Source organism: Streptomyces sp. NPDC059499, from assembly GCF_042749285.1.
Taxonomy (GTDB): Bacteria; Actinomycetota; Actinomycetes; order Streptomycetales; family Streptomycetaceae; genus Streptomyces.
Genome location: NZ_JBHYTT010000022.1, coordinates 56,087 through 112,902, shown reverse-complemented (window position 1 = coordinate 112,902; position 56,816 = coordinate 56,087). Strand labels below are relative to the sequence as shown.

Here is a 56,816-nt window from a genome sequence, read left to right as displayed (position 1 = left end):
CGGTGTCCGGCCCGGGGGCCAGCGGTTACAGGTCAGGACAGGGTGTACGTGGTGGTCTGCTGGATGGCGTTGTTCAGCGACAGGACGCCGCCGCCCAGCTGGTCGGCCATCCTGTTGCGGCCGAAGTCGTCGGAGTTGAGCGACATCATGTCGTCGACGCCGTCACCGTCGAGGTCGGCGGCGAGGTAGTTGCGGCCGCCCATCAGCGACGCGTTGCCCAGACCGCTCTGGAAGGACCAGCCGCTGGTCAGCACCGACGGGTCCCAGGCTCCGAGGCCGCCCTCGACGCCACCGGCCAGAAGCCTGCGGCCCCCCGGCCCGTTGATGAACTGGACGCCCCGCAGGGGTGAGATCACCGAGCTGGAGGTGTCCGCGCCGTCCGCGCCGAAGCCCCGGAACGTACCGTAGCTGAGCTGGTACATCGGGTCGTTCTTACCGTCGATGAAGTAGTTGTCGTGCGACCAAGGGCTGCCGCCCAGGGCCTGGTGCAGTACTTCACCGGTACGTCCGTCACGGATCTCCATGACGACGCGGGGCGTGGCGGTGTCCAGCTCACCCGCGACCGAGGGGTCGCTGCGCGTGATCCAGGTGTAGACGACCGCGTGTCCGTCCGCGTACGGGATGTTCGGCGAGGCGAAGACCGCATGGTCGAGGGCTGCGCCGAACAGCTTGCCTTCGAACGCCTGCTGAGGGGCCTTGGGGTCGGCGGTCCAGTTCACCGTGCCCTTCGCGGCGTCGAGGGCGACACCGTTCTGGACGGCGGATGCGCTGTTGATCGCGCCGAGGCTGGAGTACTGCGTGTACACCTGGCCCTCGGCGACCACCGTGTCGGAGAAGACCACATCACCGGCGCTCGCGGGCGCGGCGTACGACCACAGCTGCGTGCCGCGGGCGTTGTAGACGCGCAGGGCGTCGGTCGGGACCAGGATCTCGTCCTTGCCGTCGCCGTTGACGTCGGCGACCGTCACCGAGCGGACGTACTGGCCGGCGCCGTCGATGGTGGTGAGGACGTTGCCCGTGGTGCCGTCGAGCAATGTGGTCGCACTGTCCGCCGCGACGACGACCTCCGGCTTGCCGTCGCCGTTGACGTCGCCGGTCGTGATGTTGTGGATCTCGCCGGCGACGGTGGCCCGCCAGAGCTGCTTCGGCTCGCCCTTGACGAGCGAGGGCCCGGACCAGGCCCACACGCCGTTGGAGGTGCCACCGGCGACGACGTCCTTCTTCTTGTCGCCGTTGAGGTCGATGGCCTGCGCGTAGTTCAGGGCGCCCTGGAGCGGCGTGATGGCCTTCTGTACGCCGTTGCCCAGCTTGTACGTCCGGACGTTCTGGTTCTGGTCGATGACCCGGACGAAGTCCTTGCCGCCGGACCGGTAGACCTGCTGGAACATCGGGGACGCGTGGAGACCGTCCTGACGCCAGGCGATCTTGCCCTTGGCGTTGAACACGGTCAGGGCGCCGTAGCGCAGACCGCCGATGTTCTCGGCACCGCCCATGCCCGTGTCGTCCTGGCTCGAGACGACGAGCTTGCCGCCGACGGCGTCCATGTGCCAGGAGTTGGCACCGTCGTGGTTGTTGGAGGCGTCGCGCTTGAAGGTGTAGGTCCACTTGACCGTGGACGCGTCCTCGCCGTCCAGCACGCGGACCGTGCTGGAATTGACGAACAGGGAGCTGTCGAAGGTCGACTCGCTGACCGCGTACTCCGCGCCGCCGCCCGAGGCCGCGTCGCCGATCGTCATGGCGGTGGCCATGGCGTTGACGCGGGTGTCCAGAGTCGTGCGGTCGCCGCTCCTGAGGTCGTACGAAGCGATCTCGTACGTGACGGCGTCGTTGACGTCCGACTGCTCCAGGGCGACCACGCGCCCGCGGGTGGCGTCCAGGTGGAGCTGGCGGCCGTACAGGTCGCCGTCCGCCTGCCAGGACACGGAGCCGTCGGTGGTGTCGAGGACGAGCGTGGTTCCCTGCGCGTCGACGTCCACGTTCTTGCGCAGGTTCCACGAGGCGGCGACCTTGCCGTCGCCGACGCCCTCCAGGGAGCCCCAGCTGACGTTGCGTGTCTCCTTGGTGTCGTACGTCCACGTCGAGGACGGGGCCAGGGCGCCGTCGGCGTACGCGAACCGGATACCCGTGAGGGTGGCGGTCTCGGTCGCCGGAGCGTTTCTGTTCACCCGCGGCGAGTTCGCGAGCAGCAGGGTGCCGTCCACGATCTTCACATTGGTGACGTACGAGTACAGCTTCGACCACAGCGTGTTGCCGGTCCTGCCGTCCAGGACCGTGACGAACGTACCGGTCGACAGCGACGAGCCGGGCGACGTGAAGGCCCGCGGGGCGGGCGAGAAGCCGACGGCCGCCGAGAAGACGATGTCCGGGACACCGTCACCGGTCAGGTCACCGGTGTCGTACCCCTGATCGGAGTAGGGCGAGAACGGGCTGACGGCGTTGTAGCCCATCACGATGCGGGCCGGGTACGGCTCGACCCGCCAGGCCTGCAGCGGCTTGACCTGCCAGTCCGTGTACAGCGAAGTGTTGGTGCGGGCCCATGCGGTGGAGCCGTCGGCGTTGTGCAGCTGGATGTTGCCGAGGCTGTGCACGGTGAAGTACTGGTCGCCCTTGGCGGGTACCGTGACGCCGAGGCCGCGCACACCTTCCATCGTGGACTTGGCGGTGAAGGTGACCGGGGTGTTGGCCGCGGTCGTGCCGGAGCCGGCGGCGTCGAGGTGCGAGCCGCTGCCGCTCGAGCCGTTGGAGGCACCGGAGGTGTCATCGGCGGATGCCTGGTCGTCGGCCGCGTCGCCGGAGGCCGTCAGGTCGCCGTAGACGTCGACCCCCATGTGGTCGGTGAGCTTCTCGGCCTGGGCGTCGGTCAGCTTCATGACCGCATTGCCGTCGGTGCCTGCGGCCAGCGCGTGCGGTGCCGAGGACAGGGCGAGGCCCGCGGCCACCAGGGCGGAGGCGAGCGTCAGCGCCCGCTTGGAGTGAAGGGATCGCATGATCAGGCTCCCTGCGCGATGCGGATCGCCGAACCGTCGGTCAGGACGGCCTGGTCGAAGGAGTACTGGAGGGCGTCGGTGCCCGACTGGTTCTCGATGCCGACGGTGGCGGCGGAGCCGCTGCCGGGCACAGACTTGTACTGGAAGGTGATGTCACCGGTGGCCTCGTCGAAGACGGCCTCGAAGGTGACGCGGGTCGTGCCGTCGGAGACGAGCAGGGCCTGGTTCCAGACGATGGCGAACTGGCGCTTGCCGTTCTGGCCCTTGAGAGCGGTCTGCACGCTCGACTTCCTGTCGAGGGTCAGGTCGTCCCAGAACGGGGCGGCGATGCCGTTCGGCCGGGCGGCCGAGGGAAGCGCGGTGTTGGCGTAGTCGCCGAGGCGCGGCTCCATGAAGTTGACCAGGCCGTTGGTGGTGATGGAGGCGCTGGAGTAGTCGACGCCGTACAGGGTCACCCAGAAGGGCAGCGAGACGGTCTTGGCGTCCTCGTCACCGGTCAGGGAGACGGCGGTGGAGCCCTTGAGCCAGGAGTACGTCGCCGGGGTGCAGCTGTTGCCGGAGTTGTCGGTGCGGGCCGGGAGCTGGACGGTGCGGGTCTCGACGCTGTCGACGGCCAGGCTCGCGGAGTAGATCCCGTTGCACAGGACCGGGGAGGCCGGCTTCACCGTCAGCGTGTAGCCGCCCTCGGCGACGCTGGGCAGGGTGAAGGTGCCGTCGGCGCCCGAGGTTACGGACGGGACGGGGGTGCCGGTGACCTCGACGGTCGCCTTGGCGAGCGGCTTGCCGGTGACGTCGAGGACGGTGCCGGTGACCGGGTGGGTCGTGACGGCTTCCATCGATATGTTCTGGGCCAGCGGTGTTCCGGTGGCCAGCTCGATGCCGGAGACCGTCTTGTTCGCGTAGCCGTAGCCGCTGAGCGAGAAGGAGTACGCGCCCGGGGCGAGCGCCAGACGGTAGGAGCCGTCGGAGGCGGTGGTGACCGAGCGGGTGACGGAAGCGGCGTCCGTAGCCTTGACGAGGATGCCGGACAGCGCCTTGCCGGTGGCCTGGTCGGTGATCGTGCCGGTGACCGTCACCGCGGTGTGCGGGGCCTTGTCGATGGAGGCGAGGACGTCGAGCTTGCCCTCGCCCCAGACGTTGTTCATGCCGGCCGTACCACCGCAGTGGGTGTCGTCGACGTCACGGGCGCCCTCGTCGAGGAGCCTGCGGGTCTCGTCGATGTTGCCGATCAGTGACGGGGCCGCCGCCCACAGGAGCGCGACCGCACCGGCGACGTGCGGGGTCGCCATCGACGTCCCGTTGATGGTGTTGTACGAGGAACCGGGCCACGTCGAACCGATGTTGACGCCGGGCGCCGAAATGTTCGGCTTCATCGAGCCGTCGACCAGCGAGGGGCCGAAGCCGGAGAAGTTGGCGATCTTGCCGCTCGCGTCGTACGCGCCCACACCGTAGGAGGAGACCTGCGCCCCCGGCGGGTGCGTGGTGGAGCAGGTGACGCCGTTGCCGTCGTTGCCGGCCGCGAAGGCCTCGAAGATGCCTGCGGAGTTCCAGGCCTCGACGATCTCCTTGTAGAAGGTGTTGTCGTCACCGCCCCACGAGTTGTTGACGATGTTCGGGGCGAGGTCCGGGCGCGGGTTCTGCCCGTTGTGGTCCGTCGGTGCCAGAATCCACTGACCGGCCTCGAGCAGGTACGCGTCCGTGCACTGCTCGGCCTCGCAGCCCTTGGCGGCGATCCACTTCGCGTTCGGCGCGACGCCGATGCCCTTCTTGCCGACCATCGTGCCCATGGTGTGGGTGCCGTGGCCGTTGTTGTCGCACGGGACGGCGCTGTCGGGGCAGGCGCCGGTCGGGTCGTACCAGTTGTAGTCGTGCGAGAACGAGCCGTCGCTGTTGTTGCCGCGGTACTGGGCGACGAGGTCTGGGTGGTCGTACTGCACACCCGAGTCGACGTTGGCGATGACGATGCCCTCGCCGCGCGTCTCGTACTGGTTCCAGACGTCGTCCGCGTTGATGTCGGCGATGCCCCACTCCGCGGCGTCGTCGCCGACGACGGCGGAGTCCGTCTTCCCGGAGGCCGGGAGCACCTTGGTGACCTTGGCGTCGGAGGTCTCGATGTCGTCGAGCTCGTAGTGCCGCTCCTTGACGATCGAGGCGACGTCCGAGCGCTTCGCGAGCTCGTTCACGAGCTGCTGGTCGCCGGTGACCTTGATGGTGTTGGCGATCCAGTAGTCCTCGTGGCCGACCTTCTTCTTGTCGAGGAAGGTGGTCAGCGACTTCTGGCTGCTCTTCGCGTGGGCGCGCAGCCCGCTGTAGGCGGACTTCGCTTTCGCGGCGTGGGACTTCTTCTTCCTGGCGGCGGACAGGTCCGCCTGGTCCTTGAGGACGACGAAGAAGGATGCCTCGCCTCCGCTGTCAACGGCGTTCAGCAGCGCGGAGTCGACCTTGGGCGACGGCGCCGTGGCGGCGTCGGCCGCGGCCGCGGGCAGCGGCGCGGTCAGCAGGGCGGCTGCGGTGAAGGCGGCCGCAGCCCAGGCGGCGCGGCCACGCCACGGCGGTTGGGGCAGGTGCATCGGGGGAGCTCCTCCAGGAACGGAACGGGGGAGTTCGGACCCTAGACAGACGCCGTTACTCGGGCATTACAGTGCGCGTGGCCTGCTGGTGCAGGGATACGGTGACGCGCCGACCGCCCTCGAAGGAACCTGTGGACGCCCGGTTCTCAGCGGCGCTTCTCGGCGCGGAGACGGGTACGTGCCCATGCCGCCAGGCTGGTTCCGGCGGGATAGGGGAGAAGCGCGGCCAGTGATTCGGCCCGTGCCAGCTCCTGCGCACCCTCGCCGTCCCGGGAGAGCATCACCAGGGAAGCCCCGAGCGCGACGCGGGCTTCCACCTCGGCAAGGTGTTCCCCGGTACGTTCCGCCCGTGCCACCTCGGCCAGAACACGGCGGCGCGCGGATTCCGTCCGGCCGGAGAGGAGTTCGCCCCAGGCCGCCAGGACCGGTGCCTCGTCGGCGAAACCGTCAAGGACCCGCAACACGGTCTCCGGGTGTCCCAGGCGCAGGGCGAGTTCCGCACGTGCGGCGCGTACTTCATGACTCGCCCGCTGGTCCCCGAGCGTGGTGACGACCGACGCGGCGCGGTCCAGGAGGATCTCGGCGGCTGACGTCTCGTCGGTGGCCCACCGGGCGCGGGCCAGCGCCGTCAGTGCGTACGGAAGGCACCAGGCCTCGGCCGGTTCGGCGCCCGCGACCGCCTCCTCGGCGAGAGCGCGCGCCTGCTCGGGCTTCTCCAGGAGCAGCCACAGTTCCGCGAGGTTCGCCCGCTCGAAGGCGGCTGCTGCCGGACCTCCGGATCGTTCGGCGAGGCCGAGGGCGCGCTCCCCGATGTCGATGGCCTCGCGCAGCCGGCCGGCGCGGCGCGCGTTCTCCCGCAGCATCGACAGGACGGAGCCCAGCAGCGTCGGATCGCCGAAGGCCTCGGCCGGTGCCAACGCGCGGTCGCCCGCGGCACGGGCCAGGTCGAAGTGGCCCGAGAGTCCCAGGTTGCTCGCCTGCAGGACGAAGGCGCGGGCCTTCAGGCCGTGGCCGGCATGCCCCGGCACCCCGTCGGCCGCCGCGAGGGCGCGCTCGGCGGCGGCGCACCCGTTGTCGTAATGACCTTGTGTGCTGAGAATGACGGACAGAGTCAGGAAGTGTCCCGCCGTCGGCTCGGGTGAGGTTTCCTCCGTCACGGGATGGCGCCGGAGGATGGCGAGGCCGGAAGCGGGGGACCCGGTCCTGACCAGCATCTCCGCCAGCAGTGCTGCCGCGAGGACGCGATTGTCGTGGTCGTGCAGCCGTTCGAAATCCGTCAGGGCCGGGCGCAGCGCGCCGACGGCCTGCTCGAAGTGGCCCATGTTCCGCAGCACCTGAGCGTGCGCGAGGCGCGCGCGACCGGCATCCACATCGAGCCGGGCTATCAGGTCCCGGTAGTAGCGGTCGGCCGTGTCGTTGGCGTAGAGGGCTGCAGCCCGTTCGGCCGCCAGGCGCAGGTACTCGGCCGCGCGGGGGTCGTCGGCGCGGGCGAAGTGCGAGGCGAGCGTGTCGACGGCATCGGGGCGGCGACGGCGCACCGCCTGCGCGAAGGCGCCGTGCAGGTGCCTGCGGCGGACGGCGGAGAGCCGCTCGTAGCAGGTGAGGCGGACCAACGGGTGCCGGAAGGCGATGCCCGTCTCGTGCTTTCCCGCTACGACGACGGTCCGCTCCTCGATGAGAGCGGCGCCGATGGCCTCGTCCAGCGCAGTGATGGCTGCCGCCCCTGACAGAGGCGGGTGCAGGCCGTCGGCGGCCACGTCGAGCAGCTCGGACAGCGCGGTCTCGGCGCCGCCGACGGACAGCGCCTCCACCACGCGCCGCGTGTTCCCGTCGAGACGTGCGAGCTTCTCCGCCACCAACTGCCGGACTCCGTCGGGCGCCAGACCTCCGGGGCCGTCGACGCCCATGTTCCGGGCCAGTTCGATGGCGAACAGGGGATTGCCCAGCGAGAGGTCCCACACACGGCCGAGCTGTCCGGCACTGTCCGGCGCGGCTCCGAAGCGTGGCGCGCCGCCCACCTCAGGTGTCACATCGCGCACGACCGCAAGGCACGCTGCCCGGTCCAGGCGGTGGACGATCTCCTGCACGACCTGCGGTTGACGCAGAAGAGCCGCGAGATCCGCCCGCCGTGGGCCGGACTCGGCGAGCTCCTCGGCGCGGTAGGTCACGAGGACACGCAACGCGAACCCGGGGCGGGAAGCGTGCCGCGCGAGGTGGCTGAGGAGTTGACAGGAACCCGAGTCCGCGGCGTGCAGATCGTCCAGCACCAGCAACACCGGTTGCACGGCAGCCAGTTCACCGAGAAGCCCTGCCGTGGCGCGGAACAGCCGGTCCCGCTCGTCCTCGGGGCTGCGGTCACCGAAGGTCCCCACCTGCCCCAATGACGGCAGGAAGGCTGCCAGCTCCGGGTACTCCGAGCCCACCCGGGCCCGTTCGGCCACGTCCTGCTCGGCCAGCCAACCGTCGAGCGCCTCGGCGAAGGCTCCGTAGGGTGTGTGCCCCTCCGCATCGTGACCGGCGCCCCACAGCACGGCGGATCCGGCCGCGGCAGCGAGCCGCGAGGCTTCGGCCACCAGTCGGGTCTTGCCCACGCCGGCCTCACCGGTCAGGATCCGAACCGGCGGACCGTCGACGGTGAGCAGCCGGTGCAGCAGCTCGTCCCGGCCGCGCAACGGCGCCACGTCCAGGCTCTGCAGCGGTGCGGGCAGGGCCACCGGGGCCGGGCCGGGCCTGAGCGTGGTGGCCAGGGCGGCCCGGTGCAGTCGCTCCGTCTCCGGACCCGGCTGGACGCCCAGCTCGGCCGCGAGCGCCTCACGGCACAGGTGGTACTGCCCGACCGCGCGCCGCCGCAGCCCCTGGCGTATGTAGGCGTCGATGAGGATCCGGTGCGCCGCCTCCTCCGCCGGGCTCGCCCTCAGGACGTGCTCGGCCAAGGCCGTCGCCTCCTGCAGGGCGCCCGCCTCCAGGTGGGCCGAGGCCAGCACCATGCGCATCTCGTCCTTCAGGGACGCGAGCCGGGCCCGCCGCGGCTCGGTCCACGAGAGGTAACGGTCCTCCGGCAGCAGCTCGCCGGTGAACCGGCCCAGCGCGTCCGTCAACGCGTCGGGATCTCGGGACGCCAGTGCGGCCCGAGCAGCCTCCTCGGCATCGTCTATGTCGACCCACACGGTGGCGGGGTCGAGAGAGAGCATCGCCCCTTCGGAGACGAGGTACGACGACGCGGCGCGCGGGGCGAGCTCGGGTTCCAGCGCGCGTCTCGCGGCGTGCAGCGCGACGCGGAGGTTTCCGGCTGCCGCGTGCGGATCGGTGTCCGGCCAGCACAGATCCATGATCTGCTCACGGTGCAGTCGATGGTCCGGCGTGAGCGCGAGGAGCTTGACCAGTGCCTGAGCTGTCAGCCTCGGCCATCGCCCGGTGGGTTCGGTGCAATCGTCGCGCGATACACGGAAACGGTTGAAAAGGTGCAGACGCAGCAAAGGGGCGGCGGGATGGCCGGTGTTGAAGGGGGTTTGCCGCGTGTTCATGGGGGCGCCACTGTAGTCGAGCACCCTGAGCCCGGAAGGCTTGGGGCGTCGAGGGGGCCGATGGCCACTACGGGCCGATGTCAGCCGATGGCCGAGTCCCGCACGGTGTAGGTGTCGGTGTCCGCCGGGCACCGGTGAGTAATGAGTACGGTCACCCACCAGACGAAGTCCGAGATCCGCGTCCCGCACGCCGTCGCGGTCGAGTGCGGCGCGCAGCGCGGTGGGCGCCGGCTGGGGCGGCAGCCCGAGCACGCCGATGCTCGCTCGTCCGGCGGAGCGCGGCGGCGTCGACGGATGCCGTGGACGGTCTCCTTGCCGGACAAGGCCCTGACCACCGGAGAGTTCGTGTAGGCGTCGGCGTACGCCTTCGGTTCTCCGGCCCGATTGCCGGACCGTCCTGCGAACGGGCAGCGAAGTCGCCGGGCCACCTGTCGGGACGCAGTCGCAGTGTGCGCCCTGGAGTCGGCGGGGATCGGCGAAGGTGCGGGGAGTGGCTCTGTCTAATCCGGACGTCCTCACCGGTCCTGAACTGGTGGCGGCCCGCTACCGGGAGCTCTCGGCAGAGCAGGTGTCGGATATCTCGCGGAGCGCAGTTGGAACGAGATGACCTGCCGTCTTCCAACCCGGTCAGCAATCGGGTCAGTGGAGTCTCTTCGCTCGCCCGGCGCGGATCGCGTGTTTGGAGGTGCGGCGGGACAGGAAGCGAGCGCGCGGTCACTCAGCGATGCCGCGTGCTGGCCTCGAGGTGGAATCGGGGTTGGGGGAGGCCCCATCCGCAGGGTCTGTCGCCGTTGGAGTTCCAACCGCGACGGCACCAGAGAACGAGGTGTGCTGAAGTCGCGCGTTCGGTGTGAGTCGGGTATGGGGTGAGCGCCGGGCGGACCGAAGCAGACGCAGTCTCTCTCCGGTCTCCCTGCTCATGGCGCAGTCGAGGTCCACCGGGGCTTCGAACTGGGGGTGCTCGCCTCCAGGCAACCGTTGTCGCCGAGGAGGGACAGGGCCGGGAACTTGTGGTGCCCCCACAGACGTGCGCGGCGGGTTCGTAGGCCGCGTCGGCGATCGCGGAAGTGATGTCCTGGACCGGAGGCTCCGCCCCACAGAGCGGCGGGGCGGAATGCCCGCGCAGGGCTGCTCGCCATCGACTCGAGACCGGGGCGCGACGCGACCGCCTCCGATACGGCCTCAGCCTTCAGCTTCCGGCTCGCTCAGCGCAGCGCATTGAAGGGAGATCTCGCCCTTTCCGTACTGCCCTGCGCGCCGTCGTCCTGCGCTGACCGATGCGCGGTGCGGTGCGCACTGCCGCACCTGATGCGCACCGCCTGGTAGACAGCGCATCGTACGGTGCGCTGTCGCCCTCCCTGTCCGTGGTGGCGTGGCGCGCCGCCGTTCGCGCGCGGATGCCTACGTAGCTGCTTCTGAACCTGGGAGCGTGCAAGGGGGTGGCTGTACGGCTCTGGGGTGGGCCGCACAAGCCTTTCTCGGGTGGGTGCCGTGGCGCGCGAGGTGTGGTGATGCTGCGTAGCGTGGGAGGTGCAGGGTCGCCGAGGCCGAGGATGCTCACTGGGGTGGAAGCGAGTGAAGCCCGAGCTGGACTACAGGTCGTTGTTCGCAGCGACGCCGAGCCCGTATCTGGTGCTGGCACCGAATCTGGTGATCGTCGAGGTCAACGAGGCGTATCTGCGGGCGACCGGCCGTACTGAGGAGGACTTGATCGGCAAGTACGTTTTCGATGCGTTCCCGGACAACCCGGCCGACCCGGACGCGGACGGCGTGCGGAATCTGAAGGCCTCATGGGGGCGGGTGCTGGCCACGGGGCGGGCGGATGTGCTGGCGGTGCAGAGGTACGACATCCCCGTGGTCGCGCAGCCGGGGGCATTCGAGGAGCGCTGGTGGTCGACGGTGAACACTCCTGTTCTTGACCGGCGCGCGCATGTGTCGTGGATCATCCACCGGGTGGAGGACGTGACCGCATTCGTGCAGGCCCGCCGCGCCCGCGACCGGAGGGCGGGGGAGCCGCTGACCGAGCGGGAGGAGGGGATGGAGGCCGAGCTGTATGACCGGGCCCGTGAGCTGCAGCGTCTGAACGAGGATCTGCGGGCGGCGCATGCGCGGGAGCGAAAGATCGCGGTCACGTTGCAGGAGGCGATGCTGCACGCCCCGGATCTGGCTCGCCATGAGAATGTGGCGGTGCGGTACCGGCCCGCGGTCGGCTCCCTGAACGTGTGCGGCGACTGGTACGACGCCGTTGATCTGGCCGACGGACGGTTCAGCGTCGCCGTCGGCGATGTCGTCGGGCACGGCCTGGAGGCCGCCACCGTGATGGGGATGCTCCGCAGCGCACTGTCCGCCGCAAGCCGGGCGGTGACCGGGCCGGCCCAGGCCCTGGAGGTGCTGGGCATGTACGCCCGCTCGGTGGAGGGCGCACTCGCGACCACCGCGGTCACGGTGCTCGTCGACGCCCGGTCGAAACTGCTGGTCTACTCCAGCGCCGGCCACCCTCCGCCGGCGCTGCTGCACAGCGACGGCACGTGCGAGCTGCTGGAGAACGCCACCGATCCGCCTCTGGGTGCGCGGCCCGAACATGTGCCGCGCCCGCAGGCCAGCACCCCCTATCGCCCGGGTGACACGCTGGTCCTCTACACCGACGGGCTGATCGAGCGTCGGGGGGAGGACATCGACACCGGCCTGGATCACCTCAAGGAAGCGCTGGGCGACATGCCCGAATTTACTCCTGACCAGCTGGCGGACACCCTGCTCGAGCGGCTCGGCGTCGCCGGAGGCGGCCACGACGACATCGCTCTGGTCATCGTCCGTCTCTGAGAAGCGTTCTGCTCCTCAGCCGTGAGTCAGCGCGGTTCAACGAGTCGCCGCTTGACCAGGGTCGTTGGGTTCCGGGCTGTCGGTTCGCAGGACATGACATGTGAGGTTCGAAATGTGATCACGTGGTGTCTGCAGTTGCGCCCCGGCTGAGGTGATGCCCTTGATGCAATCGGCAGCGGATGTGGATATGTCGAGCAGCGGGGCGAGCTGGCGCATCGTCAAGTTCGTGCGCCAGTATGCCGTGACCCGGTCAAAGCGGACGCGGTCGTCGGCTCTGACAGCGCGGCTTCGACTGCGAGTCGATCACGCCCGCGCCGGCTCCGAGTCCCGCCCGGCCCGCTCGCGGACCAGGCGGCGGAGCCGGTCGTGGAACTCGCGGACCAGATCGTGGTTGCGCCAGCGCCGGAAGAACGCGTAGACCCGGTCCCACGGTGGGAAGTGGCAAGCACGGCACGCCACTTCGTGCCGTTGTCGACCAGGTAGCGGATCGCGTCCAGCATCGCGCGGTGGCAATGGGCCTCCGGTTGCCCGCCCCGCCCCGGCCCCGCAGCCAGCCCGGCACCGGCAGCAGTGCGCCGGACCACCGCCCACTCGGCGTCCGACATGTCGGTGGGATACCGACGCTCGCGCGCCCCGTGGTCACTGGCGTTCCCGAGCCTGTGAGCCAGACAGTCACACGCGAGAGTGGCTGAAGTGGACCCCACTCCCGCGTTGCCGTGGAAATGCGACAACAGAGCCTCCTGGAAAGCACGTTGGCTTCGACACCCTTCGAGCTACCAAGAGGCCCTGCTCTCATGCACGGCAGCCGCCGCAGTCACCCGATCGACCGACTTCTCGACGAGATCGGGACGACGGCAGTCGCGTCGCTTCTCGTGATCGCTGGGACGGAGAAATTCGCACTGCCATCCAGGCAGACGGTCGGCTTGGTGACGCCCCGAGGCCGCCTCGCGGGTTTGAGCCCGGTGCCGCGACTGACGAACCTGGCGCAGAGTCGCGTCTTACCGGCTCGAGGCGGGGCCAACCGCCCCCCGCTACGTCCTACTTCTCCTCCGGCTCCCAGGCGCGGAGCAGGTCGAGCAGCCCTGCGTCTCCGTCAACGTGCAAGGATTCGGCCTGGATCCGGTCGTACAGGTAGAGGACCAGCTCACTGGCCGTGCCGTGGACGGAGGCGCCGGCTGCGTCCGAGTCTTCGCCGGTCGCGGCGGCCGGCGCGGGGATGCGGGTGATACGTGCGCCGTCGCCGTCGACGGTGAGGCGCCAGGAGCGGCCCTCGGCGGCGTGGAAGTCGAAGGCCGTGGGCTTGTGCGGCCAGGCACTCGGCGTTGCGCAGACGGTGAACAGGAACTCCTCCACACCGTCGAGTGCCAGCTCGACCGGCAGCGGCTGCGGGGCGCCCCCGGCGAGCTGGGCGTCGTAGGTGTGCACCGCGGTCTCCTGGACCCGGTGCCGGGCGGTGCCGCCGGCGGTCTGCGGTGACTGCGACGCGGGCCACCACGTCCAACAACCGCTCTCCGGTCCCGCCGCGCGCAGGGCGTCCAGCAGAAGCTGCGTCGACGCGTCCAGCCAGGCCAGCAGGGCCTCACGCTCCTGCGGCACTTCCAGCGCGGCGCGCGCGGCGACGGCCTCGGCCGGGGGAGCGTCGGCAGACCCCGCGCCGACTATGGCGGCCCAGAAACGGTCTCCCCCACCCAGGTGCTTCACCAGATCGAACAGCGTCCACCCGGGGCAGGTCGGCACCTGCGCGTCGAGACCGGGCGCGGCGGCGATCACGGCGCGGAAGGCGATCGACCGTTCATCGATCAGGCGCAACAGGTCAGGGAACTCAAGATTCTTTTCCACGCCGGATGTCTATCACTGTGCTCCGGTGATCGGACAGCGATTTTCACAGTCGCCGCCGGTTGGCCATTGCGGACGTCCTCGCCTCCCACTGCTCGGGTGACAAGCTGCGCACTGCTGCGAGGACGCTGGTGGTGGCGGTACGCCAGGCGTCGTGCCTGTGGGTGCCCTGGCCTCGCCGTGCGGCCGGGCACCTCGGCGACGCGAGGACTGGTCGGGTCGGGAGTTCAGGTGACTCCCGTTCGACCAGACTCCTCAAGTTCGGAACAACAACAGCCGCTCAGACGTCGCTTCTTATGGCTGCGGTGAGGGCTGGGCGGCTTCAGGGAAGCCCAGTTCATCCAGCAGCGCGTCGAACAGCTCCTCCACGAAGGTCTCCCGTGCACGCAGCAGTCCCTCGATCCGAGTCTGCTGCGCCGCGGCCTGGACACCAGCCATTGAAGCCCACACGAGCGCGCCCTCGGCGTCGGCCGGCACCTCCGCATCGAGCTCTGCGCGCTTATGCCTGATGGCCTCTTCGAACTCCGGGGTGGTCACCCACAGGCTCACATCGTCCACGTCCTCGGGTTCCTCGACGAGGAGGGCCGCGGCGTTGTCCAGGTTGAGCCATGCCTGCCAGCGCCGACCGCTGCTGTCCAGGCCGGTCAAGAGGGCGACGCTGCTGTCGGAGACATCGGCGACGCAAACCGGTGCTCCAGTCCATTCGACCAAGGCGAACAGGTAGTCGTCCTCCCAGATGTCCTGCTCCAACTGCAGGGTCTGCCAGCCGCCCGGTCGAGGCCGCCACTCGTGCATGTCCTCCCTCAGCCCTGGATCGCTGCCGCCGAACAGGGGTGCTTCCAGCAGCGGGCTCTCGCTGCGCGCAAAAACCAGATGACCGGAAAAGCCCATGGAACCTCCTCGTCGAATATCAGCGCACCCTACGAGCCGTCACTGACACCACCGGCGTTGGCCGACTTCTGCTGCCGACTCGCCCCGCGCGCCGAGCTCGTCGAGGACGACGCGGCGGAGCCGGGCCCAGTCCCGTTCCCGGCTCCACTGGGCGAAGCGCCGGTAGACCGTGGGCGTTTCGACGGCGGGAGCTTGGTTTTGGCGGTCGATGTGTCGCCGGCTCATCACCGTGGGCCAGTGGCAGGCGGGGGACCCGGACATCGCGATCGTCAGCGACGCCGGCTACCGAAGTGACCTGCCTGGCGTGGGTCCTGCGTGACCTGCCTGTCGAACTGGTCGGCAGGGTCCGGTCCGACCGTGTCAAGCGTCTGCCGAAGCCGCCGACCCCAGGCACCGCCCCCGGACGCCCACCTGGCTGCAAGAAACAAACGCCGGACACCGCGTTACGACGTCGGCAAGACCGTCAGACGCCCCGAGACCCTCAAAGCCATCCGCAGACCTGGCAGGTCCTGGCAGATGGAGAGCAAGCTCGAGCTCATCGAGGGTGGTTGACGGCTTCTCAGCGACCGTGCGATCCCTTGCCGTTGCGGGAGAACCGCATCGGCGCGTGGCGCGTCCCTACCAGTGATCTTCGCGGGCGGCCTTGTGAGACGACGGAGCACACCTCCGCCCGGCGTCTCCCGAGCCTGAGCCCGAGAAGCAGTTTCCTGACCGAGTGGCACGTCTCAGGGGGAAGACCCATGCCCAACCCGCCGCAGCCCTGGTACACACCGGGCTCGCCGCAGCAGCCCGTTCCCGGCAACCCGTATGCCTCGGAAGGTTTCGGGCCGCCGTCCGGACCGCCACCGCGCCGGCGGCGCTTCGGCGGAGCGCCGGTCATCGCCGCCGTCGTCGCGATGCTGCTCGTGGCTGCGGGAGGAGGGGTGTACGCCCTCGTCGACCGGGGCGAGGACGGGCCCACAACCCCCGTGGCGAAGGATTCGTCAAGCCCCTCCGCTCCGACGGCCCCGCCCACCTCCCCCGCGGTCAGCACCCCGCAGGCGAAGCACATCCCGACCACGGAGGAGATCAACGCCGCACGGAAGCCGGGGGACGCGGCGACGTGGATCGTCGACGACAAGACCGACCTGCCCAGCGGGCACCAGAAGGTCTACGACCTGTGGATCGTCGGCGACACCGTCGTCCAGGCCATGTACAGGAAGGTCGCGGCCTACCGTCTCTCGGACGGCGTCGAGGTCTGGAGCATGCGGTTGCCCGCTCCCGTCTGCGAGACACCGGCCAACCCGACGCCCGACGGCAAGGTCGTGCTCGTCCACAACAAGAGGGCCGACACCGGGAGGAACAATCGGTGCAACCAACTGCAGATGATCGATCTGAAGACCGGGAAGCCGGGATGGCACAAGGAACTCCCCGAAACCGGTGACGGGGACAACACGTTCATCGTGCACAGCGCCATCAGCGCCGGCACCTTCGCGATCGCCCGGAGTATGAAGGCGACCGCCTACCGGGTCGATGACGGGACCGAGCTGTTCGACATCCCCTGGGAGGACCCGGGGAAGTGCTTCCCCGCCGACGTGGCGGGCGGCTCCCGGCTCCTAGTGAGCTCCGACTGCATGATCGACATCGACCAGAGCAAGAACCACAGCCAGCTCCGCGAGATCGACCCGCTCACCGGCAAGGTCCTGTGGCGCCACCGAACCAAGACCGGATGGAAGTTCGGAAGCATGATCTCCGTCGATCCGGTCGTCTTCACCACGGAAAACGCCGTGGACCGCATCGACGACTGGCGGGTCGTGGCCCTGGGCCCGGGAGGAAAGCCCGGCACCACCATCGACCCGCGGGGCAAGAGTATCCAGCGATGCGCCGGATACGGCAGCGGCGGCGACATCCAGCCCTGTCGCGGCACCGCGGTCGGCAACGGCCTCATCGTTCTGGGCGGCAATGACAGGATCCGCTTGTACGACCTGGCCACCGGGAAGTTCCTCTGGGGGGTCAAGAACAACGAGCTGCGCACGTTGCACCCCCTGCGCGCGGAGAAGGGCAAGGCAGTGCTCGTCTACGAGTCGGCCACGCCGAGCCGCCCCGGCCGGACCTTCCTGATGGGCCCGGGCGCCGCGGGTACGGAGAAGGTGGTGCTGCGACACCCCGCATCGACCGCGACGCAGGAGTACGAGATGTCCGGCGGGCGGCTGGCTTATGCAGGCGGACGAGTCGTCCTCACGTCGGCGAGCGTGAGCGGCGACGACGACCGACGCGAAGCCCGCATGCTGTCCTTCGCTCCCGGCCCGCCCTGACCGGGCACCGGGCGGGCCGACCACCCACGCACGCCGGGACTGAGCTTGTGTAACGCTTTCCTCCGGACAGCATCTGGCAGCGGCCTCACCCTCACGGCCTTCGTCGTGGTCACGTGCACCTTGATCGGAGCACATGATCAGACGAAGGCCGCCCTCGCTCGATGCCCCATCGTCGGCGTCCCAACCGTTCGCTGGACTCGACCCCTTGCGGGCGATGCGGACGCCGACGTGTCTGCCTCGGAGCCATTTCTGCAGGTGCGGGACGTCGTACGCTTTGTCCGCCTGCAGACGCCGGAACTTGAAGTACCGGCCGCAGCTGGGGCGTGTCTCGTCTGGCGACCCAGGATCATGGGCCGGTTGCGTGGCCGGGGCGCCCGCGGACGCCCCGGCCACGGATTCTTCCGGTCAGGACGCGGGGAGTTCGCCCCGGACCGTGCGGGCGGCGGCGACCAGGTTCTCCAGAGACGCCTTGGTCTCGGGCCAGCCACGGGTCTTCAGACCGCAGTCGGGGTTGACCCACAGCCGCTCGGCGGGAATGGCCTCCAGTCCCTTGAGAAGGAGAGCGGCAGCCTCGTCCGCGTCGGGCACGCGCGGGGAGTGGATGTCGTACACGCCAGGACCTGCCTCGCGCGGGTACCCGTGTGCGGCCAGCTCGCGGGCGACCTGCATGTGCGAGCGGGCGGCCTCCAGGCTGATCACGTCGGCGTCGAGATCGTCGATGGCCTGCACGATGTCACCGAACTCGGCGTAACACATGTGGGTGTGGATCTGGGTGTCCGGTCGTACGCCGCCGGTGGTGAGCCGGAACGACTCGGTCGCCCAGTCCAGATACGCGGCGTGGTCCGCCACGCGAAGGGGCAGAGTCTCGCGCAGAGCGGGTTCGTCGACCTGGATGACCGATGTTCCGCTGGTCTCCAGGTCGTTGACCTCGTCGCGCAGGGCAAGGGCGACCTGGCGGGCGGTGTCGCCGAGGGACTGGTCGTCGCGGACGAAGGACCAGGCGAGCATGGTGACCGGCCCGGTGAGCATGCCCTTGACCGGGCGGTCGGTGAGGGACTGGGCGTACGTCGTCCAGGGCACCGTCATCGGTTCGGGGCGGGAGATGTCACCGGCCAGGACCGGGGGCCGGACGTAGCGGGTGCCGTAGGACTGGACCCAGCCGTGCTGGGTGGCCAGGTATCCGGTCAGCTGCTCCGCGAAGTACTGGACCATGTCGTTGCGCTCGGGCTCACCGTGCACCAGGACGTCGATGCCGGTCTTCTCCTGGAAGGCGATGACCTCACCGATCTCGGCCTTGATCCGCTCTTCGTATCCGGGTGTGTCGATCCGGCCGGCGCGCAGGTCGGCGCGGGCCGTGCGCAGTTCATCGGTCTGCGGGAACGATCCGATGGTCGTCGTCGGCAACAGCGGCAGCTTCAGGTGGGCCCGCTGGGTGGCCGCTCGCTCGGCGTAGGGCTGGGAGCGTCGGCCGTCGGCGTCGGTGATCGAGGCGGCCCTGGCCCGTACGGCGTGGTCTCGGGTGATGGCGGAGTCGGCGCGTGAGGCGAGGTCGGCCTGGTTGGCGGCGATCTCTGCGGTGATGGCCTCGGTGCCCTCGGCGAGTCCCTTGGCGAGAGTGACGATCTCCCTGGTCTTCTGCCTGGCGAATGCGAGCCAGCGGAGGATCTCAGGATCGATGTCCTTCTCGGGCGCTGTGTCGAGTGGGACATGCAGCAGCGAGCAGGAGGCAGCGACGTCGACCCGGTCGGCGAGGCCCAGAAGCGTGGCAAGCGTGGTCAGCGACTTCTCGTAGTCGTTGATCCAGATGTTGCGTCCGTTGACGACGCCGGCGACGAGCCTCTTGCCGGTGAGCCCGCCGGCGGCCGCGAGGTCTTCGAGGTTCGCTGCTGCGGCGCCGGTGAAGTCGAGGGCCAGCCCGTCGACCGGTGCCTTCGCCAGGACGGGCAGAGCATCTCCGAGCCGGTCGAAATAGGACGCGACGAGCAGCTTGGGGCGATCGGTCAGGCCACCGAGGTCGCGGTAGGCGCGGGCGGCGGCGTTGAGCTCGGCAGGGGTGCGGTCCTGGACGAGGGCGGGCTCGTCGAGCTGTACCCACTCCGCGCCGGCAGCGCGCAGATCGGCGAGAACCTCCGCATAGACCGGAAGGAGCCGGTCCAGCAGGGTGAGCGGTTCGAAGTCGGCCGCCACTCCGGGGGCGGGCTTGGCGAGCAGAAGATAGGTGACAGGGCCGACGAGCACGGGCCGGGCGGTGTGTCCGAGAGCGAGGGCTTCCTTCAGCTCGGTGACCTGCTTGGCCGAGTCAGCGGTGAAGGTGGTGTCAGGGCCGAGTTCGGGCACGAGGTAGTGGTAGTTGGTGTCGAACCACTTGGTCATCTCCAGCGGCGCCACATCCTGGGTGCCGCGTGCCATCGCGAAGTATCCGTCGAGCGCGTCGGCACCGACCGCCTCACGATGCCGCTGCGGGACAGCACCAACCATGACGCTGGTGTCCAGGACCTGGTCGTAGTACGAGAAGTCGCCGGTGGGCACTTCGTGGATACCGGCATCTGCCAAATGCTGCCAATTGGTCCGGCGCAGATCTGCTGCCGTCTTCCGGAGAGCGTCGGCGGTGATCCGGCTCTTCCAATAGCCTTCGACGGCCTTCTTCAGTTCCCGGTTCGGGCCCTGGCGGGGGTAGCCGTACACGGTGGCTCGTGATGCTGCGGCTGCGGGCTTCGCTGTCACGGAAATCTCCTTCGCGAGATGACTCCTTGAGATCCCGGAGACGGGACACGGACGCGAAGGGGTGACGAACCGGACGGAACATGTGCACGCCCAGGGCGCGATGTCTCATCCGATATGTACGCCGACCCGCCCACGAGGTCACCGGGATATCCGCACACGGGGGGCGCGTGCGGGCAACGGGCAGGTCTTCGGACTTGTGGGCACCCTGCCGAGGCAGATTCCTACTGGCCGTCGCTTCCCGGATCCGACCGGATCCAGTGCGTATGACGGCGGTCGTTCCCACTCACCGCTGCGGGGCAGTCCCGGATTTCCACCGGGTTCCCTCTTACGACGCGTCTGCCTGGCGGGCAGGGCGAACCAGCTGCACCGACCACCCTAGAGGGTCGACGCTCTCTGAGCGTTGCTGTTCGTATCCCGGGACGTGGCATGAGCCACCGAGCTCCGGCGTGCGTGGAACGTGAAGCGGGGGCGTGCGGCAGACCACCGTCATCAACTCGCACGAGGACGCCGAGCCCGAAGCCTCAGAGGCCCCGCCAAGGAGGGGGGCCTGGTCGACATCACCCTCACCGGCGCTCAGCTCGTGGACCACCTCAAGACCTTGGAGCGGGACATCAGTGGCGGCGCGCTCGCGAACAGGTCCATCGAGGAGCTTGCCCGGCGGATGTACGAGGCGATTGCGCCCGTGGTCGACCAGACCGAGCAGGGGAAGCCGAATTTGGGCATCGGCTGCCGAGCGTTGGAGCCGCCGGTCCGGAATGCTCCGGATCTTGTCCTCAGCGACGGGCCTCGTAACTGCTGAGGCAGCATCCCTCGGCGCGTGCACTGCTTCAAGCGGATGTGTCGGCCCGTCGAGTGCTCGAACCCGCGTTTCCAGGACTCGGCAGTACCTCCACGAGCAGGGCCCGTGCCGTCTGCCGCTGGTCTGCGGGCCCCCGCCCCGGCAAGTCCGCCTGGGTCAGCGGCCCTTGCGTACCCGTGCCGCCGCGCGTGCTTCCGCCGTCTTGCGGGCGTCGGCCGTTTTGCGGGACTCCTTGGGGCGGCCGGGACGAGTGCCCATGCCACGGAAGGGGGCGTTGCCGCTGCCCTTCCCTTCGATGGGCGGGCGCTTGGCCCCGGTGATGGTGGTCAGCTTCTCCTCGCCGGAGCGTACCTGGGTGACAGTCGGCCGGATCCGGGCGTCGGTCATGATCCGGTTGACGTCTCGTCGCTGGTTCGGGGTGACCAGCGTGACCACCTTCCCGGACTCCCCGGCGCGAGCCGTACGCCCGCCACGGTGCAGGTAGTCCTTCGCGTCGGCCGGCGGGTCCACGTTGACGACGAGGTCGAGGGCCTCGATGTGAATGCCTCGCGCCGCGACGTTGGTGGCCACCAACACGGTGATCTCGCCGTCCTTGAACTGCGCGAGTGTGTGCGTCCGCTGTGGCTGCGACTTTCCGCTGTGCAGGGCGGCAGCCCGAATGCCGCTGGCCCGCAGGTGCCGGGTGAACTGGTCCACGCCGGCCTTGGTGTCCAGGAACATCAGGACCCGGCCGTCCCGCGCGGCGATTTCGGTCGCGGTCGCGTGCTTGTCGGCGGGGTGGATGTTCAGCACGTGGTGTTCCATCGTGGTGACCGAGCCGGCCACACGGTCGAGCGAGGCAAGTACCGGCTCGTGCAGGTAGGTCTGCACCAACTGGTCGACATTGCGGTCGAGTGTTGCCGAGAACAGCAGCCGCTGACCGTCGGGGCGGACCTGGTCCAGGATTTCCGAGACCTGCGGCAGGAACCCCAGGTCGCACATCTGGTCCGCCTCGTCCAGCACCGTGATCCGCACCTGCTGCAGATCACAGAACCGACGCGACACGAGGTCGGCGAGCCGCCCGGGCGTCGCGACGACCACTTCGGCGCCGGCGCGCAGCAGCGCCGCCTGCCGGTTGATCGCCAGCCCTCCGACCACCGTCGCCAGCCGCACGTTCAGCGCCTGCGCGTAGGGTGCCAGCGCGTCGACCACCTGTTGCGCGAGCTCCCGGGTCGGCACCAGAACCAGTGCGAGCGGCCGCTTCGGCTCCGCTCGCATACCCGCCGTCCGCGCCAGCAGCGCAAGCCCGAAGGCAAGCGTCTTGCCGGAGCCGGTCCGCGCACGGCCGAGGACATCACGGCCGGCCAGCGCGTTGGGCAGGGTCGCCGCCTGGATCGGGAAGGGTTCCGTCACGCCGAGGCCGGTCATCGTCGCCGTCAGCTCCGACGGCAGCCCGAGTGCGTCGAAGGACTCGACCGGCGGCAGGCCAGGGGCAGCCGTCTGCGGCGTTGTGGGTTCGCCCTTCGGGGCCGGAGTCTTCGCGTTCATGGGGGGAGCCTTCCTCGGTCTGGCGCCGGGAACGCGTTGGGGCCCGTACCCCTCGGTACGGGCCCCAACGGTTTCGAAGCGTGCCCACAGTTTACCAGCGAGCGCCCCGGCACATTCCGGTCCCGTCGGCAGGGCCGCCCGCCGTCGTCACCGACCCTGGCCAGGGACAGTGCTCGCACCTGACCCGACTGCGAGGTAGAAGAACGAGCGGACCGGTCAGGCTTGCCGTCGCAGAAACGCGGCGCCGGTCGGCTCGAAGCCTTGCGGAGTGGTGCGTCGGAGGTTGCACCCTCGTAGTCAAGGCTTCGAGTGGGTGGCCGCTCCGGTAACGGCCACACAGCGGATATCCGCGGCACGGGCAGCCTGGAGGCCCGGAGGGGAATCCCCGCGACGACATCCACGAAGCCATCCTCACCCTCGGATGCGCACTCAGCTGCTGGCGGCGACTGCGCGCTCTGGCGACCGATGCCGTGGGCTAGCTATCTGACGCAAGCCGGTTAAGGACTTCCCTGGGCGTGAAGCTCCAGCCGACCAGACGCGGCCCACTCCAGTTGATGCCGATCACGAGTCCGTCCCGTGCGGCATCGGGCAGTACAAGATCACACCAGGTGTCCAAGGGCATGGAATCGACGCGGAGCCCACGCCCCCAGGTCTTCGCCGCCCTCTGAGCCCGGGGCGAGGTCGACCAGAAGGGAAAACTTCGCGTGCCGTCCGCGGAGAGGTGCGTCGGGCTTCCGTCATCATCCCGGACAAGCCAGACCACTCTGTTTTCACGGACTTCTCGGAAGAATGCCGCCGCTTGCGAACCGCTCTGACTCATGGCCTCCGAGCCTAGCGTTCCCCAAGACCCATTTGGGGTGTGACCGAGATACGCGTCAAAGGGGCAACGGGATGATCTTGAAGCCCTGAGCGCCCGGCCCGTCACCCGTTCGGCTCAGTGTCGTTGGTGGTGATGTTGAGCGTCGTCTGGGTCCTGGGGTGGGTTGTGACTTCGATCGAGCGGACCGCGTATCCGCGGTTCAAGCGGCTGATCACCGCGCACGAGCTGCATCTCTTCTTCTCGCCGACTCGCGATGAGCTTCAGTGGGCGACCGATGCCACGGACTGCGATGAGTATCTGCTGGCCCTGCTCCTGATGCTGAAGTCGTACCGGCGCATGGGGTGTTTCCCGGCGCTGGAGGACGTTCCGGCGATGGTGGTGGACTTCGTACGGCGGTCGGTGGAGCTGCCGGAGGGCACGCTGCCGGTCTATCGGGCGGAGCGGACGGCCAAGCATCACCGTGGTCTGGTCCGCAAGCGGGTCGGTGTGACGTACGACCAGGCCAAGGCCCGGGGGATCGTCGAGCAGTCGATCCGCAAGGAGGCCGCGGCGAAGAACCGCCCGGCGGATCTGATCAGCATCGCGCTGGAGAAGGTCGTGGAGGCCGGGCTGGAGCTGCCTGGGTTCTCCACCTTCGACAAGATGGCCTCGAAGATCCGCACCGAGGTGAACGCCTCGATCTGCACGGGCATCCACGACCGCGTGAGCGCCGCTCAGCGTGCAGGGCTCATGCGGCTGCTGGAGGAACGCGACAGCGACGGAACGACGCTGTTCAACCGGCTGAAGAAGTCCGCCAAGGGCCCGACCTGGTCACACTTCAAGAACCTGACCAAGCGTCTGGAATGGCTGGACGGTCTCGGCGACACCGACGTGTGGGTGGACGGCGTCGCCGCCGGGAAGATCACCGACTTCGCCGGGGAAGCGGACGCGACGGACGCCTCGGAGCTGCGGGACTTCGTCCCCGTCAAACGCATCGCGCTGGTCGCGGCCTTGACGCACAAGGCGAGGATGCGGGCGCGGGACGACCTGGCCACGATGTTCTGCAAGCGCGTGGCGACGAAGATCAAGAAGGCGAAGGCGGAGCTGGAGGAGATCCGGCTCGTAGAACGGGAGATCGTCGAGGCCCTGATCGGGAACTACCGCACCGTGCTCAAGCACATCGACGAGGGCGGCCCGGCCCAGGAGGCGCTCACGAAGGCCGCGGCCATGACCGCCGAGACCCGTCAGGCGCTGGAGGGCCTGGACGAGGAGGCGTCGGTGGACGAGGTCGCGAAGCGGCTGGAGGGCCGGGTCTCTCCGGCAGTGATCGCCCTGGTGAAGGCCCAGATGGTGCAGGCAGGCGGGTTGGGTGCGGTCACGCGGGCGGTGGAGGGCTTCGGTGGGTTCGCCAAGCAGTACGAGCAGATCGAGAAGGTCTCCGCCCACCACGGCAACTTCTGGGAAGTGCTGCTGTACGGGCAGATCGGCCGGGACCGGGCGGTGATGTTCGACCTGGCCGGGGCCGAGAACTTGAAGTTCACCGCGACCAGCGAGGACAGCCGGGTGCTGGACGCGCTCGCACACGCCCAGCGGCACCAGGCGGCCCGCGGCGAGTACATCACCGCCTTCAACGAGGAGGGAAAGGAGGTCGACATCTCCTTCGCCACCCAGAACTGGCGCAAGGCCGTGATGGACAAGACCCGGACCGGGCAGTTCGTGCGCAAGCACTTCGAGGCGATGGTCTTCACCGCGCTGGCGGAGGAGCTGCGTACCGGCGATGTCGCGGTGGTCGGCTCGTAGGAGTATGCCGACTGGTCCGAGCAACTCCTGGACTGGGAGGTCGTCCAGGAGACGCTGGGGGCCTACCTGATGGAGGTCGGCCTCGCCGAGCCGGGCGAGAGCGCCGAGTTCGACGCGAAGTTCTTCCGCAGGCAGCTGGAGGACAAGCTGCGAGGCGCCGCCGCGGCGGCGGACGCCGGGTACCCGGAGAACGAGGGCCTGGTCATCGACCCGGAGACGGGCATCCCGTCGTTGAAGGCGTACCGGGCCGACGGTCAGCGGCCCTCGGCGAAGCGGCTGGAGCAGGAGATCAAGGCGAGGATGCCGGAGCGGTCCCTGATGGGGATCGTGGCCCGGACCGCGTACTGGGTGGAGTGGTGGCGCCGCTTCGGGCCGCCGTCGGGCAACGAGCCCAAGCTCACCGACCCCTTGGGCCGCTACGTGATCGTCACGTTCGTCAAGGGCACCAACATGGGCCCGTACGAGGCCGCCCGGCACATCCCCGGTGTGTCCGGGCACGAGCTGTCGTACGTCGCCAACAAGCACTTCTCCATCATGCTGCTCAACGAAGCCGTCGCGGACCTGGTCAACGCGCACGCCCGCCTGGACATCTCGCAGGCTTGGGGCGATGGCACCGCCGTGGCGGCGGACGGCACCCACATGGACACCTATCTCGACAACCTGCTCTCCGAGACGAGCGTCCGGTACGGCAAGCCCGGCGGCATCGCCTACCACCACGTCTCGGATACCTACATCGCGCTGTTCACGCACTTCATCCCGTGCGGCGTGTGGGAGGCCGTCTACATCATCGAGGGCCTGCTGAAGAACACGTCCGAGGTGCAGCCGACCACGGTGCACGCGGATACCCAGGGCCAGAGTTTCCCTGTCTTCGCGCTCGCCCACCTGCTGGGCTTCGACCTGATGCCCAGGATCAGGAACTGGAAGGAACTGACCTTCTACCGGCCCGGCAAGACCACGGAGTACGTGCACATCGACGCCCTGATCGGCGAGCCGGGCAAGCACGTCATCGACTTCGACCTGATCGAGTCCCAGTTCCGGCACCTGATGCGCGTGGCCGTCTCCGTACGCGAGGGCGCCATCTCCTCCTCCACGCTGCTCAAGCGTCTGCGCTCCGGGTCGCGGAAGAACGCCACCTACGCCGCCTTCCGTGAGGTCGGCCGCGTGATCCGCACCGTCCAGCTCCTTCGGTATCTGTCGGATGCGCCGCTTCGCCGGCGGGTGACGGCGGCGACGAACAAGGTGGAGTCGTTCAACCGGTTCTCCCAGTGGATCGGCTTCGGCAACCGCGGCGTCATCGCCGACAACGACCCCGTCGAGCAGGAGAAGGCAATGAAGTTCAACGCCTTGCTCACGAACGCGGTGATCTTCCACAACGCCCTGGACATCGCGGAGATTATCCGCCAGCTCCTGGAAGAGGGCTGGGAGATCGCCCCCGAGGACCTGGCTCACATCTCGCCGTACCTGACCGAGCACATCAACCGGTTCGGCGAGTACTCCACACACGAACTCGGCATCCAGCCCGACGCGTACGACCCGAAGCTCGACGTCGACTTCACCCCACTGCGCGAGCAGGACCTGACCGCCGCCGGCCTCGGCCAGGCCGCCTGAACCAGGAAGGCACCCCACATGGCTGCACGGGCCTGTTTGATCTTCACACGCCAGACAACTCGCGAGGCCGTCTCTGTGTCCCAACGCTCACCGGCCAAGAACAACCGCAGGTCGGCCCATTAGGGTCGGCGGCATGACGACACCCCTTGCCACCAGCGCCTTCGACTCGCTCCGCCTCGACGCCGTGCCCGACCAGGAGACGCTGCGCCAGACCTACGAACTCCCCAACGACGCGGCCGTGCGCAAGCAGATGACCGAACTCACCGAACAGACCCGGCGGCTGATCGGCTGCTCATCACTGGTCCTGGTCGCCAGCGCGGACGCCGAGGGCAACTGTGACGTCTCCCCGCGCGGCGGCCCCGCCGGGTTCGTCGCCGTCCTGGACGCACGGACGGTGGCGATACCGGACGCGACTGGCAACAAGCGTCTGGACACCCTGCAGAACGTCATCGCCACCGGACGGGCCGGGCTACTGTTCCTCATCCCGGGGCGCACCACGACGCTCAGGGTGAACGGCCGGGCCTGCGTCTCCACCCGCCCGGAGCTGCTGTCGCAGCTGACCGCCGTGGGCAAGCCGCCGGCCAGTGCGCTGGTGCTGGGGATCGAGGAGGTCTATCCGCACTGCCCCAAGTCGCTCCTGCGCAGCGGAGCCTGGAAGCCGGAGCACTGGCTGCCGGCGGACGCCCAGCCGACCTCGGCCCAGGTGACGCTGGCCCAGCTGCGGATGCCGGAGCTGACGATCGCGGACATCGAGCAGGCGGAAGCGGACTCGCTGAAGTACCGGTACGAGTAACGAGCCGACCAGCGATTGCCAAACCACCGGGCCTTCCACCGTGAAGGTGGGCACGCGGTTATTGATCACGCGGCGAGCGTGGGTTTAGCGGTTTGGTGTCGGCGTTCGTATTCGTTGGGGCTGAGGTGGCCGTTGGCGGAGTGCCGACGGCGGGTGTTGTAGCGGGTCAGCCAGGCGAAGACGGTCCTGCGGCAGGTGTCGGCATCGCCGTAGTCGTGGGCGCCCTGGAGGGTCTGGCGTTTCGTGTTCCTGCAGACGCCGAGGAGCTTCGCAATCGAGGTGACGGTGTTCTCCGGGCGGGCGAGCAGGTGGCGGGCGTGGCGTACCTGCTCCTCCGTCATCGCCGACGAGCGGCCGTCCGCCGAGGGCTCCGCGGGCGCGGGCGGCGTCTCTGGCCGAATCTCAGTAGTACGTCGGCGAGGGCCTGGGTCCATGACGCAACCCTTCCCACAGGTGGCACTCAGTGCCACAGTGTGGGCATGAATTCTCCAATCATCTCGGGGGCCTCGCAGGCTTGGGCGGCACTGGGTGCCGATTCTTCGCTGCTCGACCGGGTGTCCTACGGCGGTCCGTCCGGAGGGCTGCCGGCGCGGCTGCCCGTCATGGAGCTGGCGCGAGCCACCGTCGCGGTGTGCTCGCTCGCGGCCGCCGAGCTCGCTTCCGTACGCACGGGGCGCCCCGTGCCCCGTGTGCGGGTCGATGACGAGGCAGTCGCGACGGCGTTCCTCAGCGACCGGTTGGTGCGGGCCGACGGGCGAGCGTGGTCGACCTTCGCGCCGCTGTCCCGGTTCTGGCGGGCAACCGACGGATGGGTTCGTACGCACGCCAACTACCCGCACCACCGGGCCCGATTGCTCGCCGCTCTCGGGGTGCCGGGGAACGCCGACGAGGAGGCGGTGGACGCGGTGGCCCAGGCGATCGCGGGGCTTACCGCGCTAGAAGTGGAGGAGACCGTGTACGCGGCGGGCGGTTTGGCCGTCGCTGCACGCGGCCCCGAGGACTGGGCCAAGAGCGAGCAGGGTGTCATGGTTGCGGGGCAGCCGCTGCTGACGACGGCGCGCATCGATGATGCCCCGGATCGAATGATCGATGGTGCCGCACTACCGTGCGCGGGGCTGCGCGTCCTGGATCTGACCCGAGTACTGGCCGGACCGGTCGCCACCCGAACGCTTGCGTTGCTCGGCGCTGACGTGCTGCGGATCGACGCCCCACAGCTGCCGGAAAGCCAGGAGGCCCACAACGACACAGGGATGGGGAAACGCTCGACCACCCTGGACCTGGGAGAGGACACCGACCGTAGGCTCTTCGAGGAACTGCTCGATGCGGCAGACGTGGTGGTCACCGGTTACCGGCCGGGCGCGCTGGAACGGTTCGGACTGACGCCCGAGGCGCTCGCCGAGCGCCGACCGGGTCTCGTCATCGCCCAGCTCTCCGCGTGGGGCCGTTACGGACCGTGGCGCGAGCGGCGCGGCTTTGACAGCCTGGTCCAGGTGGCCACCGGCATCGCCGAACTGGAGGGCTCGCCGGACTCGCCCGGTGCTCTGCCCGCTCAGGCGCTCGACCACGGCACCGGCTATCTGCTCGCGGCCGGTGTCCTGCGCGCGCTCACCGAGCAGCACCGCACGGGCGGCACACGGCTGGTCCGCCTGGCGCTGACGCAGACCGCGCACTGGCTGGTCCACGACCTGGCACCCGCTCCGGGCAAGGAAGAGGGCTTCGACGCCGAACACTGGCTGACCGAGACCGACAGCCCCATGGGCCGATTGCGGCACGCGCTGCCGCCGGTGTCGTACGACGGGGGCCCGGTGAACTGGGCACGTCCGCCGGGTCTATGGGGAACGGATGCCCCGGTCTGGGGCGGCGCCTGACGAATACCTTCGGGGCGTGCGCCCGTCACACCGATGCAGTCGTGTCACGGCCGCCGGGAGTCGTACGGCCATGACACCGTGTCGCCGCTCATGGCACTGCACGGAGGCGTGGCAGGAGTCGGCCAGTGGCATCGGCGTCACTCCTGGCTCCTGCCCCGGAGCGAACAAGCGCGTTTCATAGGTGGTCGCTCGTGAAACACCCGGCCGTGCGGCGATCCACCTGCGGCGATCATGTTTCATGAGTTGTAGCAAACGACTAGACTCCTGAAACACCCTCATGAAACGCTCCCGGGCGTGAGCGACGACTTCAAGCGCGTGGAATCGCACGGCTGCCCGATGTCCACCTGTGCCGCCCCGGCGGGCTCTCCGTGCCGGACCGGCAAGGGCAAGGTGGCCATCCAGTACCACACCGCCCGTTTCCGGCTCGTGCCCCAACTCGCCAAGGTGCTCAGCGTGCCGACCCCGGCCGTACGTAAGCCGGGGTCGATGTGGACTGAGCTGCCCCGACCGGTGAGCGCCGGCGCCGAACCGGTCGGGCACGTCCGCCTCGGCTACGCGCGGGCCTCGACCGCCCGGCAGTCCCTCGATGCACAGCTCGACTCCCTCGCCGAGACCGGGGTCACCCGGGTCTTCTCGGAGAAGATCTCCACCCGCGCCACCCGGCGCCCCGAGCTGGAGGCCGCCGTGAAGCTCGCCGGGGAGATCCGCTCCTCCGGCGTCGCCGTCACGCTCGTCGTCCACGAGCACAAGCGGCTCGGCCGCGGCATCGAACTCGCCATGCTCGCCGAGGAACTGAAGGCGAGCGACGTCGGCCTGGAGTTCCTCACCGGAGAGCTGAAGGGCTCGCACAACCCCTCCGGCATCGTGTTCACCGTGCTCGCGGCCATGTCCGGGATGGAACGCGAGTACATCCGCGACCGCACCCTCGAGGGACACGAGTCCGCCCGCAAGCGCGGCAAGACCATCGGCGGCGCCAGCGTCGCAGACGAATCCATGCTGTCCATGGCTCTGCAGCTGCGGGAACAGGAGATGAGCCTGCGCGACATGGCCAAGCGGCTCGTCATCACCACCGGCAAGAAGAAGGGCCAGCATCCGTCACCTGCGACCGTGATGCGGATGCTGCGCGAGCACGATGAACAGGCTGCCGTGGTCTCAGCACCGTAGAAGGCCCGCCAGAGGTTAAAGATCATCCCATTGCCCCTTTGACGCGTATCTCGGTCACACCCCCATTTCGTTAGGAGTTTTCAGCCCGAGGCGGGACAGCGCCTCCCGGTACAGATCGGGAGCCGGCTTGGCTCTCGGTGCCGATTCGCGGGTGATCACGTGGTCGAAGGCACCCAGGAGCCCGTACCGACGGGTCTGCCGCCTCACAGACCGCGTTCGAGATCTGCCGTAGAGCAGTCGTAGACCCGACCGAGGCCGAAGGACGATCCCGTCTTGGTGATCGGTACGATCGGCAGGTTGGAGGGGATGTGATGTTGCAGGTTCTGTACAGCGGGGAAACCAGAGAGCTCGAGCTCTCCGGGACGCGTCAAGGGCTCCTGAAGTTCGGGCAGCTGCTGCGGGGGAAGTTCGGAAGCTGTGATCTCTCGGAGAACCGGCGCCCTTTCCCTACGAGAGGTCGCTGTCCGAGATCGCGTTCCAGGAGGATCCGGAGCGGGCTACTGTTTCGATCGTCTCGGAAGACCAGATCCTGAGGATCCAGGGGGCGCGGGAAGCTCTCGACTTCCTCGCCGACAACATCAAGGGCTTCGCCTCCGAGGCGAATGCAAGCGATCATTGCCACGTCGACTCTTCGACATACGACTACATCGCGCCAGAGTCGGACCCGCTGGTGATTGCGTTCATGAAGTGAGCGGAGAGCCTTCGGCCGCACCTTGGTTGAGCCCGTAGGACTCAGCGCGAGAGAGCGATCGTGGGCCTGGTCGGGTTGCCGGCCGGCCTCGGGTAAGGCGGCGGACCATGATGCCGATCATCGCCCAGCGGATCATCGTCTCCGAATGGGCGGGGCTGGTCCCGTAGTCCCGCGCGAGGCGCCGGTGGGCGTTGAGCCACGAAAAGGTGCGTTCCCCCGCCCACGCATGGGCTGGACCTGGAAGCCACGCTGGGCAGGATCCTTGCGAACGATCTCCAAGTCGCGGTCGAGGATCTGGGCGGTCCACCCGACCAGGCGGCCGGCGAAGCCCTGGTCGGCCCAGACCTTCTTGACGCCGGGGCGACCGAGTCTGGTCCACAGCAGTGGCCGCTTCGCGCCGTCGCGGTCCTGAATGCTTGCCGCGACGACATGGACGGCCAGGAGCAGGCCAAGGGTGTCGGTGACGATGAACCGCTTGCGGCCTTTCACCTTCTTGCCCGCGTCGAAGCCTCTGGTAGCTGCGCCGCGGGACGGTGTCGGCGGTGCGGACGGACTGCGAGTCGATCAAGCCCGCCCTCGGCTCCACGTCGCGGCCGTCGACTTCACGCACCTTGCCGCGCAGAGCGTCATGGATCCGCTCGACTGTGCCGTCGTCGTGCCACCAGGTGAAGTACCAGTACACCGTGTCCGCCGTGGCGGGAAGTCCTTCGGCATCTGCCGCCAGGCACACCCGGTCCGGACCACATAGGAGATCGCGGCCACGATCCGCCCCCGCGGGTGCTTTTCCCGCCGACCGCCCTTCGGGCCCACCCGGGCCGGCGGCAGCAACGGCTCCACCAACGCCCACTGCCCATCCGCCAGGTCCGACGGCTCGCCCGAGAATCGACTCCGAACTGGAAGGGCTCATGGCCGCTGAGCCACGCTGACCCGCGCGTCCTCACCTCTCATCGCCTGCGGCCAGCGGTCATCGATGACACCCGCCGCTTTCCGACAGGCACCGCATGCGTCTCCCCGTTCCGGCAGCCACCAGTAGTCGGACGGCAACATGCCGGCTTCCTGGATGCCGCACAGCGTCTTGTCGAAGATGCCGAATGCGTGGGAGATACCAGGGGCAAGGCCATCCGCGACGGCTTCCTCCCAGCGCATCCCCATGGGCAGATACGGCGGTCGCGAGATCTCGAACCACTCGCCGCCCACATGGGTGGCCGCATGACACCAGGAACAGGACCAGATCTCCTCTTCCCGTGCCGTCGGTGGCACCGGCCACCGCCACATCGACCGCCCGCACACATCACACTCCACAGGCGGATCCTCACACGCCGGCACGGGCCACCCCAAGCGGCGGGATGCAGGCAGTTACCAAACATCCTTGCCAGGACAAAACGCTCTTTCAGGCGACGAGGGCGAAGAGAAAGAGGCCGCCGTCGCCCCAACGGGAGTTCGCCAGCAGCCCTCAGAAGCACGAATACAGCGCCCCGTCCGTGACGTGCTGCGCGCGGCCGCCGCACTCAGCCCGGCCGGCAGCATTGCGGGCTGGCTTCTGCGCTTCTCCCTCTCAGGACGAGTCTCTGTAGCGAGTGGCCATCGCGGCGGCACGGTTGCCCAGGGAGGTGCGCAACGACTGCGGGGACAGGACTTCCGCGTCCGTGCTGAGCTGCCACACTGCCCACTCGGCGTGTCGTGAATCTTGAAAGGTGACCTCCAGCCGCAGCCGACCGTCGGCGTCGGGCTCCTCTGCGCGGACGGCCACCGCGGTGTCCAGCAGGTCCTCCCGCCGCGCCGGGTTCACCAGTAGCTGCACGGTGATGTGGTCGCGGCCGGCGACAAACTGCGCGGAACGTTCCCGCCAGATCCGCTCCAGGTCGACCCGATCTGCACGCTGTGTCCTTTCGGGAAGTTCCTCGGCCGCCAACACTCGTGACAGCCGGTAGGTGCGGTCCTCGCCAGATCTCGTGGCCAGTAAGTAGCCCCGGTCGCGGACAGTGACCAGGCCTATCGGGTCCACCGTGCGCCACTGTGGTGTCTGGCCCGTGGCCGCGTAGTGGATGCGCAGCTTGTGTCCGGCGAGTACCGCGCGCCTGACCACGATCATTGTGGTGTCGGGTACCTCATCAACCACCGGACGGCGCGCGAGCAGGTCGGATTCCGGGTCGAAGAGAAACCGTTGAGCCGCGTCGCTCGCGGAGACCCGGTGACTCTCGGGAAGCGCGTCGACCACCTTTCGCATTGCCGAAGCGAGCGCCGAGTTGAGGCCGAATACCCGCTCGCCGCTCCCGGATCCGGCGGTCAGCAAGGCAAGGGCCTCGTCGTGGTTCAGTCCGGTGAGCTCGGTCCGGAAGCCCGGCAACAACGCGAAACCGCCGTGCCTGCCGCGTTCGGCGTAGACCGGGACACCGGCCGCGGACAGCGCCTCGATGTCGCGCAGCACGGTCCGGGTGGATACGTCCAGCTCGCGGGCCAGCGTGTCCGCCGTCAGCTGACCGCGTTGGCGCAGCAGCAGCACCAGTGACACCAACCGGTCGGCACGCATACGAGAACCCTAGCGAAATACATGACTGAGGGTGTCGTGATTTGTTGGGAGGCTCGTTGACGCGACGCCAAAGCTGACGGCTACCCAGCCGATGGGCGTACGTACTTCCAATGAATCGAATGGAGATGTGGCTGTGGAAAGAACAGCGGTCAACCCGGTGAAGTGGTCGGTGGATATGGGATTCAATCAGGGTGAGGTCGTCTCCGGGCACACACGGACCCTGTACATCTCGGGGCAGACCGCGATGAGCGGCGACGGCAAGCCTCAGCACGAGGGGGACATGGCGGCCCAGTTGACGCTGAGTGTCGACAACTTGGAGGCCGTGCTCAGCGAGGCCGGCATGTCTCTCGCGAACCTTATTCGGCTGAACGTCTACACGACCGATGTCGATCTGCTTCTCCCGCACTACGGCGTGCTGGCGGCGCGGTTGGGTGCCACCGGGGTGGCGCCGCCCTCCACGATGCTCGGGGTGGCGCGACTGGCGATCCCCGGCCAGATGGTCGAGCTTGAGGGAACCGCCGTCGCGTAATGCGAACTTGTCGCCCCTGCTGCTCGCGTCGGTGCATCGGCACGAGTAGCAGGCAGACGGGTGACACGGGAACGTCCCGCCCCGGAACACCGGTCCGGACCCGGAACCGTATGCCGTCGATCAACTGTCACCGAGGCCGGACGGGCGGCCGCCCCGGCCCCCGGCACGCTTTATCAACAACGGCCCCAGCGCCGCCCACTGCTCGTCCGTGAGATCTCCCCAACCCATGAACCGTGATCACTCACAGCCCAAGATCTACTTTCGACACACGGCCAACTGGGCGTGGGTGTTCTCGTCCCACGGCAGCTGGCAGTTGAACTGTGGGAGTCGGGTGTAGCCGAACCCTTCGGCTTGTCAGTCCGGCCGCGTAGCGTGGAAACCGGTGGGCTGAGGGCTGACAGGCACTGACAACGGGGGCAGGAACATGAGCGCGGAGCACGTCGTGGGCTTAGTCGGAACTGTCGTGATCATCGCCGGCGTAGTGGCCGGTGTGGTGATCTTGCGGAGCGGATCCATCCTGCACCCTAGGGTCTTCTACCCGTTGTGCGACACGTGCGGGCACGCACAGCCTGAGCACTCCCAGGGGAAGGACACCCGCTGCCATCACGACTACGGGCACCACACCTGGAACAACGACAGCTACGGCAACAGCCAGCAAAAGTACGGCGATACGTGCCGGTGCGAGGAATTCCGGCACAGACTTCGCACGGTGAAGCCCGCTGAATGACCTTGAGTGCGGTGCTGCTCCTGCCGCGAGACGTCCCAGCGCAGGTCGGCCCCGCGCCCCTGGGCCGGACAGTCGGGCGGCCGGTGCGTCCCGATGTGTCGCGGATCATCCGGCGTGAATCCCTGCACGTCCTTCGTGTCGACCCTGCCGCCCAGGTGAGGCTGTAGTGCGACCCGGTCTTCAGGGGGATGGCGCGGAATCGTGCGATACAGGCGTCTCGCACCGTGCCGATTCGGGTTGGCGACGGTCTGTCATGATCGGCAAGTGCCAGTCGGGTGCGGGGGTGGCCGCGTGGAGGGTGAGGAGGTAGGGGGCGGGCCGGTGAAGGCGCCGCGCCCTGGAGGCGTATGACGCAATGGCGTGCGTTGAACGATGTAGGGGTTGTCGAACGTGCGGCACGGTTGCGGTCGTTGGACTGCACATGGGAAATGGGGACTACGCAGGGTGCCAGGCGGTCGACGCAGTTCCCTCGCCCCACGCTGATGATTCGTGCGCAATGGGACCTGCTCGACACCGGATTCGAGAGGGCCGGCCGCGCTGCCCTCGACCGCGGAAGAGTGCAGGACGAACAGATGGTTGAGCGCGTCCAGCTGCGCCTGACCGACTACGCGAGGCGATGGGCCCAGCCCCTGGACGCATTCGCGAGGATGGCCGTCGCGCTGGGAACGTCGCTGGGCGAACCGACGGACCGCAGGCCGGGTACCGATGCTGCGATCCACTGGGCCGACGAGGACACCACCCTGCTCCTCAGGCACTCAGGAAGCGCGATATACCTGGAGTTGGCGACCGACAATCGGCTGGCCCTCGACGACGAGCTCCGACAGATGGACGAAGACGAAGAGGGGCTGCTGTGACGGGATGGGACGCGTTCAGCGAGGGTCTGGCCGAGCAACTGGCCTCGCTGGCCGCCGGTTCGGTGCTGATCATCAGAGAGGGCGGGCAGACGGGCCGGTACGCGCAGTTCCTGCAGACTGACGAAAGGGTGGAGGCCGAGCTGGTCGGCGATCACCACCTCGACCCTGCGCTGCGCGCCGGGGAGGCGGGCTGCCGGCTGATCGCCGAGGCGGGATGGCGGCCGCCCGAGGACACCGTCTACGGCCACAACTGGTGGAGCGAGCTGCCTTGGCCGTCGTCTTCGGTCGCCTACCGCGCACTCGCGGGAATGACGGTGACCGGCCTGCGCGACGGCCTGCGGATCACCGGTCCGCAGGTGCTGGTTTACGAAGCATGGGACGGGCGCAGGGGCAATCGCCCCCTGACCTTGCCGCTCCTGGGCCTCACCGCGCAGAGCTGACGAAGGGCGGCGAACGGCGGTATGTCCGCACAGGACGCGAAAGCGCAACGACTGGCGCGCCTCGCCGCACAGGTCGACTGGTCGAAGGTGGTCGATCCCTACGGCGGCGGGCAGTACGGCCCCGAGGTGCTGGAAGGGCTGTGGTCGGCGAGCCGCGTCACAGCCGACCAGAACCTTACGAACCTCCACTACGCGGCCAACGGCGACGGCAGTTCGGTGCGGGCGGCGGCCGCCGAGATGCTGCCGTTCCTGCTCGAGGCGGCCCGGGATCCGGACGTGACGGTGCGCTTCGAGATCCTGCGGACGATCGCAGACATCGCCGACACGGGCAACACAGCCCCCACCGCGAAGGTCGCCCCGATCTTCGAAGGCAAGTGGCGGCCCACCGTCGACCCGTCGTGGCCGGCCGCCTGGGAGCGGGCTGCCGACGCTCTGCTGCCGCTGCTCGACGACGAGGATGACCTCATCCGGTTCGCCGCGGTCGGCGCACTCTCGCAGGCCGCCGCCCACGCGGACACCCTTATCACCCGACTGCGGACGTGTTTCGAGAACGAGCCGGACCTATGGGTGGCGGAGCGCCTCGTGCTGGCCGTCGGTGAGCTCGCCCGCTACGCCATTCAGCAACGCGAAGAGGCCCTCGCGTGGCTGCGGTTCCGCATGGCCGTCGAGGGGATGGGGGAGGAACCCGACTTCGACGAGGACATCGAGGCCTGGATTGCGTGGGACGAAGAAGTCCGCCACGACGTCCGGCTGCAAGCCGTGCAGGCGCTGCGCCGCGCCCTGCCCGACCACGCAGATCCGCTCTACGCCCGCGTGACTGCCGACGCACTGCTCACCTCCTCAACCACATGGGCCGATCCACCCGTGGAGTACTTCTCCGCGCGGGTCGACGTCATCACCGAAGCCGACCAGCGGCTCGGGGACGACCTGCCCGGACGGCTCACCCTCGCCCACGCGCTGCTGGGCCACGGCGGCGCCACAGAGCGCGCGGGCGGCCTCAGGGTCGCCGCCGGCCTGATGTCCCGTTGGCGCTCCACCGTCCCTGACCTGCTGCCGTCCGTTGCCGAGCTCGTGGACGATACACATCTGGAGAACCGGCTGTTCGCTCTGCGGGTTCTTGCCATGTGCGGTGATGCCTCGCGCCCCTGGGCCGACCTCGTCGCCACCCACCTCACCCCGACAGGCGAAGCCCCCGAACCCGTGCGGGAGCACGCCATCTGGGCGCTGAGCCGGATGTGCGACGACCGCTGCGTGCCGCCCCTGACCGAACTGCTCACCACCCACGGGCATTTCACCTCCGGCCACGCCGGTTCGATCGGCCGCGGTTGGGACGTCAGCGACCTCAGCCTCTCCGAGGCGCTCGCCCCCTTCGCCGCACACACCGACGTACTCCTCGACCCACTGCTGGCCCATATCCAGACGACGGCGTACCGACCGCATCCGCACTACTCGATCCTGCGCCAATGGCACCAAGACGGAGGACATGTCGTCCCGAGACTGATGGAACTCCTCGATGACGACATGACGTTGATGGTTGCCGCGCACGCCCTGCTTCTGACGGACAGCGGGCCCGTCGCCGCCGCCCACCACGAACGGCTGCGCGAACGACTGAGCTCCCCGACAAGCTCGCGCAACAACGACCTCGCCCAGCTCAACCCTTTCGACTACCACACCCTCACCGGAGACGACGCGCCCGTACACGCCCTGCTGCGCTCGCCCGACAACAGCAGCTTCCCGATACCCGGCCCTCAGCTCTCCGAGCCCACCCTGCTCCGCGCCTGCGTCACCCTCGGTGCCTCGCTCGGGGCGCCGGCGGCGGACCGGCTGCGCGGGATGTTCCGCGAGGCGCTGAGGAGGAAGCCGGAACGCTGGTCCGATGCGCCGAAGGGCGCCGTGGAACGGGCTCGCGCGCTCTGGCGGGTTACCGGGGACGCAGATGAAGTCCTCCCCGGGCTGCTGGAAGTGACCGCGCGCAGCGCGCTCGCCGTCTACACGACCCCGGGTGAGATCGAGGCCCTGATGCTGCTTGCCGAGGTCGCCGCCACCCGTCCTCCCGTCGCGGAACGCGTCGCCGGTCAGCTGGCTGCCACCGCCAGGGAACGGATCAGGCACAGCAACCGCTTCGACGCGATGAAGTGCCTCCAGAGCCTGTGGCAGCTCACCTCGGACCCCCGGCAGGTCGTACCTGCCCTGGTCGACCTCGTCCGGATCTGCCCGCCACCCGGCAGCGCCGGCGTCACAATCCTCGACCCCCTGCAACTCCTCGCCGAAGTCGCTGCCACCGACCCCGCGTCCGTCACCCCGGCCATGCCGGCTCTGCACGCCCTTCTCGACGCGGACGAACGTCCCGTACGCCATGACCATTGGGGTGCCGTTCGGGATGACGACGCCGTGCGTGCGGCGGTTCGAGCAGTACATGCCGCTGCCGTGAAGGACGCCACCGCCACGGCGGACGCCGGGAACGAGGAAGTGCCGGGAACCTGACACCACGTGGCACCCGCTGACCAGGATCAGGGAGCGCGTCACAGTCCGGTGGTGTGGTCCAGGATCGCGGCGACGAGCGGCGTGCGCACCTCAGCTGGGAGTGCGTGTCCTCCCGTCCCGTTGTGGAACTCGCCCCGAGCAGCCGGCAGGGGCCCAGTGCCCACATTCATCACCTCTGCTCCCGCCGAACCGGTCTCCCTGCCGCCAGTGCGGGCCCGGCGGGCGGCCCACCGGTCGTGATACCGGTGGGCCGCCCGGGAGTTCGGATCAGTGCATCCATCGGTCGCAGCTGTTCACCCACTTGTGGGACCGGATGTTGTTGTTCATGTTCGAGCCGGTGCTGAAGGTGTTCCGGGACAGATCATCGACGAAGAACTCGTTCGCGTCGAGGCAGTTGTAGCCACCGGTGTAGTTCGCGAGGTAGTAGAACTTCACGATGTCGTAGCTGCCGGTGTAGCCGGCGTTGAGGACGGATGAGGCCTTGTCGTAGTCGTTCTCGAAGCCGTCGCCCGCGGAGTCCCAGCTGGAGTCGTCGCCCGCGGTGCTACCCAGGTACCCGTTGCAGTACGTGGAGTCGTAGGCGTACACCTTGCCGTTGCGGCCCGGCCAGATGTCGTTGCAGTGGTTGGCAGAGGTGCCGGAGGCGGCCGCGTGCGCCGCCGTGGCGGGGACGACAAGGCCGGCGGCTGCCAGACCGAGCGCGGCGATCGACATACCCAGCTTTCGCATGGTTCGCTCCTATGTGTCAGCCTCGTCAGAGGCATGGTGATCCACGGCACGGCGCCGTGGAAGTCTGTGGAGGCGGGCCGGATCAGGCCCGCGGGCCGGTGATCTCGGCCGCACGCGTGTACGCGTCGCGTTCCAGTCGCCGGTGGGAATCGATCAGCTCCTCGTACCGGTCGGGAAGGACGCCCCGGTAGTACGTCTCACGCTCCCGGGCGACGGCACCGAGTGAGCTCTTGCGGGAGCAGCGGGACTCGGCCACCGCGACGCGCTTCTCGGCCTCGAACGCCTCGCCCGGGGTGAGACCGGCGGCCTTCCGCGCCACCGCGTCCTGCGCGGCGGGCGGATCGGGGTACCGGTGCCCGGCCCGGGCCATGCAGCGGGACCAGCGGGCCAGGGCGTCGGTGAACTTCTTGTCGCGGGTGATCCGGGGGACGTACAGCGGTTGGAGGTTGGTGACTGCCTTGTCCGCGCGGAACCAGGCGGCAGGGTCCCCGTACAGCTTCTTCTCGACCTCCGCCGAGCAGCCGCCGAGCCGTTTACTGATTTCTCCTGTGCCGGCCGGAGTCGGGATCTCGGTGGTGAGGACCGTGGCGTCCCGGCCGCCGTCGAGCACCCTGTCGTAGGCCTTGCGGCGCTGAGGGGAGAGACCTGCGCGGTAGGTGCTGTTCGGATTCGCCCGCCGGGCCCTGTCGACCTTCTCCTGGACGCGGCTGCCGTATCCGTGCTCGGCGGCCCAGCCGACGTCGTCGTTGACATAGCCGGGTGACCGGCTCTCCTCCAGGCTCAGCCGGACACCGGTCCAGTACGAGAAACCCGCGCGGTTCATGCACCGCTTGGTCAGTACCTCCGCGGCGTCGGAGATCCGCAGCCGCTCCGCCTGCGTCAGCTCCTGCTCGCTCCGGTCCGGAGCGGCCGCGGTCGTCGGGCTCCGCCGGGCGGTGTCCTGTGCGCACCCGGTCGCAGCGGCCGACAAGGCCGCCGCGACCGCACACGCGGCGATGAACCTGCGCTTCATGCCACTGCCCCCCCCGTTGCCGCGCCACCCCGCGGTGGCGCGCAGCAACACCATCCCGTCAGAGCCGGGCGGGCGGCACCTCGTATGTCATAGGGAGCAGGTCTTGGCCCAGGTGTGGGACAGCACGTGCGATGTCAGGGCGAGGTCGTGACGCATACCCTTCTCGACGCATCCGAGGCGTTGCTGCAGTCCGGGCTCTGCGAAGTACGCGACGTGGATGTAGCCGGAGGGGTCCGGCATGCCGTTGTTGAAGATCGAGCCCGGGTGGTCGGCGGCGGCCCAGGAACAGTCGTTCTCGCCGTCGAACCAGTCGGGGTCGTCGCCCTCCCAGGCGCACATCTCACCTCTGCCGTCCGGATCCGAGAAGAAGCAGACGGAACCCGGCGTGCAGCGGTCGTAGCCGGTGGCCGTCTGCGCCGGCCCGGGGGTGCCCGGGTGCGAATCCGCGAGGGGCCCGGCGTCCGCCCGGGTCTCCGGCTTCGTGGCCGGGTCCTTGTCCGGGAGCATCCGCAACCCGAGGCCCGCCACCGCCAGGGCCAGTACGCCGGCTGCCGCCGCGAGCAGGGGGCGGCGCACGCGCCGGCGGCGCGGCAGCCGGCCCGCCGCCGCCTCCGAGGCCCGCCGCAGCAGCGACGTCGCGTCGTGCGGAGCCCGGCCCTCGTGCGTAGGGGCGAGGCAGTCCCGCACGATCTGCCGCCAGGGCGCGGGGAGTTCGGGCGAGAGGCGCAGGTCCTCCTCCCCGCGGGCGTATCGCACCACCGCGTCCCGCCGGGCCGTCGGGGTGCCGCCCGGCAGCGGGAACGAGCCGGTCAGGGTCAGGTGCGCCAGCACCCCGAACGCCCAGATGTCCGCGGTCTGCCGGATCTGCATGCCCCGCTCGCCGACCTCGGACCACAGCAGCTCGGGCGGGGTGTAGTCGGCTGTCGCGAACGCGGGGGAGTACGCGTGCGTGCCCTCCAGTTCGGCCGCCATGTTGAAGTCGCCGAGCCGTGCTGTGCCGTCCTCCATCAGCAGCACGTTGCCCGGCTTGAGGTCGCCGTGCACCCAGCCCGCGCCGTGCAGCTGGTGCAGACCCTCGCAGATCTGGACGAGCAGGGCGGGCCCCTGCCGAGGCGGCAGGCCCGCGGCCAGTAACGTGTCGAGGGAGCCCCGCGCCTCCTCCAGTACGAGGACGGTGGCGCCGTCGAGATCCGGATGGGCCGGGGCGTCCACCGTCAGCGCGTCGTACATCCGGATCAGGCGCGGCGAACGGAGCCGGCTCAGCAGGGCCACCTCCCGCTCGGCCAGTTCTTGGAGATGGCGCAGTTGGCGCGGCGTCTGCGTGCCGGTCGGCAGGAACTTCAGGGCGGCGCGGGCCGGTTCCGCGCCGCCGTCCTGGTGGCGGGCCGCGTACACATTACCGAAAGCTCCCGCGCCGAGCGGCTCCTCGACGATCCAGGGGCCGACGCGGTAGCCGGGTGGAACGGACGTGACGGCGTACGGCTGCTGTCCTCTCACCGGGCCGCGCCGCTCGCGGAGAAGGCCGGCGCCGCGAGGTCGTCCTCACACACCAGGTCGAAGCGGAGCGCGAGAGAGACGAGCATCTCCTTCTTGCCGTTGAGGCGGGGGCCGGGCTCGCAGGACTCAGGGCCGGGCTTGAGCCTCAGTTTCACTGCCAGGTAGTCGATGTTCCACTGCACGGCAGCCCGGTTGGCTGCCGGCCACCGCGGGCGTAGCCGCTCGACGACCTGCTCCACGGTGGGCAGCGGTGCGTACACCTCGCCGCGCAGGCGTGGCTCGCACAGGGCAGCCAGCACGGTGAAGTACCGCTTGGACCGGTCGAGAGGGAAGGCGAGTGCGGTCGGCTCCCCGCTGCGGCTCTCAGCAGATTCGTTCCGGTCCGACCCGTCCGCCGAGGCGGCGTAGTCGTGCCGCGGTGCCCATACGTCGAAGCTGAGCAACTCGGTGCCCGCGGGCAGTACCACCCTGGAGAACTCGAACGCCACGGGCGCGCCCAGCCGCCTCGGCGCCACCTTGATGTGTTCCCCGGCGCCCTCCGGATTCTCGACGGCGTAGGTCGCCGTGCGGCTGAAGTTGCTGAGCGACCAGTACGTGTCCGTCGCGGTGATCTCGCCTGCAGAACGCGAGACACCGTCGTGCGGAATGGTCAACAGGAGGTGTGTGCCGGTCGATGCTTCCCGACCGAAGCGGAGGGTCTCTCCCGGGGCCAGCCGGAGCTTCTCGCAGGCGGCCATACCGGGCCCTGGTACCACGACAATGGTGTACACGGACTGGTTCCTTCCCCCAAGGTGTGCCGTGAGGGTAGGAAAGGGCGATAAACATCTGCATGACGCGCAGGCCGGTGCGGCGCCACGCCTGATCGCGTGACGCCGTACCGGTCGAACGAGTCATGCTGTCAGCATTCGCCGCGCCAATGGAAGCGGTCGATCGTCCTGCCGCTGCCGGCAAAGTTTCCGCGTCCCTCGTCCCAGCCGTAATGAAGGCACTGGCTGCCGCCTTCCTTGAAATACACCTGCATGTGGTCGTAACCCGGTTGCGGATTGCCGTTGTTGTAGTACGACTTGCGGAAGCCGCAGGAGCTGCTGGGCTCATCACGGTCCGACCTGCAGACGGAGCCGGTGCCGTCGGCACCCGAGTAGAAGCAGACGTAGCCCGCAGGGCAGTTCTGCCAGGCCGGCGTGCCACCCGAGCAGTTCCGACTGGCCACGCCCGGCCATTCCTCATTGGTGCCCGTGTACGGGAGGCCGTCGAAGTGCACCGGCACACGGTGACGCTCGTCGGTGAAGTCCCCCGAAGCCAGATATCGCTGCTCGTAGTGCAGGTGCGCCCAGTCAGAGGCGCCGGTCGTGCCGATGCGCCCGATCTGGGTGGAAGGCTGGACCGCCTGGCCCTCGCGGACGTAGGAGGTGGGCGTGTCCTTGAGGTGGTAGTACGCCGTGAACCAGCCGTTGCCGTGGCTGATCTGGATGGTGTTGCCGGAGCCGTTGTCCCAGTAGGTGGCGGACACGGTGCCGGCGGCGGATGCGAGTACCGGTTTGCCGTCGGAGCCGGTGTTGTTCTCCACGACGATGTCCAGGGCGGGGTTGTGATCGGTGCCGTATGTGTTCAACTGCCAGCGTGTGCCGCACGGAAACGGCATCTGGAACAGCGGCTTCGCGGCCGCCGCCGCGTCGACGGCCCGGTCGGCCCTCTCGACGGCCGTGGCGGACACGGTTGTGCCCGCGAGCCCGAGGACCGCGAATCCGGCGACCAGGACGGCTCGCATCCGGCCCAATCGGCCAGGGCGCGTCCGCTTGTGCGTGTGGTGGAACATGTTCCCCCCTGTGGAAGGTGCCGACCCTGCCTCCTCGGGCAGTGCCGGAACACATGCTGGGTACCGGTGGACGGGCGCGGCTACCTCGTATGTGTGAGGGCGGGCAGGCGTGCTCGGCGTTTTCCACCGGTGAGGCGCCGACGCGCCGGCGTAACAAGAGAGAGGCTTCGCCGACGCACAGGCGGATGAAATGACACGAGAACAGCGCCAGGAACTTGCCGCCCGCTACAACGGCGGCTCCCACCGGCAGGATGGGAGCGCCCAGGCTTACGGCCGGGGCTTCGGCATGAATCCGGACGACGCGAGGAGCGCCCTGGAGTGACCTTGCGGGGACCGTGGGGCGTGACTCCTGTCCCTCGCCGAACTGCTTGGCGCGTACGTCGCCTACGGTGCACCTGTAACCGGGAATTCCTGCTGGACCGAGTCGGCCCACAGGCTGCGAGACCAGGAAAAGGACCTGGCCAGGGTCATGGGTGGACGGCCGGATGCCGTGATGGCCGCTCTGCTGCATGGTCTGGGCGTGCAGCGGCCGTTCGGCGGTCGATGCCCTGTGCAGTGGAGTGGATGACCGTGAGTGACGTTTCGAGATGCGGCGGCGAGAACACACTGCTTCGCTGGAGTGGCCCATTACCCGTCGTCCAAGGAATGATCATGAGTGCTGCAGGTGAATCCGCCAGTCGTATCCGACAGATGCGCGCAAAGGCACAGGAGATGGAGGAGGCCGCAAAGAGTGCCACAGACCCCGACGAGCGACAGCGCCTCCAGGACAAGGCTCTTCGGCTCAGGTCCCAGAGCGAGCAGGAGAGCGGCATGGCCAGCGGGGACATCTACCCCACGATCTAGGTGTATTGCTCACAGAGGCCGGCCGATGCGGGGCGTGTGTGGCCGGTTTGAGCGGTCGAACAGCCCCGGGAACGGAAGCCGCTGACTGCGGTCTCTGGACGACCCGCAAAGATCAGAGCTCCCTCTGCACCAGGTCGGCGACGTCGGCGTCCAGGAGGACCAGGTCAACGCCGTCGAATTCCACGCCGCGGAAGCCGTTGGGGAACAGGGCGTGCAGGTGGTCCTCCCACATTCGGGCGAGGCCTCCGCCGGACTGTGCTCCGCCCGCGTCGGCGGCTGTCGTCTCTGCCGTGGACAGTGAAGGGGCAGGGCGACGGCATCAGAGACGGCACGCACCATTGCCACGGCCCGGAGCGGGTGGAGGGCGGCAGTTGACTCGGCGCGTTGCGTGAGCTTGTCGCGCAGCAGTCGGTTGTGGTCGAGTCCGGCCCGAATGAGCCCTGCATCGGTTGCCCGCTGCTCGATGAGGACGTGCCCGAGGCAGGCCGAGCTGCAGCGGCCGGCTTGGCCGGGTGAGCGCGGGCCGGATTGCCAGCCACGCCGGACAGTTGCCTGGATGGCTTCGGATTTCCCCGCCGCCGGGGCCGCCCGAGCCGGGTGCGGCAGTTTCGGGAGCTGCTGGAGCAAGCCCTGACGCGGTTCGTCGCCACCGACGTGCCGGGATGCCTCTAGGGACGGACCCCAGCACGTATTTGTGTGAGTCGTTGCAAGCCTGTTCCCACCACGGTTGGCGCGATGGCGGTCTTGTGATCGATTCCGTTGCGGTCGGACGGCGTCCGTTCTGGTGCGGTTCGCGGAGAGACGGGCGGCAGGTCGGCCGGCTGACCCGGTCGCCTCAGTGGAGAGGGGCCCGCCAGGCCACCAGTCCCGGCCGGTCCGCCTCCGCGAAACCCACCGCGAACGGCTTGTCGCCGTCGTCCGTCATCAGGTGGACGCTGCACTCCGTCACGCTGTCGTCCGGCGGGATCATCCGGGCGACCCAGTCGGACGGGCAGTCGGGAATCTTCGTGTCGAGGACGAAGGGTGTCTTCCCCCGTATCTGCCGACCGCCCTCGGTGAGCAGATAGACGTGGTCGGCCTGGTCGGTGTAGAGGTCTTTCGGCCCGGTGTTGGTGTAGGTGACCGACACGTAGTAGGGGACGCCGCGCCGCTCGTTCTCGTTGAGGTCGAGGTCCAGGCCCGCGAGGTCGGCCGCGCTGCCCCGGGTTACGGAAACCAGCTTGGCGGGCAGTTCGAGGACGCCGTCCTCGCGGGCGTCCCACCGGACGCGGACGCTGTCGCCCGGTTCCGCGAGTCCGGCGGACGCTGCCCTGAGGCCGCCCTCCACGGGCCAGGTGGCGACCGCGCCGCCCTCGTCGAGGTAGCCGTCGGCGTTGTGCGTCAGCGACAGCACGCCGACGCCCTCGGGCAGCACGTAGGTCACGCACGTGTCGTACGAGTCGCCGGGCGCCAGCGTCTTCGGCGCGGTGTCCGCGCAGGGCAGGTCGGCCCCGCCGGGTCTGCCGCAGCTGACGTAGACCTCTTCCCCGCGCGTCCAGTCGGTGCCGTTCAGTGCGAGGTTGGTGTCCGCCATGTAGGCGGCGGGGATCTTCTTCCCGCCGGTGTTGGTGACCGCGATGGTGAGGTAGTGGGGGACCATGCCCGTCAGCTCCTCGTCCACGCGCCCCCGCATGTCCTCCTGCGAGCCCCGGACCAGGCTCTTGACCGTGATCCTGACCTTGTATGACCGGTGGTCGGTGTCCGTGTGGACGACGTCTTGTGCGCCGGTCCGCACCGCCAGGTCCGTCCAGGAGGCAGGCCTTTCCGCGGCTTGCTCCACGGCCCCGCCGGCGCCCTGTTCCCCCGCGCACCCGGCGAGGAGGGGGATCGACAAGGCGCCCACGGCGGCCTTCTTGACGTAGCTGGACAAGTGCATGGGTTCCTTTTGCCGCACGATGATCCGGGTCCACCGGAGGACCGACGCATCGTAGGACGGCACAGCGCAGGTGGGGGCGGCGGGGTGGCGTTCGGTACGGCTGTTTTCGTTCCCGGCCGGCTCAAGGAGAGAGTCCGGCCGAGCCGCAGGAGGTTCGGAATCCGGTCCCTGCGGTGTAGTGGCGCTGCCGGACGATGGCCGGCCCGGGTTCTGATCCGCCGACCGGTTTGGATGGTCGATGTGATCGAGGGATGCAACAGAAATTGTGAGCCGGGGCGCGACCTTGAACACCGCCGCCGGCGGCCTGGATGGGGCCCCCGAAACCGCTTGACCGTCGTCTCGATGTCTCCGGTCGGCTGCTTGGGGGACGGCCTGCACGCGCCTGCTCAAGCCCTGGGTGAATCGGCTTTGACCTGGGTGTTTGCGCGAATATTCGTAGAGTGGAGAGTCCTGCCGGACAGCATAGGAGGGGGATTCCGTGAGCGAGGGAACCAGCCGATACGAAGCCACTCACATCGAAGTGCTGGAAGGGAGCGAGGCCATCCGGAAGCGGCCAGGGATGTATGTCGGATCGACTACCGTCCGCGGCCTGCACCAGGCGTTGTTCGAGGTCCTTGGCCGGTCGGTGAACGAGGTCCTGGCCGCCGGCGGCGGATGCGTCGACGTCACCCTCATGCTTGACGGCGGCGTCCGCGTTACGGACAACGGGCCTGGCGCCCCCGTCGAGGCGGCCGGGGACTGCGGCGGTGTCGGCCTCGAATCCCTGCTGACCCGCCCGCATATCGGCGCTGCGTCTGGCGACCGGTACCCCACGGCCTGGAGTACCTGGGGCATGGGGCCCTGTGTCACCAATGCACTGTCGAGCCGCCTCACGGCCGAGGTGCGGCGCCAGCACGTGCGCTGGGTCCAGGAGTACGTACGTGGCGAGGCTGTCTCCCCGCCCGCCGTGGCGGGACCGGCTGACGGCAGCGGCACCTCCATCACCTTCTGGCCCGACGCCGACATCTTCGAAACGACTGAGTGCTCGTTCGCCGTGCTGGCCAAACGCTTCGAAGACGTGGCCATGCTGAACCGCGGGCTGAGTATCTCCCTGACCGACGAACGCCCCAAGGGCGGGCCCCGGGCAGTACGGTTCCAGTTCCCTGACGGACCGGCGGACGTCCTGGCCGCCCTCGACGCGGAAAGCGGAGTTCAAGTTCCCCCGGACATCATCGCCTTCGAGCGGGAAGACGCGAAGATGGCGGGGAGGGTGGATGTGGCTCTGACCTGGTGCGGCCCGAGTGAGGAGCGGATCCGGACGTTCGCCAACTGCGTGCCCACTCGTGAGAGGGGGGCACGCACGCGGACGGGTTCCGGGCAGGGGTGACGGCTGCGATCAACGCGCACGCGCGTCGGCGACAACTGCTGACGGCGACGGATCCCGACCTCACCGCCGAGCGAGTCGGCAGGACACTGACAGCGGTCGTCTCCGTGAAACTGGACAGCCCCCAGTACGAGGGCGCCACCCGGGGCAGGTTGGGGGGCGCCACGGTGAAGGAATGCGTCGAGCAGACCGTCAGGGAGTACCTCGGCACATGGCTGGACCAGAACCCGGGGCAGGCGGCTGCGATCATCGGCCGCATCAAGGCGCCCTCCTGGGACTGACGAGCAGAGCGGACCGTCTCCACCACGTCCCCCGGACCTGGTGGAGACGGTCAGCACCACGTCCCGACGAGCTCGCGGGGGAGCGTACGGACACGCGCCGGGGTGGGCCACGACGTGCCCCGAGTTCGTTCAGGACCACGCGGTGGAGCCGGGCCCAGATCCGGTCCCGCGCTTCACTGAGCGAACCGTCGGTAGACCGTCTGCCAGGCCGGGCCGAACACCGGCGGAAGTTGCCTCCACGTGGAGCCCGAGGTGACCACGAGGATGACCCGGACGGGAGCCCTGCCACCCTCCTGCGAGGAAGGGGGGCAGGGCTCTCGGGGCAATGTCTCTCGCCTTTGTCTCGCCGGCCGATCCGATGGTCAGCCCTGAGCCCAGCCCCCGGTGGCGCGCTGCGTGGCTTTCACGCGTCGAGGGAGTTGGCGTTCCTCAGTTCCGCGAGCAGTTCGTTCTGTCCGGCCAGCAGCTCGGTGAGAATGCGCCGTGCGGCCCGCAGGAGTTCCGCCACGTCACCCCCGGCGAGTGCGTAGCTGACGGTGGAGCCCTCGCGGATGGAGATGACGATCCCCGAGCGGCGTAGTACGGCCAGCTGCTGGGAGAGGTTGGACGGTTCGATCTCGATGGCGTTCAGCAAGTCGCGTACGGGTACAGGGCCGTTCTGGAGGAGTTCCAGTACACGGATTCGGACGGGGTGTCCGAGCATGCGGAAGAACTCCGCCTTGGCCTGGTACAGCGGCACCTGCATGCGAATTGCACTCCCACCCGGGTCGACCGTTCCATGAGCCGACAACCATTCCTGCTGGTCCTCGGCGCCCAGTCCGTCCATCCTCCTGCTTCCCGAACCTCCTGCACCCTCAGCTGAGCACTTTTAGATGTGCCGAGTTGAAGAGTTCTTCAACTCGTGGGCATGCGGGACCGGGAAGCAGGAGAAGCGTCTACAGTTCCAGTTCCGCCTCGATGCGTCTGAGCTGGTGCCTGGCCATGGCGAGGTTCGCCCTTCCCTTGTCCAGGACGAGGTAGAGGAACAGGCCGTTGCCCCCGCGCCCCTTGAGCAGCCGGATGAGGTGGTACTGACTGCTGAGGGTGATCAGCACATCCTCGATGTCCTCCTTGATGCCCAGCATCTCCATCGTCCGGATCTTCGCCCGGACCACATCGGTGTTCCCCGCGGCGGCTACCGTCAGATCGAGGTCCTTGCCTCCTCCCAGCGTTCCCAGGGCCATGCCGGACGTGTAGTCGACCAGCGCAACCCCCACGCTCCCCTCGATCGCGGTCATCGCCTCCTTCAGAGACGTCTCCACACTCAACATCGGTACTCGCTCCCTCAGCCTCGGACGAATCCCGGCCCGCTTCAGACCTCCGAACCAGGTAGTGATCGCAGACGCTACCCACCGTTGCCCAACAGGAGCGGAAAGAGCGGGAATTCGGCGGGAAACGAGCCCACACCCTAAAATGCGCCACCACCTCGAGGTCCCACAGCCCGAGAGGTCCGATCTGCGGGACGCGGATCTGCTGCAGTCCTATGCGGATCGAACGCCTGCGAGCCGGGTGGCCGGCGTCCGACCCCCCGGCTCGCGTGTTCACCTCACCGACCGGCCTGCAGAGCCGTCCAGGTCGCCGAGCCCACGATGCCGTCCGCTGTCAACGACCGGCTGCTCTGGAAGTCCCTGACCGCCTGCGCAGTGCTGGGGCCGAAGCTGCCGTCGATTCCCACGGTCCGGGCCAGTGCGGCCGTCAGCGACCGCTGGAGCCGCTTGACGTCGGCGCCCGAGGCCCCCTCCTGCAGGACGGGCTTGGTCCCGGCCGAGAGCAGCGCGGTCCAGGACTGACGGCCGATGACCCCGTCGGACGACAGGCCGCGCGCACTCTGGAACGCCTTGACGGCGGTCTCGGTCTTCGTGCCGAAGACGCCGTCCGCGGTACCGGCGGCGAACCCCTGCGCGTTGAGCAGTGTCTGCGCCGCCGCGACCTGGGGGCCGGTGGACCCGCTGCGGAGCGTGTCGTAGGCCGGGAAGTCGAGGTTGACCGGCACGCCTGTGCTGCCCCCGACGAGCTGCATGTAGTAGGTCCAGTTCCAGTTCGCCCCCGGGTCGGTGTGGTCGTTGTTCGGGACCTCGGAGTGCCCGACGATGTGCGCCCGGTCCTTGGGGATGCCGTACTTGTCGGCCAGGTGACGCGTGAGGGTGGCGGACGACCGGTACATGGCGTCGGTGAACCAGGCAGGGTTGTCGACGTACCCCTCGTGTTCGATACCGACGCTGTAGGCGTTGCCCGAACGTGCGTGGTAGGCGGTGTCCTTGTCGCGGACGGTCTGGGTGACCTGCCCGTCGGACGAACGGATCACGTAGTGCGCGCTGACGTTCGAGCTCGGGTTCTGGAACCAGCTGATGGACCCGGCGTACGACCCCTGGGTGACGTGGATGACGACGGCGGAGATCGCGGCGGTCCGGCCCACGGTGTAGTTCCCGCTGTTCGCGGCCACCCACAGCGCGGGCGGGTAGTCGGTGCTCAGGGGCCCCACGGCTGCCGAGCCCCCCTCGTCCAGGGCGGGCACATCCGTGTAGCGACCCCGCTCGGGACGTACGGCTTGCGGGCGTACGGCGACGGTCTCGCCCGGGGTCGCGGTGGCGCGGACGCCGTTTGTGAGGAAGTCGTAGACGGTGTCCGCGTAGAGCCGGGCCGTGCGGTCGTCCGCGCTGCCGCTGTACTCGGCCACCGCCGGGTACCAGGCGCCGGCGTCGTCGCGGTCCTCCGCGTCCAGTCCCAGCCGGTCGGCGTACGAGCGCAGGACGGCGGCGGCGCCGCGGATGTTGGCCGCGGTGCTGTGCCGCAGCGCGTCCGGTGCCGCGCCCGTCAGCTCCGAGGCCCGCTCCAGGGTGTGCGAGCGGGGGTTGCTGACCAGGTGCATCACGCCGTACCCGTTCGCATGACTGGGCTTGCCGTCGTGAGGGTCGAGCCGGCTCTCGCCGTACCCGATCGCCACGAGCAGATCGCGGGGGACGTCGAACTCGGCACCGGCCCGGGCGAAGGACTGGCCGACGGTGTCGTGCGCGGCGGGTGTCGCGGCGGCGGAAGGCCCGCCCGTACCGGTGAAAAGGACGGCGACGGCGGTACTGAGTAAGAGTGAGGTGGTGTGTCTCCATGAACGCGGGCGTCGGTACATCGGTGGTGTCCCCTCGTCGGCGTCGAATCAAACGGTGTCGGCCGGCGATCCGGGCAGGACTGCGGCACGACGTTCCGGTGCGTGTAGGGAGCCACTTCAACCGACACTTCATGCCCACGTCAATACGGGGCATGGGCCGCTGTGATGTGGGGACTTCGACTTCACGGGCCTTGTCATTGGTGCCACCAATGACATCTCCCCTTCCCTCTTGACCCTTGAGGTGCACTGGCCATCCACTGGGTGCGCCGCACTCTGCCCGCCTGCCGGGTGCGTCGATCGAAGGAGTGTCGGATGAGCGTCCGTGGGTGTTCTGCCCTGTGCAGATCGATGGTGGCAGCGACCGCCGCCGTCGGGTTGCTCCTGGGCCTGCCGCAGGGCGCTGCGGCCGGTCCGGGATCCGCCCAGGACAGCCAGGGCGGCCGGGACGGCGGGGACAAGGGCCGCTGGGTCGAGGGCCGCCTGGACGCCATGACGCTGGAGGAGAAGGTCGGCCAACTCTTCGTCACCTACGCCTACGGCGAGACTGCCGAGGACAGCGACGCCGATGACGTGGCCCGCAACCGTACGTGGCTGGGGGTGGACAACGGCCTGCAGGCGGTGCAGAAGTACCACCTCGGCGGGATCATCTACTTCGCCTGGACCGACAGTTTCCAGAACCCGGGCCAGGTCGCCGACCTGTCCGACGGGCTCCAGCGTGCCGCGCTGGGGAGCGGCGCCCAGGTGCCGCTACTGATCTCCACCGACCAGGAGCACGGCCGGGTGGTCCGGTTCGGCCCGCCCGCCACCCAGTTCCCGGGCAGCATGGCGCTCGGTGCCTCCGGAAGGTCGAAGGACGCCTACAAGGCGGGGCGGATCAGCGGTACGGAGCTGCGAGCCGTCGGCATCAACCAGGACTACGCCCCCGTCGCGGACGTGAACGTCAACCCGATGAACCCAGTCATCGGCGTACGGTCCTTCAGCAGCGACCCGCAGCTCGCCGCCGACCTGACGGCCGCCCAGGTACGGGGCTACCAGAAGGCCGGCACCGTCGCCACGGCCAAGCACTTCCCCGGGCACGGCGACACCGACGTCGACAGTCACACCGACCTTCCGGTGATCACCCACACCGAGGAGGAGTGGGAGCGGCTGGACGCGCCGCCGTTCCGCGCGGCCATCGACGCCGGCGTCGGTTCGATCATGACCGCACACCTCCAGTTCCCCTCGCTCGATCCGTCCGGCACCCCCGCCACCCTGTCGAAGCCGATCATGACAGGCCTGTTGCGCGAGGAAATGGGCTACGACGGCGTGGTCGTCACCGACTCCCTGGCGATGGCCGGGGTCCGCAAGACGTACCCCGACGCCGAGGTTCCCGTCCGTGCCCTCCAAGCGGGCGTCGACATGCTCCTCATGCCCCCGAACCTCGACCTGGCCTACCGCTCGGTGCTCGCCGCAGTCGCCTCCGGGGAGTTGACGGAGGACCGCATCGACACCTCGGTGCGCCGGATCCTCACCCTCAAGCAGAAGCAGGGCATCGCCGACGCCCCGTACACCGACCGGGCCGCGGTCGACAGCGTGGTGGGCAACGCCCGCCACCTCAAGGAAGCGCGGGCGATCACCGACCGCACCACGACCCTGATCAAGAACGACGGAAGGCTGCTGCCGCTGACCGCGGACGGCAACCGGGTCCTGGTCACCGGTTCGACCGCGGCTGTCACCCAGACCTTCGCCGGTGCGGTCACCGCGCAGGGCGCGACCGGGACCGCCCTCGCGACGGCCGCCAACCCGACGACGGCGGACATCGCCACAGCGGTCACCGCCGCCGCCGGCCAGGACACCGTGGTGGTGCTCACCAACTCGGCCCGCACCAACCCCGGCCAGGCCACCCTCGTCCAAGCCCTGACCGCCACAGGAACGCCGGTCGTCACGGTCTCGGTCGGAGTCCCCTACGACATCGCCTCCTATCCGCAGGCAGGCGTCCACCTGGCCGCGTACTCCAACAACGCGATCGCGCTGGAGTCCGCCGCCCGCGTTCTCTTCGGCGAGATCTCCCCCCGGGGCAGCCTCCCCGTGAGCATCCCGCGGGCCGACGCCCCGGGGACCCAGCTGTTCCCGTTCGGCCACGGCCTGACGTACAAGAACTGACGGACGAGCGCTGCGCCCGTCCGATCCCCACCTGGCCCTACGAGGGAGACCCACCACCGTGAGACGCAGAGACCTCCTGACGGCGTCGGCGGCGCTCGCCGCCACCCCCGCCCTCGCCACCCGTGCCTCGGCTGCCGCCCCCGCGGGCACGGCAGAGGGGGGCAGGCACGCCCGTGTGCGCACCGGCTTCGAGCGGCTGCGCGCGAGCGGCTACGCCTCGCTGGCCGGACAGCGGGTGGGCGTCATCTCCAACCCGACCGGCGTCACCCCCGACCTCGGCCACATCGTCGACGCGATGGCCGCCGACGGGAAGGTGGACATCGTCGCCGTGTTCGGCCCCGAGCACGGCTTCCGCGGCATCTCGCAGGCCGGAGAGGGCGAGGACTTCTACACCGACGTCAAGACCGGGCTGCCCGTCTACAACGCCTACAACAGCTCCACCACCATGGCGGGGCTCTTCTCCGAACTGAATCTGGACACCGTGGTGTTCGACATCCAGGAGATCGGGGCCCGCTTCTACACCTACATCTGGACGATGTATCTGGCCCTGGAAGCGGCGGCTGAACTGGGTCTGCGCTTCGTGGTACTCGACCGCCCGAACGTCCTGTCCGCGAAGGACGCGCACGGCCCGGTCCTGCACCCTGAGCACTCCACCTTCGTAGGGCTGAAACCCATCGCGCAGCAGTACGGCATGACCGTCGGCGAACTGGCCGGTCTTTTCAACGACACGTTCGTCCCCGAGGCGACCGGCGGCAAACGCGCCGACCTGCACGTGGAGCGGATGTCGGGCTGGAAGCGCCGGATGCGGTACTCCGAGACCGGCCTGCCGTGGGTGCCACCGTCACCGAACATGCCGACGGTCGCCACGGCCGAGGTGTACGTGGGGACCTGTTACTTCGAGGCCACCGCCCTGTCCGAGGGGCGCGGCACCACGATGCCGTTCCAGATGGTCGGCGCGCCCGGCATCGACCACCGCTGGCAGGAGGCCCTCAACGAGCTCGACCTGCCGGGGGCCCGCTTCCGGGAGGCGTACTTCAACCCCACCTTCTCCAAGCAGGCCGGCAAGAGCTGCGGCGGCGTGGAACTCCAGGTCACCGACGTGGACCGGTTCGACCCGATACGAACCGCGCTGGTGATGATCCTGGAGCAGCGCCGTCTCTTCCCGCAGTACGGCTGGCGCAGCCAGGACGGCGGCAGTGCCTACTGGCTCGACAAACTCAGCGGTAACCGCGAGGTGCGGCTCGCGGTGGAGGCGGGCGCGCCCGTCGACGACATCGTGGCCCTGTGGCAGGACGACCTCGCCGCGTTCCGCACCCGGCGCGCGCGACACCTCTTGTACTCCTGAACTCACTGAACTGCTGCTCCGGAGCTACTGAGTTCGCAGCCGTGGTGTCATTGCGAACCCTCGGGAAAGGAGAACCGCTGCCGAACCCTGCTCGGTGAAGCGGTGCCGCCACGGTGCTCGGGGTCCAGGTGCAGACGCGTTCTCACGCACGCTCAGATGGTGATCCTGGCCGACTCAGCTGCACAGTCCCAGGTCGCGAGTGTGGCTGAGCGTGATAGGTGGCTGCTCAGCTATTGAGCGTCGAAGAGCAGCCAGGCGTGAAGCTGTCTGAGGAGTACCGGACCTTCCTCCTCCACGTCGTTGCGGGCGGCGCCGGTCCCGCTGACGGCCTCTTCCGGAACGAACCGTCGGTGCAGTCGTGATCGAGCCATGGGCACGGCCTTGCCCGTGAGTTCAGCTCAGGACACGGCGGCATCGCCAGGGTGTGCTGGTTCGGAAGGTGGGCCATGCGGCCGGCTGGGGTGTGGCCACCGACGCAGGTGTGGGGTCGTTCCGGTCCAGCCGGTCGGGGGCCGGGCCGGGCCGCTTGCATGGGAGCAAGCGTGCAGGGCAGACGCAGTCACACGAACCCGTCGAAGCCCGGAACGGAGAACACGATGCTGTCCCACAGACTTGAACACGATGTCCTTCTCATCACCGTTCAGAAGGACCCGGGGGTGAGCGGCCGGGCCGGGCTCGCCACAGAGATCACGGACCTCGTCCATGCTCACCATCCTTCACCCGTGCTTGTCGTCATCGACAACGCCGCAGCCACCTCTGCCACTGCCAGCGCCGTCCTACGTGCCCACCGTCAGTGCGGCAATCTGCAGACCCTGCTGTCGGTCGCCACTCACGACGCGCCCACGCGGCGCCTTATGGAAGACAAGGCCGGCTCAGGTGGGCCGAGGCTCGTTGTCCATCCTCGAGTTGATGTCGCGATCGACACGGCCTACACCGCTGCCGCCTGAAGCGCATAGCTTTCGCCAGAGCGAGCAGAGGCCGGTCCACGAGGGAATAGGGGCATCCGCAGCCCAGGAAGGTTCATCGCCGATGAGCGCAGCAGCCAAGAAGAAGTCCAAGTCCAGCGTGTACCTGTCGCTCGGTAGCACGGCCTTCGGCGCGCTGAGCGTCGTCAAGCAGGCCAGACTCGCTCGGAAGGAGAGCGACACCCTCCGCCTGGCCGACGCCGTGATCTCGACCGCCAAGATCGTCACCGGTCTCGCGATCCTGTACCGCGAGCTCAAGCGCCTCGGCGACGATGACGTCCTGTTGGGGTGAGCACCCAGGCCGGCGCACCCACACAATCGCTTCTACGGCGGCACGACCTCGGCGCGTAGCCGCTCGGTGGCTTCGGGTCCGTACCGAGGTCGGCAGCAACTGTGGGGAAGGCGTCGAATTTCGACGGTCAGCGGTCACCCAGCAATATCGAACAAACGTCGGCGCCGACGGATACTCTCCGATGATCATCACCCGTCGGGGAGAGGCTGGGGCTATGGGTATGGGTCGGCGAAGACTGATTGCCGTCAGTGTGGCGGTGAGCGTCTGCATGGCGCTGCTGGGTGGATGCGGAGAGCGGCGCGAGACCCACACCCGCGAGGGTCCGGACGAGCTGTCCGCGCTAGGCGGGCTCTCCCAGATGTTGTCCTTCCGGTACGTCGCCGACTCCGGTGAGGACGAGACGATCAACCAGGTACTGGAGATCGACAACATTTCGCGGTCATCGCTCGTCCCGGTCCTGATGTTCGAGGCGCTCGACAAGGATCGCCGCGTCCTGCACGACGTCGAGGTGGAAACGGTCTACGGCAGCGATCGGGGCGCCCTGGTGGTCCCGCAAGGGCAGTTCTACGACGTCCTGAGGTTCTCCGGTGTTGGTCAGGAGGACGTCGTGGATGTCCGTGTGACCGTCGGGAGCGTGGCCATGACCCGTCTCCCGGCCTCGCAAGGGGAGTTCGAAGTGACTACTCAGGCAGTGGACGGCCGCGGGCGGGACATGAGCCGGTTCGAACGCTTTGCGGGGGTCGAACTGACCAACGACAACGACTTCCCGGTCACCGTGCGAGTCGTCTACATCGTGTGGGACCAGCCGGACGAGGGTGACACCCAGCAGGCGGTCGAAGTAGCACCGGTCGGTGGCCTGACCGTCGTGCCAGCCGGCAGCACCGAGACGGTCAAGGTGACGGGGGCGGCGAAGGCAGCGGTGGCACGCAGTTCCGGCGGGCCGGCCGTCAGCATCAAGACGTTCTACTCGCAGTAGGCATACGTGCGAGGTCGGGCTCGGCCGGGATGCTCGGCGCTCTTCCGAGTACGCGCCACCGCCGTTGGCCCCAAGGTCGCTATGAAGGCCGCTCCCTGCGGGGATGCGCCGGCGCAGACCCTTGAGCGCGCTACCTGGCCGGACTATGGGCAGGTAGCGCGCCAAGTGACAATCGTGGCTGAGCGCCAGAGCCGGTGGCGTTCGCCGGCTGAGGCGCTCATGCCGATACCGAGCCGATC

The 56,816-nt window shown here is 68.8% G+C and carries 48 protein-coding genes, 3 pseudogenes and 1 riboswitch (1 of these 52 cut by a window edge); of the genes and pseudogenes, 22 read left to right on the top strand and 29 right to left on the bottom strand.

The window, feature by feature from the left end; all coding sequences use genetic code 11:
• Window positions 1-32: 32 nt before the first annotated feature.
• The 3 genes from ACFW9O_RS34070 to ACFW9O_RS34060 all read right to left on the bottom strand — a co-directional run bounded on the left by ACFW9O_RS34070 (window position 33) and on the right by ACFW9O_RS34060 (window position 9,081).
• Window positions 33-2,987, bottom strand: a complete 2,955-nt coding sequence (locus tag ACFW9O_RS34070) for an FG-GAP repeat domain-containing protein (protein WP_384614781.1) — start codon at window positions 2,985-2,987, stop codon at window positions 33-35.
• A 2-nt stretch (window positions 2,988-2,989) separates the two neighbouring features.
• The gene (locus ACFW9O_RS34065; protein ID WP_384614779.1) at window positions 2,990-5,557 is read right to left on the bottom strand and encodes a S8 family serine peptidase; all 2,568 of its coding nucleotides are present in this window, start codon (window positions 5,555-5,557) and stop codon (window positions 2,990-2,992) included.
• Window positions 5,558-5,703: 146 nt separating this feature from the next.
• A complete protein-coding gene (locus tag ACFW9O_RS34060; RefSeq protein ID WP_384614777.1) occupies window positions 5,704-9,081 on the bottom strand; it encodes an ATP-binding protein in 3,378 nt (1,125 codons plus the stop codon).
• Between the two features lie 141 nt (window positions 9,082-9,222).
• Between ACFW9O_RS34060 and ACFW9O_RS34055 the strand changes: the two genes are divergently transcribed.
• A complete protein-coding gene (locus tag ACFW9O_RS34055; RefSeq protein WP_384614776.1) occupies window positions 9,223-9,432 on the top strand; it encodes a hypothetical protein in 210 nt (69 codons plus the stop codon).
• A gap of 1,224 nt (window positions 9,433-10,656) precedes the next feature.
• Window positions 10,657-11,901: a PP2C family protein-serine/threonine phosphatase gene (locus tag ACFW9O_RS34050; RefSeq protein WP_384614774.1), complete on the top strand. Its 1,245-nt coding sequence runs from the start codon at window positions 10,657-10,659 to the stop codon at window positions 11,899-11,901.
• Between the two features lie 162 nt (window positions 11,902-12,063).
• Here ACFW9O_RS34050 and ACFW9O_RS34045 read toward each other — a convergent pair.
• From ACFW9O_RS34045 to ACFW9O_RS34025, 5 genes and pseudogenes are all read right to left on the bottom strand, one after another.
• Window positions 12,064-12,147: pseudogene (locus ACFW9O_RS34045) on the bottom strand (IS5/IS1182 family transposase); the annotation flags it as partial.
• A gap of 57 nt (window positions 12,148-12,204) precedes the next feature.
• Window positions 12,205-12,360 (bottom strand): hypothetical protein, encoded by a 156-nt coding sequence (locus ACFW9O_RS34040; protein WP_384614772.1) that lies wholly within the window; start codon window positions 12,358-12,360, stop codon window positions 12,205-12,207.
• Between the two features lie 579 nt (window positions 12,361-12,939).
• The gene (locus ACFW9O_RS34035) at window positions 12,940-13,740 is read right to left on the bottom strand and encodes a maleylpyruvate isomerase family mycothiol-dependent enzyme (RefSeq protein WP_384614771.1); all 801 of its coding nucleotides are present in this window, start codon (window positions 13,738-13,740) and stop codon (window positions 12,940-12,942) included.
• A gap of 291 nt (window positions 13,741-14,031) precedes the next feature.
• A complete protein-coding gene (locus tag ACFW9O_RS34030; RefSeq protein ID WP_384614769.1) occupies window positions 14,032-14,628 on the bottom strand; it encodes a hypothetical protein in 597 nt (198 codons plus the stop codon).
• Between the two features lie 78 nt (window positions 14,629-14,706).
• Window positions 14,707-14,799: pseudogene (locus ACFW9O_RS34025) on the bottom strand (IS5/IS1182 family transposase); the annotation flags it as partial.
• 569 nt (window positions 14,800-15,368) lie between these two features.
• Here ACFW9O_RS34025 and ACFW9O_RS34020 point away from each other — a divergent pair.
• Window positions 15,369-16,922 carry a PQQ-binding-like beta-propeller repeat protein gene (locus ACFW9O_RS34020; protein WP_384614767.1) on the top strand — a complete coding sequence of 518 codons (1,554 nt, stop codon included), beginning with the start codon at window positions 15,369-15,371 and terminating at the stop codon, window positions 16,920-16,922.
• A 154-nt stretch (window positions 16,923-17,076) separates the two neighbouring features.
• On the opposite strand, the pseudogene ACFW9O_RS34015 reads toward ACFW9O_RS34020, so the two are convergent.
• Both ACFW9O_RS34015 and metE read right to left on the bottom strand, forming a co-directional pair.
• Window positions 17,077-17,278: pseudogene (locus ACFW9O_RS34015) on the bottom strand (IS5/IS1182 family transposase); the annotation flags it as partial.
• Between the two features lie 49 nt (window positions 17,279-17,327).
• On the bottom strand, window positions 17,328-19,646 hold the full coding sequence (gene metE / locus ACFW9O_RS34010; protein WP_384614766.1) for a 5-methyltetrahydropteroyltriglutamate--homocysteine S-methyltransferase: 2,319 nt from the start codon (window positions 19,644-19,646) through the stop codon (window positions 17,328-17,330).
• Between the two features lie 179 nt (window positions 19,647-19,825).
• A riboswitch (cobalamin riboswitch) is annotated at window positions 19,826-19,987 on the bottom strand.
• Window positions 19,988-20,226: 239 nt separating this feature from the next.
• Between metE and ACFW9O_RS34005 the strand changes: the two genes are divergently transcribed.
• The gene (locus ACFW9O_RS34005) at window positions 20,227-20,445 is read left to right on the top strand and encodes a hypothetical protein (protein WP_384614764.1); all 219 of its coding nucleotides are present in this window, start codon (window positions 20,227-20,229) and stop codon (window positions 20,443-20,445) included.
• 156 nt (window positions 20,446-20,601) lie between these two features.
• On the opposite strand, the gene ACFW9O_RS34000 is transcribed toward ACFW9O_RS34005, so the two are convergent.
• Both ACFW9O_RS34000 and ACFW9O_RS33995 read right to left on the bottom strand, forming a co-directional pair.
• Window positions 20,602-21,972 (bottom strand): DEAD/DEAH box helicase, encoded by a 1,371-nt coding sequence (locus ACFW9O_RS34000; RefSeq protein WP_384614762.1) that lies wholly within the window; start codon window positions 21,970-21,972, stop codon window positions 20,602-20,604.
• A 475-nt stretch (window positions 21,973-22,447) separates the two neighbouring features.
• Window positions 22,448-22,792: a DUF2750 domain-containing protein gene (locus ACFW9O_RS33995; protein ID WP_384614760.1), complete on the bottom strand. Its 345-nt coding sequence runs from the start codon at window positions 22,790-22,792 to the stop codon at window positions 22,448-22,450.
• A gap of 165 nt (window positions 22,793-22,957) precedes the next feature.
• On the opposite strand from ACFW9O_RS33995, the gene ACFW9O_RS33990 reads away from it, so the two are divergent.
• From ACFW9O_RS33990 to ACFW9O_RS33980, 3 genes are all read left to right on the top strand, one after another.
• Complete coding sequence (locus tag ACFW9O_RS33990; protein ID WP_384614759.1) at window positions 22,958-24,571, top strand: DUF4158 domain-containing protein; 1,614 nt, start codon at window positions 22,958-22,960, stop codon at window positions 24,569-24,571.
• A 69-nt stretch (window positions 24,572-24,640) separates the two neighbouring features.
• Window positions 24,641-26,179 carry a transposase gene (locus ACFW9O_RS33985; protein WP_384614757.1) on the top strand — a complete coding sequence of 513 codons (1,539 nt, stop codon included), beginning with the start codon at window positions 24,641-24,643 and terminating at the stop codon, window positions 26,177-26,179.
• A gap of 133 nt (window positions 26,180-26,312) precedes the next feature.
• Window positions 26,313-26,972 carry an MSMEG_1061 family FMN-dependent PPOX-type flavoprotein gene (locus ACFW9O_RS33980; RefSeq protein WP_384614755.1) on the top strand — a complete coding sequence of 220 codons (660 nt, stop codon included), beginning with the start codon at window positions 26,313-26,315 and terminating at the stop codon, window positions 26,970-26,972.
• Window positions 26,973-27,037: 65 nt separating this feature from the next.
• Here ACFW9O_RS33980 and ACFW9O_RS33975 read toward each other — a convergent pair whose 3' ends face one another.
• A complete protein-coding gene (locus tag ACFW9O_RS33975) occupies window positions 27,038-27,313 on the bottom strand; it encodes a hypothetical protein (RefSeq protein WP_384614753.1) in 276 nt (91 codons plus the stop codon).
• A gap of 138 nt (window positions 27,314-27,451) precedes the next feature.
• Between ACFW9O_RS33975 and ACFW9O_RS33970 the strand changes: the two genes are divergently transcribed.
• Both ACFW9O_RS33970 and ACFW9O_RS33965 read left to right on the top strand, forming a co-directional pair.
• Entirely contained in the window at window positions 27,452-28,840 is a 1,389-nt protein-coding gene (locus ACFW9O_RS33970; protein WP_384614751.1) for a CoA transferase, read from the top strand.
• A gap of 294 nt (window positions 28,841-29,134) precedes the next feature.
• A complete protein-coding gene (locus tag ACFW9O_RS33965) occupies window positions 29,135-30,004 on the top strand; it encodes a recombinase family protein (RefSeq protein ID WP_384614749.1) in 870 nt (289 codons plus the stop codon).
• 823 nt (window positions 30,005-30,827) lie between these two features.
• Here the strand turns inward: ACFW9O_RS33965 and ACFW9O_RS33960 are convergent.
• The 4 genes from ACFW9O_RS33960 to ACFW9O_RS33945 all read right to left on the bottom strand — a co-directional run bounded on the left by ACFW9O_RS33960 (window position 30,828) and on the right by ACFW9O_RS33945 (window position 33,225).
• The gene (locus ACFW9O_RS33960) at window positions 30,828-31,184 is read right to left on the bottom strand and encodes a transposase (RefSeq protein ID WP_384614747.1); all 357 of its coding nucleotides are present in this window, start codon (window positions 31,182-31,184) and stop codon (window positions 30,828-30,830) included.
• Between the two features lie 75 nt (window positions 31,185-31,259).
• Window positions 31,260-31,505 (bottom strand): transposase, encoded by a 246-nt coding sequence (locus ACFW9O_RS33955; RefSeq protein WP_384614796.1) that lies wholly within the window; start codon window positions 31,503-31,505, stop codon window positions 31,260-31,262.
• 93 nt (window positions 31,506-31,598) lie between these two features.
• Window positions 31,599-31,997, bottom strand: coding sequence for a hypothetical protein (locus ACFW9O_RS33950; RefSeq protein WP_384614745.1), 399 nt, complete (start codon window positions 31,995-31,997; stop codon window positions 31,599-31,601).
• A 253-nt stretch (window positions 31,998-32,250) separates the two neighbouring features.
• On the bottom strand, window positions 32,251-33,225 hold the full coding sequence (locus ACFW9O_RS33945; RefSeq protein ID WP_384614743.1) for a helix-turn-helix transcriptional regulator: 975 nt from the start codon (window positions 33,223-33,225) through the stop codon (window positions 32,251-32,253).
• A gap of 133 nt (window positions 33,226-33,358) precedes the next feature.
• Here ACFW9O_RS33945 and ACFW9O_RS33940 point away from each other — a divergent pair, with 133 nt between their 5' ends.
• The 4 genes from ACFW9O_RS33940 (at window position 33,359) to ACFW9O_RS33925 (ending at window position 38,259) form a co-directional block, all read left to right on the top strand.
• Entirely contained in the window at window positions 33,359-33,754 is a 396-nt protein-coding gene (locus ACFW9O_RS33940; protein ID WP_384614741.1) for a RidA family protein, read from the top strand.
• A gap of 1,074 nt (window positions 33,755-34,828) precedes the next feature.
• On the top strand, window positions 34,829-35,335 hold the full coding sequence (locus ACFW9O_RS33935; protein ID WP_384614739.1) for a DUF6301 family protein: 507 nt from the start codon (window positions 34,829-34,831) through the stop codon (window positions 35,333-35,335).
• Complete coding sequence (locus ACFW9O_RS33930) at window positions 35,332-35,775, top strand: hypothetical protein (protein ID WP_384614737.1); 444 nt, start codon at window positions 35,332-35,334, stop codon at window positions 35,773-35,775. The genes ACFW9O_RS33935 and ACFW9O_RS33930 overlap by 4 nt, the downstream gene beginning before the upstream one ends.
• A gap of 21 nt (window positions 35,776-35,796) precedes the next feature.
• The gene (locus tag ACFW9O_RS33925) at window positions 35,797-38,259 is read left to right on the top strand and encodes a hypothetical protein (RefSeq protein ID WP_384614735.1); all 2,463 of its coding nucleotides are present in this window, start codon (window positions 35,797-35,799) and stop codon (window positions 38,257-38,259) included.
• Window positions 38,260-38,297: 38 nt separating this feature from the next.
• Here the strand turns inward: ACFW9O_RS33925 and ACFW9O_RS33920 are convergent, their stop codons facing one another.
• From ACFW9O_RS33920 to ACFW9O_RS33895, 6 genes are all read right to left on the bottom strand, one after another.
• The gene (locus ACFW9O_RS33920; protein WP_384614733.1) at window positions 38,298-38,423 is read right to left on the bottom strand and encodes a hypothetical protein; all 126 of its coding nucleotides are present in this window, start codon (window positions 38,421-38,423) and stop codon (window positions 38,298-38,300) included.
• Between the two features lie 103 nt (window positions 38,424-38,526).
• Window positions 38,527-38,988, bottom strand: coding sequence for a hypothetical protein (locus tag ACFW9O_RS33915; RefSeq protein WP_384614731.1), 462 nt, complete (start codon window positions 38,986-38,988; stop codon window positions 38,527-38,529).
• Window positions 38,989-39,070: 82 nt separating this feature from the next.
• Window positions 39,071-40,000 carry a hypothetical protein gene (locus ACFW9O_RS33910; protein WP_384614729.1) on the bottom strand — a complete coding sequence of 310 codons (930 nt, stop codon included), beginning with the start codon at window positions 39,998-40,000 and terminating at the stop codon, window positions 39,071-39,073.
• Window positions 40,001-40,087: 87 nt separating this feature from the next.
• Entirely contained in the window at window positions 40,088-41,497 is a 1,410-nt protein-coding gene (locus tag ACFW9O_RS33905; RefSeq protein WP_384614727.1) for a serine/threonine protein kinase, read from the bottom strand.
• On the bottom strand, window positions 41,494-42,267 hold the full coding sequence (locus ACFW9O_RS33900) for an FHA domain-containing protein (protein WP_384614725.1): 774 nt from the start codon (window positions 42,265-42,267) through the stop codon (window positions 41,494-41,496). Before ACFW9O_RS33900 ends, ACFW9O_RS33905 begins: the two co-directional genes overlap by 4 nt.
• 128 nt (window positions 42,268-42,395) lie before the next feature.
• Entirely contained in the window at window positions 42,396-43,265 is an 870-nt protein-coding gene (locus ACFW9O_RS33895) for a peptidoglycan DD-metalloendopeptidase family protein (protein ID WP_384614723.1), read from the bottom strand.
• 238 nt (window positions 43,266-43,503) lie between these two features.
• Between ACFW9O_RS33895 and ACFW9O_RS33890 the strand changes: the two genes are divergently transcribed.
• Both ACFW9O_RS33890 and ACFW9O_RS33885 read left to right on the top strand, forming a co-directional pair.
• Window positions 43,504-43,635 carry a hypothetical protein gene (locus ACFW9O_RS33890; RefSeq protein WP_384614722.1) on the top strand — a complete coding sequence of 44 codons (132 nt, stop codon included), beginning with the start codon at window positions 43,504-43,506 and terminating at the stop codon, window positions 43,633-43,635.
• A 221-nt stretch (window positions 43,636-43,856) separates the two neighbouring features.
• Window positions 43,857-44,156, top strand: coding sequence for a DUF6381 family protein (locus ACFW9O_RS33885; RefSeq protein ID WP_384614720.1), 300 nt, complete (start codon window positions 43,857-43,859; stop codon window positions 44,154-44,156).
• Window positions 44,157-44,991: 835 nt separating this feature from the next.
• Here ACFW9O_RS33885 and ACFW9O_RS33880 read toward each other — a convergent pair.
• Entirely contained in the window at window positions 44,992-46,071 is a 1,080-nt protein-coding gene (locus tag ACFW9O_RS33880) for a hypothetical protein (RefSeq protein ID WP_384614718.1), read from the bottom strand.
• Between the two features lie 478 nt (window positions 46,072-46,549).
• Here ACFW9O_RS33880 and ACFW9O_RS33875 point away from each other — a divergent pair, with 478 nt between their 5' ends.
• Both ACFW9O_RS33875 and ACFW9O_RS33870 read left to right on the top strand, forming a co-directional pair.
• Window positions 46,550-47,437, top strand: coding sequence for a DNA gyrase subunit B (locus ACFW9O_RS33875; RefSeq protein WP_384614716.1), 888 nt, complete (start codon window positions 46,550-46,552; stop codon window positions 47,435-47,437).
• A complete protein-coding gene (locus ACFW9O_RS33870) occupies window positions 47,434-47,715 on the top strand; it encodes a hypothetical protein (RefSeq protein WP_384614714.1) in 282 nt (93 codons plus the stop codon). Before ACFW9O_RS33875 ends, ACFW9O_RS33870 begins: the two co-directional genes overlap by 4 nt.
• Before the next feature lie 403 nt (window positions 47,716-48,118).
• Here ACFW9O_RS33870 and ACFW9O_RS33865 read toward each other — a convergent pair whose 3' ends face one another.
• From ACFW9O_RS33865 to ACFW9O_RS33855, 3 genes are all read right to left on the bottom strand, one after another.
• Window positions 48,119-48,460: a metalloregulator ArsR/SmtB family transcription factor gene (locus ACFW9O_RS33865; RefSeq protein ID WP_351180944.1), complete on the bottom strand. Its 342-nt coding sequence runs from the start codon at window positions 48,458-48,460 to the stop codon at window positions 48,119-48,121.
• A gap of 190 nt (window positions 48,461-48,650) precedes the next feature.
• A complete protein-coding gene (locus ACFW9O_RS33860) occupies window positions 48,651-49,025 on the bottom strand; it encodes a hypothetical protein (protein ID WP_384614712.1) in 375 nt (124 codons plus the stop codon).
• Window positions 49,026-49,300: 275 nt separating this feature from the next.
• Entirely contained in the window at window positions 49,301-50,878 is a 1,578-nt protein-coding gene (locus ACFW9O_RS33855; RefSeq protein WP_384614710.1) for a peptidoglycan-binding protein, read from the bottom strand.
• A gap of 327 nt (window positions 50,879-51,205) precedes the next feature.
• On the opposite strand from ACFW9O_RS33855, the gene ACFW9O_RS33850 reads away from it, so the two are divergent.
• Window positions 51,206-52,999 (top strand): glycoside hydrolase family 3 protein, encoded by a 1,794-nt coding sequence (locus ACFW9O_RS33850; protein ID WP_384614708.1) that lies wholly within the window; start codon window positions 51,206-51,208, stop codon window positions 52,997-52,999.
• 58 nt (window positions 53,000-53,057) lie between these two features.
• Window positions 53,058-54,344 carry an exo-beta-N-acetylmuramidase NamZ domain-containing protein gene (locus ACFW9O_RS33845; RefSeq protein WP_384614706.1) on the top strand — a complete coding sequence of 429 codons (1,287 nt, stop codon included), beginning with the start codon at window positions 53,058-53,060 and terminating at the stop codon, window positions 54,342-54,344.
• Window positions 54,345-54,574: 230 nt separating this feature from the next.
• Here ACFW9O_RS33845 and ACFW9O_RS33840 read toward each other — a convergent pair whose 3' ends face one another.
• Window positions 54,575-54,715 (bottom strand): hypothetical protein, encoded by a 141-nt coding sequence (locus tag ACFW9O_RS33840; protein ID WP_384614705.1) that lies wholly within the window; start codon window positions 54,713-54,715, stop codon window positions 54,575-54,577.
• A gap of 225 nt (window positions 54,716-54,940) precedes the next feature.
• On the opposite strand from ACFW9O_RS33840, the gene ACFW9O_RS33835 reads away from it, so the two are divergent.
• From ACFW9O_RS33835 to ACFW9O_RS33825, 3 genes are all read left to right on the top strand, one after another.
• Window positions 54,941-55,291, top strand: coding sequence for a hypothetical protein (locus ACFW9O_RS33835; protein WP_384614703.1), 351 nt, complete (start codon window positions 54,941-54,943; stop codon window positions 55,289-55,291).
• Between the two features lie 82 nt (window positions 55,292-55,373).
• Entirely contained in the window at window positions 55,374-55,601 is a 228-nt protein-coding gene (locus ACFW9O_RS33830) for a hypothetical protein (protein WP_384614701.1), read from the top strand.
• 268 nt (window positions 55,602-55,869) lie between these two features.
• Window positions 55,870-56,577, top strand: a complete 708-nt coding sequence (locus ACFW9O_RS33825) for a hypothetical protein (RefSeq protein WP_384614699.1) — start codon at window positions 55,870-55,872, stop codon at window positions 56,575-56,577.
• Between the two features lie 217 nt (window positions 56,578-56,794).
• Here the strand turns inward: ACFW9O_RS33825 and ACFW9O_RS33820 are convergent, their stop codons facing one another.
• Window positions 56,795-56,816: the 3' end of a cell filamentation protein Fic gene (locus ACFW9O_RS33820; protein ID WP_384614697.1), read on the bottom strand. Its footprint extends 1,208 nt past the window's final position; only the last 22 of its 1,230 coding nucleotides appear in the window; the start codon falls outside the window, past its right edge; its stop codon occupies window positions 56,795-56,797.

Coding starts and splice junctions, on each gene's coding strand:
- ACFW9O_RS34070 (WP_384614781.1), bottom strand. CDS start 2,987: ATGCGATCCCTTCACTCCAAGCGGGCGCTGACGCTCGCCTCCGCCCTG.
- ACFW9O_RS34065 (WP_384614779.1), bottom strand. CDS start 5,557: ATGCACCTGCCCCAACCGCCGTGGCGTGGCCGCGCCGCCTGGGCTGCG.
- ACFW9O_RS34060 (WP_384614777.1), bottom strand. CDS start 9,081: ATGAACACGCGGCAAACCCCCTTCAACACCGGCCATCCCGCCGCCCCT.
- ACFW9O_RS34055 (WP_384614776.1), top strand. CDS start 9,223: ATGAGTACGGTCACCCACCAGACGAAGTCCGAGATCCGCGTCCCGCAC.
- ACFW9O_RS34030 (WP_384614769.1), bottom strand. CDS start 14,628: ATGGGCTTTTCCGGTCATCTGGTTTTTGCGCGCAGCGAGAGCCCGCTG.
- ACFW9O_RS34020 (WP_384614767.1), top strand. CDS start 15,369: ATGCCCAACCCGCCGCAGCCCTGGTACACACCGGGCTCGCCGCAGCAG.
- ACFW9O_RS34000 (WP_384614762.1), bottom strand. CDS start 21,972: ATGAACGCGAAGACTCCGGCCCCGAAGGGCGAACCCACAACGCCGCAG.
- ACFW9O_RS33995 (WP_384614760.1), bottom strand. CDS start 22,792: ATGAGTCAGAGCGGTTCGCAAGCGGCGGCATTCTTCCGAGAAGTCCGT.
- ACFW9O_RS33985 (WP_384614757.1), top strand. CDS start 24,641: ATGGAGGTCGGCCTCGCCGAGCCGGGCGAGAGCGCCGAGTTCGACGCG.
- ACFW9O_RS33980 (WP_384614755.1), top strand. CDS start 26,313: ATGACGACACCCCTTGCCACCAGCGCCTTCGACTCGCTCCGCCTCGAC.
- ACFW9O_RS33975 (WP_384614753.1), bottom strand. CDS start 27,313: ATGACGGAGGAGCAGGTACGCCACGCCCGCCACCTGCTCGCCCGCCCG.
- ACFW9O_RS33970 (WP_384614751.1), top strand. CDS start 27,452: ATGAATTCTCCAATCATCTCGGGGGCCTCGCAGGCTTGGGCGGCACTG.
- ACFW9O_RS33945 (WP_384614743.1), bottom strand. CDS start 33,225: ATGCGTGCCGACCGGTTGGTGTCACTGGTGCTGCTGCTGCGCCAACGC.
- ACFW9O_RS33935 (WP_384614739.1), top strand. CDS start 34,829: ATGACGCAATGGCGTGCGTTGAACGATGTAGGGGTTGTCGAACGTGCG.
- ACFW9O_RS33925 (WP_384614735.1), top strand. CDS start 35,797: ATGTCCGCACAGGACGCGAAAGCGCAACGACTGGCGCGCCTCGCCGCA.
- ACFW9O_RS33915 (WP_384614731.1), bottom strand. CDS start 38,988: ATGCGAAAGCTGGGTATGTCGATCGCCGCGCTCGGTCTGGCAGCCGCC.
- ACFW9O_RS33910 (WP_384614729.1), bottom strand. CDS start 40,000: ATGAAGCGCAGGTTCATCGCCGCGTGTGCGGTCGCGGCGGCCTTGTCG.
- ACFW9O_RS33895 (WP_384614723.1), bottom strand. CDS start 43,265: ATGCGAGCCGTCCTGGTCGCCGGATTCGCGGTCCTCGGGCTCGCGGGC.
- ACFW9O_RS33890 (WP_384614722.1), top strand. CDS start 43,504: ATGACACGAGAACAGCGCCAGGAACTTGCCGCCCGCTACAACGGCGGC.
- ACFW9O_RS33885 (WP_384614720.1), top strand. CDS start 43,857: ATGCCCTGTGCAGTGGAGTGGATGACCGTGAGTGACGTTTCGAGATGC.
- ACFW9O_RS33880 (WP_384614718.1), bottom strand. CDS start 46,071: ATGCACTTGTCCAGCTACGTCAAGAAGGCCGCCGTGGGCGCCTTGTCG.
- ACFW9O_RS33865 (WP_351180944.1), bottom strand. CDS start 48,460: ATGCAGGTGCCGCTGTACCAGGCCAAGGCGGAGTTCTTCCGCATGCTC.
- ACFW9O_RS33860 (WP_384614712.1), bottom strand. CDS start 49,025: ATGTTGAGTGTGGAGACGTCTCTGAAGGAGGCGATGACCGCGATCGAG.
- ACFW9O_RS33855 (WP_384614710.1), bottom strand. CDS start 50,878: ATGTACCGACGCCCGCGTTCATGGAGACACACCACCTCACTCTTACTC.
- ACFW9O_RS33850 (WP_384614708.1), top strand. CDS start 51,206: ATGGTGGCAGCGACCGCCGCCGTCGGGTTGCTCCTGGGCCTGCCGCAG.
- ACFW9O_RS33840 (WP_384614705.1), bottom strand. CDS start 54,715: ATGGCTCGATCACGACTGCACCGACGGTTCGTTCCGGAAGAGGCCGTC.
- ACFW9O_RS33835 (WP_384614703.1), top strand. CDS start 54,941: ATGCTGTCCCACAGACTTGAACACGATGTCCTTCTCATCACCGTTCAG.
- ACFW9O_RS33830 (WP_384614701.1), top strand. CDS start 55,374: ATGAGCGCAGCAGCCAAGAAGAAGTCCAAGTCCAGCGTGTACCTGTCG.
- ACFW9O_RS33825 (WP_384614699.1), top strand. CDS start 55,870: ATGGCGCTGCTGGGTGGATGCGGAGAGCGGCGCGAGACCCACACCCGC.